We start from the raw sequence: 51,561 nt of genomic DNA, 5'->3' as shown, positions 1-51,561 counted from the left end.
GGCTTGAATAGATCCGATTCATTGCTGCATAGATAACAAGTTTCAGAATCTGACGCGGTGTTGCCTGATTTTTTCTGATCCTGCCGTAAGTTTTATACAGTTCAGAAAGGTCCATTTCCTCCACAAAGGCACTTACCAGACGAACCGGATCATCAGATGGAATAGAAATCTCTAAATCTAGCGGAAGTTTGATTTGATAATACAGAGAAAATGAGGTATAATCTCTCTGTATTATTTTGTTTAGTAGCATAAACTAATTATACCACAAGCGCCGGGCTTTTCGAAGTCCGGCGTTTTGTGTTGAATATAAAATGAGCTGCCGCACGTTATAATGAAAAAAGCGGAGCAAAGGTCAATTAATAGTTTTGTGTTGAATATAAAATGAGCTGCCGCACGTTAGTGCGACAGCCCCTGTTAACTTGTGGATGAGTTTTTTCGGGTAATTTAATTAATTGTTATGAACCAGTTCTACAATACGGTCGGTTGCGTGTCCATCACATGCAGACATGAATTTTTCTCTGAATGCATGGACTTCAGCTTTGTCAAAACGAGTATCAAGATTCTGGATATAATCAATGATCTCTTCTGTTGAGGTAACGATCGGGCCTGGGGTGAGTTCATCGTAGTTGTAATAGAAACCTCTCCAGTCAAAGTAATTATCCAGATCGTAAGCGTAGAAGATCATTGGACGTTCAAACAGAGAATACTCAAAAATCAGTGATGAATAATCGGAAATACAGATATCACTGACGCAAAGCAGCTGTTCAATATCAAGATCTTTAGTAATATCCATTGCAAAGTCCTGGCATTCTTCCGGAACTATCGGGCGTTTTTTTACAAGAGGGTGATGTTTGAGAAGAAGAACATATTCATCACCAAAAGCCTCTTTCATAGCCGGGATGTCAAGGCAGTCAGGTGTTTTTGCTTTAGCAACACGTCCGCGGAAAGTTGGAGCATATAAAATGATTTTTTTATCGCGTGCCTGTGGGCATACGGCATAAACCTGTTCTTTGGCATCTTCTATGAAATCTTTGTCATAGAATACATCTGTACGGCTGACACCAGCAGGAATAACCTGTGTATCGGTTCCGTCAAGATTCATAGCTTCTCTGTAAGCCCAGATAATTTCAGGACTGCTTACAGATACATAAGTGATATTTCTGTAGTTTGGATATCTTTCCTGATTTTTGCGGTTATCGCCAAAGATCAGATCAGCAGTACTCATACCGAATTTTTTGAAAGCACCACATGCATGCCATAACTGGAATACAACAGTTTCCTTACGCATAGGAACACAGCTGGTTATATTGCAGCCGTCATTGAGGAATACATAATGTGCATCGGAAATGTCTTTGAGCATTTCAATACAGCGGCCAATATAAGCCCATCTGTTAGGTGAGATATTCTGGATGTACTGTACATGAACATCGTAGCCTTCGGCAATAAGACGGTCATAAACAAGCTGATATGCACTGACGATCTTTTTGTAACGGATTTCAACGAAAACTACTTTTTTATCCTGAATCTCTTTACCGCGTGCGCTGCGCTTGTATGTCATTGGAAAAACAAAACGCAGCATAATATGCTTACGCGCTTTTTTGTAAAACTGGGTCACTTTTTTGGGAAGTGCCTTATAAATTTTTTTCAATATTTTTTTGAATATTTTTTTCATATGCTAATTTTCCCCTTTTTCCCATAGGATTATATACAGTGAATCTGGCTAACAGTTGTGAACCAAATCCATAATTCGATCAGTTGCATGTCCATCACATGCTGACATAAATTTTTCTCTGAAGGCATGAACTTTGGCTTTATCAAAACATGTGTCAAGATTCTTAATGTAATCAATGATCGCTTCTGTCTCAGCAACAACAGGGCCTGGAGTAAGTTCGTCATAATCATAGTAAAAACCTCTCCAGTCAAAATAATCATTCAGGTCATAAGCGAAGAAGATCATCGGGCGTTCAAATAATGAGTATTCAAAGACCAAAGATGAATAATCGGAAATGCAGATATCACTTGCACAGAGAAGCTGATCAATTTCCAGCTTTTCTGAGATATCCAGTGCAAAATCTTTGCATTCGTCAGGGATATCAGGACGTTTTTTTACAAATGGATGATGTTTGATCAGAAGGATGTATTCATCACCCAGTGAATCCATCATAGCCTGAATATTCAGCTGATCGGGACCTTCTGCTTTGACAACACGACCGCGGAAAGTTGGAGCATAAAGGATGATTTTTTTGCCGCGTGTCTGTGGGCATACGGAATAAACGGTTTCTTTAGCTTTTTTGATGAAATCTTTATCATAAAAAACATCTGTTCGGCTGATTCCGGTAGCAACAATCTGGGTATCAGTACCTTTTAAATCCATGGCCTCTTCATAAGCCCAGCTGATTTCAGGACTGCTTACTGTAACATAAGTCTGATTGCGGTAATAAGGAAATTTTTCCTGATTTTTTCGACTGTCTCCGGAGATCAGGTCAGCAGTACTCATACCGAATTTCTTAAAAGCACCACATGCATGCCACAGCTGGAAGATTTTGCTTTCTTTGCGAAGAGGAATACAGCTTGTAATATTGCATACATCGTTCAGAAAAATATAATGTGCATCGGAAATATCTTTCAGCATACGCAGGCAGCGGCTCATATAAGCCCAACTCCCCTGCTGGAGACTGAGAAGATATTCTTCGTGGATTTCATATCCTTCTTTTTTCATACGTTTATAGACAAGCTGAAAAGAATCAGTAATCTTGTCAAAACGGGTTTCAATGAAAACAACTTTATTTTTGTTTAATTTTTTAGTAAGTGTAAAAAATTTGTAAGTGAATGGGTAAACAATATGAAGTATTATAGTTTTGCGAGCTATTCGGTAGCCTTTTGTAACGCGGGAAGGCAATGCCTCATAGATCTTTTTTTTTATATTCTTCATTAGGTTAATTCTCCCATATCATTACTGTTTTTCCCATGATTTTATGAATATCGGCTTCAAAAGCAGTGGTGATATCCTGGATACTTCTTACATTAAGCTCTGCGCCGACGATTTTTTCCAGCTGGTTGACTACGTCCGGATTCTCACGGTACAGATTAATAAGTCCCTGGAAATCGCTGCGGCCGCTGCGGCTGCTTCCGAAAATGCGGAGACCTTTTTCCAGAACCATTCGTGTATTGATAGGAGCAAGGTCCTCGGATACACCCATGATGGAAATGGTACCTTCAGGGTTAATATAGTCAATGATCTGATTGATCGCTTTGGATGAGGCAGCACCGCCTACACATTCAAATGCGTGATCCAGATGAAGATCATCTGGAATGTCTGAGATCAGATAAGTGTCATCTGCAAATGAAAAATCGTGCAGTTTATATTCGTTAACACCAAAAACACAGATTCTGGTATCCGGAAGGATGGTTTTCAGGAGAAGGGATGTGATATATCCCAGGTTTCCATCGCCCCATACACCGATCACATTTCTGCGCTCGTGTGAGAATCGTAAAAATCTCTGGATCGCATGGTAACTTACGCTGACGATCTCTGTGAAGGCAGCTACAGAAAGATTGATATCTTCCGGAAGTACAACAAGACGGTCAGGTTCCATGCTGACATATTCCTGCATAAAACCGTCAAATCCGCTTGCACGGAATTTGCTGCTGCGAAGATAGTTTTCTGCGATGATATCGTCTTTTTCAAAAGGTGTATTCGGGATCATTACCACAAGAGTTCCCTCTTTAAATTCACCGGTAGGATCGAATACAACACGTCCGATCGCTTCGTGGATCAGTGCCATCGGGAGTTTCTTTTTAAGAATATTTTCCGCACGGAGTCCCTGATAGTAACGCTGGTCAGCGTTGCAGATGGACAGACGGATAGGATGGACGATCACATGGGAATCATCCATAGTAATATCTTTGAAAACCAGTTCAAACTGACGTGGTCTGACTAAACGATAAACTGATGTTAACATTTACTCGCCTCCCATTAAAGATTCTGCCATACGGATATCAGATGGATAAGTGATCTTGATGTTGGTAACATCGCCTTCTACAAGCTTAACCTGCTCGCCTTTAAGAACCATAATTTTGCAGGCATCTGTAAGAATCTCTTTCTCCTGATCTGTCATATTTAAGTAAATGTCACGAAGTTTTTTTGCACGGAAAGACTGAGGAGTCTGTCCCTGATACATTGTGGAACGTTCCGGGATAGAGCTGATACAGGTGTGATCTTTGCTCTCTACGATGGTATCTGTTGCAGGGATCACAGTATCGCATGCACCGTATTCCATAGCAGCTTCGATGTTCTCCTCGATCATGCGGTGAGAAACAAAAGGACGAACAGAGTCATGCGTTACAATAACGGTCTCATCATTAAGACCGAAATTTTCTTCAATATAACGGATTCCGTTCATGATGGTTTCATTTCTTGTGGAACCGCCCTCAATAACTGCGAGATTAGAGCTGTTTGGAATATATTTGCGGATCAGATCCTTGGTATGGGAGATCCATGCTTTAGGAGACAGGATGATAATCTTGTCAAATGCAGAATGAATTGCAAATTTTTCAATGGTGTGGATGATGATTGGTTTTTTGCCAATCTCCATAAACTGTTTCGGGCGTTCTACGTTGCCCATTCTTGTACCTTTGCCGCCGGCAAGGATAATACCAAAAACATTATTAGCCATATAGGGTTTACCTCCTGTTATCTGTTTTCTTGATATAGTTTATAATTCGTTTTGTTGAGTGTCCGTCACAAGATGCCATATATTTATCATAAAAGTCTGTATAGACTTTATTAACGGAAGAATGAAGAAGATCTTCATCTGTTAATATCTGCAGCAGCTGTTCAAGGTTCTGTGCACGCAGGCCTGGAAGTGTGTTGTAATCCAGATAAAATCCACGGTTGTCCAGATATTCATCAAGATCTGGAACAAACAGAACAAGCGGATGTTTGTAGATCATTGCATCAAAAAGGATCGAAGAATAATCTGTGATCACAACGTCTGCTACAGGAAGCAGTTCCTCGGAAGAGATGCTGCAGTTGGTTCCTTCTATATGAGCCTGTGTATGCGGATGCAGCTTAATGATAAAATAATGGGTATCCTTCAGCTGGTCTCTGGCATGAAGGATGTCATCGAGGCCTTTTACACTGGCAATACCTGGATTTCCACGAAAAGTCGGAACCCAGAGAACGATTTTTTTGCCCTGTGCATTAGGATACTGAGAAAAAAAATGATTTCTGCAGGCCTGATTAAATGTATCATTGAAATACAGATCTGTTCGGCTGACTCCAACAGGACGAACTGCTTTTTCCGGAAGCCGCATGGCACTGGAAAAAGGTTTCACACAGATTTGGGAGCTGACAGTTACCAGATCGCAGTTGGCCAGAACATTTCCTTTATAGTAGGAAGGAATATCTGCGCTTGTGTCGTAGCCAAACTTTTTGAATGCACCACAGGCATGCCACAGCTGTATGACGCTGGTTTCCTTACGTTTCCGACAGGATGCTGCAGGAAGAAAATTATCGCAGATGATGACAGTTTCTGCTGTTGCATATTTCTTCATGAAACAGGCCATATTTCGGAAAATTCCAAGAACAGAACAGGAACTGTTGTTCCAGTATAACTCTGTGATCTGAAGCTCAGGATGCTGCATAAGTTCATCCTTAATAGCCAGCATGCTGAATGGAATTTCATCATGGTGAGCATCGGCCAGGATCACAGTATTTGGAATGACCGGCTTTACAGCATAGATGTTATATATAACTGGAAGGATCACCTGCTGAAAGATCATTTTTATGATTTGTTTTACCCGAAATATCATTTACTGATCCTCGTTTTCTCGGATTATATATTTTTTGTTTCAAAAATTTTACATAAATTAACCAATAAACTGCGAAGCAGTTATTCGGTTATGAGCAAGTAGCGAATGCGGATTGCGAATATCCACTTGCTTAATGCCTGTTGCAGTATAACATATTCTGCATTGAATCACAATGATTGTTTCTCTCGTTTACAGTGATTTCAGCACGTTTACAAGCCGTGTATTATCCTCCGGCATCATAATGCAGAATCTGACATATTCGCCTTCCAGGCACTGGAAGGAGGAGCAGTCGCGAATCATGAGTCCCTGGCGGATGCAGGCTTCGAAAACATTGTAGGATGTGAGGCCTTCTTTCCGGATCCTGAGAAGGATGAAGTTGGCATAAGCCGGATAGACTTTGTAAGTTGGAACTTTTTTTAATTCGGAGATTATTCTGACACGTTCGGACAGGATCAGTTCTCTTGTGTTTCGGATGTATTCTTCATCCTGAAGCATGATTTCTCCTGCAAAAGCACCAATGCTGTTTAATGACCATGGTGTCTGTTTCTCACGCATTTTTGCGAGGAAGTTCATGTTTCCGGTGATTCCGTAGCCAAGGCGCATTCCAGGTGCTGCGAAGAATTTTGATACACCGCGGAGTACCATGAGATTGGTAAATTCCTGTGTAAGGGGAACGGCTGTGATAGCATTGATATCCGGGGCAAATTCCACGTAAGTTTCATCAATCATTACGAAGATGTTTTTTTCCGCACAGAAACTTATGAGCTTGCGGAGATCTTCCTTTGAAATGGCAGAAGATGTTGGATTGTTGGGATTGCAGAGGATAAGAAAATCATAGCCCTGAGTAAGCTTTTTGCAGAGATCCGGAATATCCGGCCCGAAATCATTATTCTCCTGAAGATGATAATATTCCTGTGTACTTCCTGAGAAAGAGAGTTCTCTGGAATATTCGGAGTAGGTCGGGCCAAGGATCAAAGTGTGCTTTGGTGCTCTTTCTTCAATAAGAAGGGAGATCAGTTCACTGGAACCGTTTCCTGGAAGTATAAAATCAGCCGGGATCCTGCAGTAACGGGAAATCGTATTGCGAAGAGAAGTGTATTCTCTGTCCGGATAGGAAGAAAGAAGATCAACGTGTTCTGCAATTGCTTTGCTGGCTTTCGGAGATAATCCGAGAGGATTGACGTTTGCGCCGAATTTGACGATGTCTTCTTTTTTTAAATTATAATAGCTGCAGATTTTTTCTATATCACTTCCGTGAAAAACGGGTTTTGTGTCCATGTTCGGTCACCTCATTTGTTTATTTTTTTCATTTAAAAAGTAATTCCAGTATACACCAGAATTCTTTTCAAAGAAAGGCAGGATAGTAATTTTCTTTGCTATCTGATAAAATGTGATTATGAATAATTATGCGGAGATAATGGTTTTATAACCGCAGAAATACAGGACATCCGTGAAAAAAGGAGACAGATGAGATGAAGGCAGAAGAGAAAAAAATTGCAGTGATCGGAATCGGCGGTGTTGGTGGATATGTGGCAGGGATGCTGGCGAGAGCATATCCTCATGTGACAATGGTGGCACGTGGAGCCAGAGCGGAGAGTATCCGGGAGAAGGGGCTTGTGCTGCACAGTGATTATAAAGGTGAGATCATTGCAAGGCCGGAGCGGGTAGTTCCAGTCTGCAATATGGGACGGCAGGATTATATTTTTATCTGTGTAAAAAATTACTCTCTTGCAGAGGTGTGCGAGAGTATCCGGGATATGGTTACAGAGGATACGGTGATCATTCCGGTAATGAATGGTGTTGATCCGGGAGAAAATATCCGTACGCTGATCGGCAAAGGAACGGTGGTAGACTCTCTGATCTATACGGTGGCTTTTGCAAATGAAGATTTTTCCATTTCTCAGCAGGATACATTTACATGGCTGTGTATTGGAATCAAAAATGCGGATGAGAAGCAGAGGGAGAAAGTTGCGGAAGTTGCAAAGATCCTGAAAGGTGCAGATATTGATTATAAAGATGAGGGGGATATTGAGGTAGAGATCTGGCGGAAATATATCCTTAATTGCGCGTTTAATGTGATGACTGCTTTTTATGACAACACGATCGGAGAACTGCGAAGTGATCAGGTGAAAGCACAGCAGTATGAAACTCTTGTGTGGGAAGCTGCGAGTGTAGGACGTGCCAAGGGTGTGGCTTTGACAGATGAGCATATCAATGAAGTGATCCATAAATTCCGCCACGTGCATGCAGATAATGCCACAAGTTCTCTGCAGAGAGATTATCGAATCTGTAAGAAACAGACAGAGCTGGAGACTTTCAGTGGATATATTGTGAAAGAGGCTAAACGTCTGGGCGTGGAGATTCCTTTATCTGAAAAAATGTATCAGGGACTGAGGGAGATGGCAGAGAAATTCTAATGGAAAATCCGGACTGCTGCTCACAAAATGAATCGTGACAAATCCAGATATATTTTCACCGTAAAGTTGGACTTTTTTGTGGTGTATTTTTGGCGGGTTTGGTACAATGGAATCAAAGGAATATGTCTGGTGAATATCCGCGCAGCTATTGTCCAGATATTTCACATTAAATACACCGGAAGGGGGAAGCAGAAATGAAAAAAACACTCGCAATCATTGTTGTCGTGATCCTTGTACTGGCAGGTGGACTGGCTGTCAGCTATAACGGACTGGCAGGAGACAGAGAATCGGTAGATACAGCGCAGGCCGATGTTGAGAACATGCTGCAGAGGAGGGCGGATCTGATCCCGAATCTTGTCAGCACAGTAAAGAGTTATGCGAAACATGAGACGGAAGTTTTTGACAAGGTTCTGGAAGCCCGCAGCCAGCTGATGGATGCAGATACTATGGAAGAGAAAGCGGATGCAGATCAGCAGGTGGAGAGTGCACTGAATGGCCTTAAAGTTGTAGTGGAGAATTATCCTGAGTTGAAGAGTGATACAACTTATGTCAGCCTTATGGATGAGCTGTCCGGAAGTGAGAATCGTATTTCAGTAGCAAGAAAAGATTATAATGATGCTGTGAAATCTTATAATACGAAGCTCGTGAAGTTCCCGGGAAATATTCTGGGTTCAGTCTTTGGGTTTGAAAAGGCGTCGTATTTTGAAGCTAGTACTTCTGCCCAGGAGACTCCTGACGTAGGAGAGATGCTTGCCGACTGATAAGCTGTACTGTAATGGGGGAACAGCCTATGAAAAAAATACGCAGATGGATGGCAGCACTGCTGATTTTTACAATGGTGTTGTCTGGAAATATTCTGGTAGTTCACGGTGAGATCCCGTCTGCCACGAAAGAATTTTATGTGAATGATTATGCAGGAGTTTTCAGTGATTCCTGGAAAGAGACATTGTGTGAAGCAGGAAAACAGCTTCATGATGATACAACTGCCCAGCTTGTAGTGCTTACTGTTGATTCCACTGATGGGGAGGATATCAGTGATTATGCAGTTGAAGTGGGACGTAAATGGGAAATTGGATCAAAAGACAAGAATAATGGAGTTCTGGTTGTACTTTCCGTTTCTGATCGTAAAGTTTGGATCGCTGTCGGATATGGCCTGGAAGGAAAGCTGCCGGATGCGAAGACAGGACGGCTTCTGGATGAGTATGCAGTTCCTTCCTATAAAGAAGATAATTTTGAAAAAGGTACTGTGCAGCTTTATTATGCACTGTTAAATGAAATTCGTGATGAGTATGGGCTGCAAGCAGTGACAGTGCCGGAATACAAGGAAGCACAGGCAGAAGCAGATGAAGAGGATGAAGGAAAACCGTGGGAAATCGCCCTGGGATTATTACTGATCGTTCTGATCATGGCGGGGGCGTATCTGGGGTTTGTTACGATTCCTGTATTTATTTTTGTAAATTTTGTATTACTTTTGAAAGGTCTTCTTTGGAAAATCCAGGGAAAGGATGTGTCGGAATACTGGAAAAAGAATTTCAGTAAGATGATAGTTCTGCATCGTTTGTTTAATTCTCTGTTTCCGCTTAGCTGGTTACTTAACCGAGGCGGAAAAGGCAGCAGTGGTGGAAGCAGTATGGATAATAACGATGACTATGATTATGACAGCAGTTATGACAGCGGAGATTCCGGTAACGGAGGAAGCTTCGGAGGTGGCGGAGCAGGACGTGATTTCTGAATTGACAAAATTTCTCAACTTTGCTATAATGACGAAAATCAATTCCGTGAGGGAGTAATTCGCGTGTAAACGTGGTTTGTCAACATACTGGTGTGCGCACCTGGCAAATCTTAAAGAATGAGACTCATGTATACTTTATTTCTATTGTGGAGATAAGGTATACGTGGGTCTTTTTTTTGTCATAAGAAATATCTTCTGACCGGACACATATGAAAAGGAGAAAAAGAGATATGTTGTTATTTATGAAAGTGCTCTTTACCCAGTTTATTGCGGAAATGGGCGATAAGACACAGCTGATGCTGGTAGCGATGACTTCCAAATTTAAGCTGAAAGACATTCTGCTTGGAACAGGTGTTGCGATCCTGGTTCTTAACGGATTGGCAGTTCTGGCAGGTGGTCTTGTCAGTACAGTAGTTCCTACCTGGCTGATCCGGCTGATCGCAGGTGCGGCATTCTTGTTTTTTGCAGCGACTACTTTAAAGAGTGACGATGATGAGGAAGAGAATGTAAAAGACCGAAAGATCAAGTTCGCACCGCTTTCTGTGTTCTGTACATTTTTTGTTGCTGAACTTGGTGATAAGACACAGCTCACAGCGATCACTTTTGGAGCGAATGAGGGCTTAAGTGCTACTGTTGTTGTATGGCTCGCCTGTTCCCTGGGACTTTTTGCTGCGGATGTGATCGGACTTCTTATTGGTTATCTTCTGAAGAGCAAGGCACCGGAAGGAATTCTCAATACGGTTGCATTTTTTATTTTTTCCATTTTCGGAATCCTGACTCTGAGACAGGGATTCGGCCTTCGGCTTGGCGCGGAATCATCCAGGATACTGCCTCTGACTGTAGCTGTTACTGTTGTATTTGTGGTTGTCTGTCTTGTGATTTATAAGAAGCGTAAGAAGGTTGAAGGGTAAAGAAGGATAGTAATAAAGTAATACGTAAGTGTATAGAGATCATTTGTAAAGACATACCTCGAAATCCCCCGGCATACACTGTAAAAAAGCGTCTTCGGAGGCTTGGCAGTGAAGGATTATATAGAGGAACGTGCAGTTGAGATCGCAGGGTATATTATTGAAACAAAGGCTACGGTGAGGCAGGCGGCAAAGAAATTTGGGATCAGTAAGAGTACGGTACATAAGGACTGTGTGGAACGTTTGAAGGTGATCAATCCGGGAATGGCTGTGGAGGTTCGTAAAGTGCTGGACTTGAACAAACAGGAGAGACATATCCGCGGGGGGCTTGCGACCCGGGAGAAGTATCTGCATGCGCGAAATTAAGTTGACATACCTGTTGAGTTGTGCGAATATTTGTATATAAGTGCGAATTGCAAAGTTATTGTGTTCATAAGCATACAACGGAGCAATGCAACAGGATGCGAATGGCTGTTTTGCCTGCATTGAATTATAACACAAAGGAAAGAGAGGACTTTAATATGCTGAAACAGTTGTCCATATACGCAGAGAATAAGAAAGGCGTTATGCAGAATATCACAGGGATCCTGAAGGATGAGGACATTAACATTCTGGGATCTGTCACCAATGACAGTGCTGAGTACGGAATCGTAAGAATGGTAGTTTCTGATCCGGAAAAAGCAAAGGAGGCTCTGATCGGTGCCGGTTATCTCTGTCATGTTATTGAGGTGATCGGAGTAGAAGTAGAAGATAAAACAGGAAATCTCAATGATCTTCTTCTTACACTGAAGGACAGTAACGTAAGTGTGGATTATCTGTATCTCTCTTTTAATCGTGATTCCGGCAAGCCGATCATGGTATTCCATACAGAAGATATCATGGAAGTAAGAGAATGCCTGAAATCCAGAGGATACACTGTTTTATAGGAATAAAACGATCATGTTCAATTATTAATGAATTCTATATTATAAAAACTAAATATTAATTTTACAAATAAATATGATCATGCTATCATATAACCATAATAGTTCTTAACCTGTATCAGCCACCTACGGATATGCGAGTATCCGACATAAATACAGGGCAGAACTAAAAAACTCATCACATAAAGTTAATAATTACACCCATGAAGGATCCTGTGGATCAGCGTACACAGGTTACTTCAGAAAAAAGCTGTTATATCGGCGGAGTTTTCTGTATCTCCAATGGTATGGTAGCTTTTTTCTTTATGTAATATTCAGTCAAAAATTTCGCAGTATTTTCACAAACACGTGATACATTATAGGAAGTGTTATAATACATTTCGAATATAGATAAGCGCAGTGCCTTTATGAGCAAGTAGCGAAGCGGATTGCGAATATCCGCCTGACCTGAATGCGGATGGTGAATATCTGCCTGACGACTGATAAGAATCGACGGAAGAGGAAATACAATGAAATTATTGAAAAAACGAAATCACAGAAGCGAAATCCCGGCCTGGGTTTATATCCTGGCATTTTTGTTTCCGGTAATCATATTTACAGCTGGTTTTGCCCTGAAAGGCGTGTATCCCTTTGGGGAGGCGTCAGCACTTGTGGTAGACGGTGTCCACCAGTATACAGCTTTTTATAAAGAGCTTGCCAGTCAGCTCGGAAAAGGTCTGGGATGGATTTATTCTTCACATGCCATGGGATACAATTTCTATGGCTTATTCTGTTATTATCTCTGCAGTCCGTTCAGTTTACTGGTCCTTCTGCTGATGAAATTCTTGTACGTAAACGAAGCCGTGACAGCTGTGATCCTGATCAAAGTGGGATTTTGCAGCGTGTCCATGGCATGGTATTCCGGAAAAAAATATCCTGGCAGAAGCAGCATGACAGTCTCTCTCGGCTGTATGTACGGCCTGTCTAATTTTATGCTGGGCTATTACAGTAATGTGATGTGGTTTGACTGCATTATGATGCTTCCGGTGCTGGCATATTTTATAGAACAGTTTGTATATACCGGAAGATGGAAAAGATATTGCCTGGTGCTGGGGTACTGTATTCTGACCAGCTATTATATGGGATTTATGCTGTGTGTATTTGCAGCACTTTATTATCTGGCCAATCTCATTATTATGGCGGCGACGGAACCGGACCAGCGCGGAGCTGGGATTTTTTATTCACTGCGGACGTTCGCGGGAGCTTCCATTGCGGCTGCAGGTCTTGCAGGAATTACGCTGATCCCCGGAATCATCGCAGTTTCCAGAACAGCTGCAGCAACAGAGGCCGGAAGCGGACTGAGCGGTGTTTACGGAGATCTCTGGAGGCAACTTGGCGCGCTTATGGAAGATTCCCTGTCTTTTGTGAAATCGGGCGAGCAGGGAGATGTGAACCTTTACTGTGGCTGCGCGGTGCTGCTTTTTGCAGGACTATATTTATTTAACAAAGAGATCCGAATTGTGGAAAAAATCGTGCTGATTTTGCTGATTGTTTTATATTTTGCAGGGTTCCATGTAACGATGTTAAATCTCCTTTTTCACGGGTTGCATAAGCCGGTGGGAATTCCCAACAGATTTGCTTTTGTTCTGGTGTTCCTGCTTCTCAGAATGACCGGTGATGCCTGGGGAAAAATATCTGTACAGAACAGAAAAGGGCTTTTTGCAGGGCTGGCAGCAGCAGAAATATTTTGCACAGCTGTAGGGATCCTGAGTGGGAAAAACAGAGAAATTTTATTCTCAGCCGGTGCTGTTGCACTGATGTTTTTACCTGTGTGGACGGAATGCTTTATTTGTGGAAAACTTCCGGAAAACCGTTTCGGATGTGTGGAAATCCGAAAAGTATGCAGCTGTATACTTATGCTGCTAATCCTTGCAGAAACCGGAATCCACGGGCTTGTAAGCATTACAGATAACGGAACAGCCAGTCGTGATATTTATGTGGAAAGCGAGCAGGAAGTTAGTGAACTTATGGATTCTGTAAATGCAGATCAGGTAAATTACAGAGCTGCTATTGTGAATCCGCTGGTGAGAAATGAGGAACTTCTGTATCAGCTTAATGGAATTTCAATGTATTCATCTACCAATACGGAAGACATGTGGGATTTCGTGAAAAACATGGGTTTTGAAAATCTGGAGAACCGTTATCAATATGCAGGTGCAACAGAGGCAATGGATATGCTTCTTGGAATCCGTTATCTGATCTGCCGGAATACAAGGACGCTGAACACATCCTATCAGAAGATGGGAGAAAGTTTGTCTTTTGACCTGTATGAAAATCCCCGTGCGCTGAAAGCCGGATATATGGTCAGTGATTCTGTTGTGGACCATGCAATGTCAGGCACTAACTCAATGGAAGTACAGAACCGGCTGATCAGTGGCATTGCAGGGAAAAGACTCTATAATCTGAAGACAGTCAGCTCTGAGACAACACTTACCGGAATGGCAGCCTTCAATATCTGTCTGAAAAAAGACGAGCATGGATATCTTTACATTCCGGGAACAGAGCCGGATACAGTTACGATCAACGGGCAGGAGCAGAAGTCAGATTACTGGAATAATAATTTTCTGGATCTTGGAACTTATGATACAGAAACAATCGTTCATATCACTGCAGATTTCGGTATACACGAAGCTGTTCTCGGAACTTATCAGGAGACGGATCTGGATGAAATCTATGAAAAGCTTTCCTTACAGCAGATGGATCTTGAAGGAGGAAAAGGGAACATAACTGTGCAAAGGGACGGTATACTTATGATCAGCAGTTTTTACGATCCGGATATGCAGATCTATGTAGATGGAAAAAAAGCGGAAACACTGAACTTGCAGGGACTTACCGGGGTGAAGCTTTCAGCAGGAGCACATAAGATTGTTATGAAGTATCATACACCTGGGGGTTGGATTGGAGCAGTTCTTTCTATATTAATGGTATTTGTGCTGGGAATTATAGAATATGCAGGAAACAGAAAGCGGAAAAATTACGGGAGAAGGAGATATTTTACCTGGATACAGTAGATGAACAGAAAAAGACGTGATATACTTCCAGGAAGGAGCGGAGGCCATAGCGGAAAAATCAGCTGGTTCAGACTGTGTGGTACTGAATGGCTGGGAACAGTTAGCAGGCAGATAGAGAGTGATCTGTCTGGAAGAAAGGGAAATATCATGGAAAAACTGTGGAAAAGACTGGAGATGCAGATGGTACAGTCTTACGAGGGTATGGTAAAGGAAAACTCCGATGTGACGGTGTGGAACCGGGCGTTTGAGACGCTGGCAGAGATCGTTGAGCATGGCCGGAAAAAATACGGGGATTTCGCACAGGAGCTTTTTATCCTGGATGGAAGCACGGATTTTATGTTTGATCTGAAGGTTTGGCTGGATGATTACATGGAGTTTCTGGAACAGGAAGAAGAGCAGGAACAGCTGGAAAAAGTATGCAGAAAACTTCTGAAGCTTTTTGCATGGGAAAAGGTATCGCCGTCTGATATACGGTTCCGCCTGGCATCATCTATGCTGTCTTTAAATAAGAAAAAAGAGGCAGGGGATTTCTGCGAGAGATGGTATGGAGAGGATGAGAATGACCCGGCTGCGGCAGCTGCACTGATTTATGCCTGGATCGCAGACAGACGGTATAAAGATGCACAGAAGGTTGTGGATTTCTGGATGGATAAAGAAGGCGGTTATACAGAGGAAAATGCAGAAGTTTTTGGAGCAGCAGCTGTTTTGCAGAATGTTTTTCCGGGGAAGGGGAAAGACAAGGTTCTGGAAGTAAAAGTGTCATTTTCGCAGGGTTGTGACATCTATGAAGAAAATTGCGCTGAACCCCTGTAAAATCAGTAAAAATTCTTTATAAAACACCTTGACAAGCCCTGTATTTACGGTCTATAATGAGCAAGCGTGCGAATGAAACGTTATATTTTCGCATGCCGTAATTTGTAAATAGCAACCGCAAGGCCCCATGGGAAAGCCCATGGAGAAATAAATCGGGAGGTGAAATGGAATGCCAACATTCAACCAGTTAGTAAGAAAGGGCCGTCAGACAGCTGTTAAAAAATCTACAGCACCGGCTCTGCAGAAAACATACAACTCTTTAAGAAAGAAAGCAGTTGATCAGGCTGCTCCACAGAAACGTGGTGTTTGTACTGCTGTTAAAACAGCTACTCCTAAAAAGCCTAACTCAGCTCTTAGAAAGATCGCCAGAGTTCGTCTTTCCAACGGTATCGAGGTAACAAGTTATATTCCAGGAGAGGGTCACAACCTTCAGGAGCATAGCGTTGTTCTTATCCGTGGAGGAAGAGTTAAGGACTTACCTGGTACAAGATACCACATCATCAGAGGTACTCTTGATACCGCAGGTGTCGCTAACAGAAAACAGGCTCGTTCCAAATACGGAGCTAAGAGACCTAAAGTTAAAAAATAATTTTTGTAGATCAGAAATCTACGCCGCTTCCTGATTGCAGATAATCAGGAGGATTACAAAGATATTATTCATCTAATGTATTACAGCGGAAGACTATAAGGATTTGTACGGTATTCCATATACCCTGTCGGTTGCGGGTTAAATATAGGACCTTACCAGTGCGAACATGCAATAGTTTTACTGCGTGAGTACCGATGATATAATCAATATGATTAAGGAGGGAAGTAACGTGCCACGTAAAGGACATACTCAGAAAAGAGACGTTCTGGCTGACCCGATGTACAATAACAAAGTGGTTACCAAGCTTATCAATAACATCATGTTAGACGGTAAGAAAGGTGTTGCTCAGAAAATTGTATACGGTGCATTCACCAGAGTAGAGGAAAAAGCTGGTAAACCAGCAATTGAAGTATTTGAAGAGGCTATGAACAATATCATGCCAGTTCTCGAGGTAAAAGCAAGACGTATCGGTGGTGCTACTTATCAGGTTCCGATCGAGGTAAGAGCAGACAGACGTCAGGCACTTGCTCTTCGTTGGCTTACAATGTTCTCACGTAAGAGAGGCGAGAAGACAATGGAAGAAAGACTGGCTAATGAGCTTCTGGACGCAATGAACAACACAGGTGCATCCGTTAAGAGAAAAGAAGACATGCACAAGATGGCTGAGGCAAATAAAGCATTTGCTCACTATCGCTTCTAATTCGAGGAGGAAAATTCATTGGCTGGAAAAGAAGGAAGAGAATATCCATTAGAGAGAACCAGAAATATCGGTATCATGGCGCATATCGATGCTGGTAAAACAACTCTTACAGAGCGTATTCTTTATTACACAGGTGTTAACTACAAGATCGGTGATACTCATGAAGGTACAGCGACAATGGACTGGATGGAGCAGGAGCAGGAGCGTGGTATCACAATCACATCCGCTGCTACAACATGTCACTGGACTCTTGAGGAGAACTGCAAGCCAAAGCCAGGTGCTCTTGAGCATCGTATCAACATCATTGATACACCAGGACACGTAGACTTCACTGTTGAGGTTGAGCGTTCCCTTCGTGTACTTGATGGTGCTGTCGGCGTTTTCTGTGCTAAGGGTGGTGTTGAGCCGCAGTCAGAGAACGTATGGCGTCAGGCTGATACCTACAATGTACCTCGTATGGCATTCATCAACAAGATGGATATCCTTGGTGCAAACTTCTACGGTGCAGTAGAGCAGATCAAGACTCGTCTTGGTAAAAACGCTATCTGCCTTCAGCTTCCGATCGGAAAAGAGGATGACTTCAAAGGAATCATCGATCTTTTCGAGATGAAAGCATACATCTACAATGATGAGAAGGGTGATGACATCTCCATTACTGATATCCCGGAGGATATGCAGGAAGATGCAGAACTTTATCATACAGAGCTGATCGAGAAGATCTGCGAGCTGGATGATGACCTCATGATGGAGTATCTTGAGGGAGATGAGCCTTCTGTAGACAAGCTGAAAGCTGTCCTCAGAAAAGCTACATGTGAGTGTACAGCAGTACCGGTTTGCTGCGGTTCCGCTTACAGAAACAAAGGTGTTCAGAAACTTCTGGATGCAATCCTTGAGTATATGCCGGCTCCTACAGATATCCCGGCTATCAAGGGTGTTGACCTTGACGGCAACGAAGTTGAGAGACATTCATCTGATGATGAGCCGTTCTCCGCTCTTGCATTCAAGATCATGACTGACCCATTCGTAGGAAAACTTGCTTATTTCCGTGTTTATTCAGGAACAATGAACTCCGGTTCTTATGTACTGAATGCCACAAAAGATAAAAAAGAGCGTGTTGGACGTATTCTTCAGATGCACGCTAACAAACGTATGGAGCTGGATAAGGTTTACTCCGGTGATATCGCTGCAGCGATCGGATTCAAATTCACTACAACAGGTGATACAATCTGTGACGAGCAGCATCCGGTAATCCTTGAGTCCATGGAGTTCCCGGAGCCAGTTATCGAGCTCGCGATCGAGCCTAAGACAAAAGCTGGACAGGGCAAACTTGGTGAGGCACTTGCTAAGCTTGCTGAGGAGGACCCGACATTCCGTGCTCATACAGATCAGGAAACTGGACAGACCATTATCGCTGGTATGGGTGAGCTTCACCTGGATATCATCGTTGACCGTCTTCTTCGTGAGTTCAAGGTTGAGGCTAACGTTGGTGCACCTCAGGTTGCTTACAAAGAGACAATCACCAAGCCTGTTGATGTAGACAGCAAGTATGCTAAACAGTCTGGTGGTCGTGGACAGTATGGTCACTGTAAAGTTAAATTCGAGCCTATGGATGCCAACGGAGAAGAGCTGTACAAGTTCGAGTCCACAGTTGTTGGTGGTGCTATTCCGAAGGAATACATCCCGGCAATTGGCGAAGGTATCGAGGAAGCTATGAAAGCTGGTATCCTCGGAGGATTCCCGGTAGTTGGTGTACATGCAAATGTATACGATGGTTCTTACCATGAAGTCGATTCTTCTGAGATGGCATTCCACATTGCAGGTTCTCTTGCATTCAAGGATGCTATGCAGAAAGCAGCTCCGATTCTTCTTGAGCCAATCATGAAGGTCGAAGTTACTACACCAGAGGATTACATGGGTGACGTTATCGGTGATATCAACTCCCGTCGTGGACGTATCGAGGGTATGGAAGATATCGGCGGCGGTAAGATGATCCGTGGATATGTTCCGCTTTCCGAGATGTTCGGATATGCTACAGACCTTCGTTCCAGAACACAGGGACGTGGTAACTACTCTATGTTCTTCGAGAAATATGAGCAGGTTCCGAAGTCTGTACAGGAGAAGATCCTTTCCAAAAAGGACTGATCTGATATAAAATAATAAAATGCTTGCAAATAACCTTGGTTTGCAATATAATCAAGGTTAGCAAGTTTAAATCTGAAAAAATGCTCTAATTTTGATAGAGCCAAGTTTTAAGGAGGACATTTTAAAATGGCAAAGGCTAAGTTTGAGAGAACAAAACCGCATTGTAACATTGGTACCATCGGACACGTTGACCATGGTAAAACAACATTAACAGCAGCTATCACTAAAGTTCTTGCAGAGAGAGTTCCAGGAAACGTAGTAGAGAACTTTGAGGATATCGATAAAGCTCCAGAGGAAAGAGAGCGTGGTATCACAATTTCTACAGCTCACGTTGAGTATCAGACAGAGCGTAGACATTACGCACACGTTGACTGCCCAGGACATGCTGACTACGTTAAGAACATGATCACAGGTGCAGCTCAGATGGATGGTGCTATCCTTGTTGTTGCTGCTACAGACGGTGTTATGGCTCAGACTAAAGAGCATATCCTTCTTTCCCGTCAGGTAGGTGTTCCTTACATCGTTGTATTCATGAACAAATGTGATATGGTAGACGATGAGGAGCTTCTTGAGCTCGTAGAGATGGAGATCCGTGATCTTCTTTCCGAGTATGACTTCCCAGGAGATGACATTCCGGTTATCCAGGGTTCTGCTCTTAAAGCTCTTGAGGATCCGGCTGGCCCATGGGGAGACAAGATCATGGAGCTTATGGATGCTGTTGATGAGTACATTCCGGACCCACAGCGTGACACAGATAAACCGTTCGTAATGCCTGTAGAGGACGTATTCTCCATCACAGGACGTGGTACAGTTGCAACTGGTAGAGTTGAGGCTGGTGTTCTTCACGTATCTGAGGAAGTTGAGATCGTTGGTATCAAAGAGGAGACTCGTAAAGTTGTTGTAACTGGTATCGAGATGTTCCGTAAACTTCTTGATGAGGCTCAGGCTGGTGATAACATCGGAGCACTTCTTCGTGGTGTTCAGAGAAACGAGATCGAGCGTGGACAGGTTCTTGCTAAACCAGGAACACTTACATGCCATACAAAATTCACAGCTCAGGTTTACGTTCTGACTAAAGACGAGGGTGGCCGTCATACACCATTCTTCAACAACTATCGTCCGCAGTTCTATTTCAGAACAACAGACGTAACAGGTGTTTGCAACCTTCCAGAGGGAACAGAGATGTGCATGCCTGGAGATAACATCGAGATGACAATCGAGCTGATTCATCCGATCGCTATGAGCCAGGGTCTTACATTTGCTATCCGTGAAGGTGGACGTACTGTAGGATCAGGACGTGTTGCTACAATCATCGAGTAATCGTTAATTAGTATAACATCCTAATTTAATATATATTGAGTACCGCAAGGTACATTGTGTCCAAACGTAAGATACCCCGGAACCGTAAGGTTTCCGGGGTTTTTCTGTTGGGTGGAAAGTAAAATCATCTATGAATTTTCAATGCGGAGATTAAAGGAAATTTATCAATAAGACTAAGTAAAGATAAATTTAAAATTGAAAAATAAGACCAGCGGTGCCAAAACGGTGCCAAAAAAACTCCTGCGAATGTTTGCTATTCACAGGAGTAATTTTTTTACCAGCCTTTGATCTGTTTGATCTGTTCAGCACGTTCCGGATCACGATGATATTGCAGTTTCAGACGGATTGTTACCACAATATCCAGCTTTTAAAAGATGACAAGGAGCAGGCAGTTAAAGATAAAGAGGAAGCTGAGAAGTGTGCGGAAAAAGCCGAGAAAGATCTGCATAGCCTGGAAGAACGCAGAGAACGGTTACAGCCGGTAATGGATAATGTCAGCAAAGAAATAAAGGAATATGGAACAGTGAAAACTCTACTTCCAGAAGCTGGTGCATTGGAACGTGCAACAACCTACCGGGATAAGAAAATAAAACCACTGTTTACTCAGGTGAAAAATAAAATTGCTGCGATGGCTGCACAGGTTAAAGAACTTGCCGAAGAAGTAGAAAAATGGAAACACAAATATCAGAAAACAAAGCAAGCATATAACCAAATACAAAGAGAGTTAGATGCAGTGCGTGAAGAAAAAGAGCAGTTATTTGATGAAAAACAACAATTGCAGGATGTTTCTGATAGATATGACCGGGTAGTGCGTGTTCTTGGAGAAAATGCTGTAGATGATGCGGTACAACAGGATATACAGGAGCAGAAGGCATTAGAAGAAAAGCGACAAATGGAGCAAATGCCAACAGGAAGTATTCACGAAAGACTTGCCTGGGGAGCCAGAAAGAGCAGTCGGAAGGCTGCTCTTTGGCAATCTAAGAATAGAGTTTTGGGATAGAATATGATAAAATGTAAGAGATAAATCGGTATTTAACGAGGAGGTAATGATTATGAGTAGAAATATAAAAGGTGGTTTTTTAACATTAAGTAGTGTTGTTGGTATTGTAGGAATGATAATAGCGGCAATGCAAAATCCAGCAACTGCATGGGTAACGCCACCTGGAAGAATGATTATAAGTATTTTAGAAAATGGATTATTGATTCCTACGGTTTTATTCCTTGTTCTTTTTATTTATGGATTGTATATTCTCCTAACGGAGAAAAACGATTGAGCAATACCGGTTTGTCGAATTAAGAAAACCGGTATTTGTGGAGGAGGAATTCTGTAATGAGATTTTTTGAAAATACCCGTAAGCCACAAGGCTTCGGCGGAAAATTGATGACGAAGATGATGAACAGCGGTCACGCCAAATTATCGCAATGGGGATTCTCAAATATCTCCACGAAGTCTGATGCTGAAGTTCTTGACGTCGGCTGTGGCGGCGGAGCAAATATTGCGGTCTGGCTTGATAGATGTAGAAATGGCCACGTGACAGGAATGGATTATTCTGAGGTTAGTGTGGCAAAATCTCAAAAATTGAACGCCCTCGCCATTAAACAAGGGAAATGTAATGTAGTTCAAGGAGATGTATCTGCTATACCCTTTTCTGACGCGACTTTTGATTATGTTTCTGCCTTCGAAACAGTTTACTTTTGGCCAGGATTAGTAAAATGCTTTTCCGAGGTCAACCGTGTGCTGAAAAGCGAAGGCATATTCCTGATTTGTAACGAGAGTGACGGAACGAATGCCGCAGATGAAAAATGGACAAAGATGATCAATGGTATGAAGATTTACACATCTAAACAACTTGTTGCCGCTTTGAAAGAAGCGGGTTTTACAGAGATCAAAACGTATTCAAATGCAAAAAATCATTGGATAAGTATTGTTGCAACGAAATAGCCAAATTCCAGTTGATATTTCACATATTTTAGGAAATTTAATAACTGTTATATTTAATTATCAAATTCTTCGCAAACCCTTGAAAATACTAAGTTTGTAGCAAGTGAGCTTTCCCTTACTCTTTCCCTTGTGTTATATTCTCACATTGGTTTTCATGAACCTTAATATGGGAAAAAATAAGGGAAAGAAAATTTCATAACACAGTATAACAATAACGACATGGTGAACTGATTGAAATGTTTTCGATATTTAACTCTATAACTGATTATTAAAAGAAAATGGAGATAAGATACGATGAGAACAATTTATGCAGAATACAACATAAATCACGATAGTATTGATGTTTACACAAGTGCCGGATATATGCTTCGCATTGATTGCTGGAAAGCTGAAAAAAATCTAAAAACCACATACGGATCAGAATGTGCGCTTACTTCATTGGCTGTGGATGAGCCTTTGGAATATGCAAGATTATATCTTGAGGGTAATTTACAGATGTGGGTAGATGCAGAAGACTCACTAGAGTTATAATCCTTATCCATATAAATAATATGCAAATATATATCCCATCAATATAGCGAATATACTGAAATAAAAGTATCTTTATAATCAATTTTAACCAAAAGAATATGTTCTTAGAGGAGGTGTCTCCCGAAAGAACATATTCTTCTATTATGGGTAATTATAAATATAGAACATGCTTTTCTTGTGCTACAATTTCTTCACTATGAGTTACAACAATAACTGTTTTTCCCTGTTCACTTAACTCATGCAATATATTCATAACAATCTCACTATTTTTTTTGTCTAAGGAACCAGTTGGTTCGTCTGCTAATACAATCGAACATTTCTTTAGCATTAAACGAGCTAACGCAACTCTCTGCTGTTCGCCACCAGATAATTGATAGACTTTTTTGTTAATTACTTTCTGTAAACCAACTTTTTCAAGAGCTTCATTTATTGAAATATCCGTTCTACCTGATTTTTTTATTATTTCTAGATTTTCTTTTACTGTTTTGTTTTCCAAAAGGGCAAAATTTTGAAATAAAAATCCAACAACTTCTTTGAAATATTTCTGCTTTTTTCCTTTTTTTGCCACATCAAAACCATTCACAATAATAGAACCTTTGTCAGGAGTTTCAATACCTCCAATCATATTAAGTAAAGTACTTTTTCCGCATCCACTTTCGCCACTAATTACCAAAAAACGGCTATCTGGAATTTCCAAATGAAAATTTTTGAACAAAATTTTATCATTATATGCTTTGCATAGATTTTCAATTGTTATCATAAGCAACCTCCTTTTAATGATTTCGGTATGTTTGTTTTTTCAACAATTGTGATATTAAAGAAAATAATTGTAAATTCTATTAGTGCCATAAATGAACTAACAAGAATGCTAATTCCTACTTCAGTCTGTACCGATAATAAAGAATAGATAAGCATACCTACTAATATCACAAAATTTTCCACTACAATCATTTTAAGAAGTGTTTTGTGCCGTTCAAATAAACTATATCCAAAGATTTTCATCAAGGAAATTTTCATTGCATTTTCTCGGAACTCTAGTCTACTTACTGTAACAATAATCATAATATTTAAAAGCAATACAATCGTACAAAGAGAACTTAAAAATCCCACGAGTTTTATTAAAAATGTGTGATTATATAAATACTGTTCATGTACGTTTGTAATTACTAGCTGATAATTTCCAAGCATATCTTCATACTTTTTGCTGATATTTCTTAGCTGTTTTTCATCACATTGAAATAAAACTGCTCCTGCTTTATAGCTTTCAAGATACCCACCATTGACTGCTAAATCTTTGTTTGCCTGATAAATAATTATCGGATTTTTGCTTTTTTCGATACCATTTATTCTACTTGTATCTAAATAGGAAAAGTATTCTGTTTCGCTATACTCTATGTACTGAATATTTAATTGTTGTAAATTATCATGATTTAAAACATGGCTCAAGGAGTCATAGGCTAATTGCTTGTTTTTAGCAAAATATCTATTCTTTGGAATGAAAATAATCAAATCAGAAGATTCATTCTCTACTGCATTTATCTGCTTCGTAAAACCTTGTAACATATCTTTTGCATGATTATTTACATATATCACATCATTTTTATCATTTAAAATATTCAAGCATATTACAGGCTTTAATGTGTTATATTCATTCTTGTATAGTTTATTCCAAAAAGCTTCTTCTTTTTCAGCATTAAAATCAGTAGTCTTTACGGTAAAATAATTTGCATCATAATATTCTTCTAACAAATGTTCATTTGTAAATAGGTTATTATGAATACTACTAATATTAGTGGTAATTGTAAAAACAGCGGCTACCCCTGCTATAAATTTTAACGAATAAATTAAAAAATCCACTCCTCTTTTGTGTGTTGCATTTGCGAATGCCTTTCTAATATCAAAAAAGCAAAAAGAACAATATGGAATAGTGGAAAGAATAATTCCAATGGAATATAAAATTGTGACGAGTCTATTCTCATATGCTCCCGATATATAATTTGACAGCAATATTTTTGCAACAATAAATAATGCAATGTCAAAAGTTACATCGAATAAAGCAGCCTTAAATGCTATGAAACCAGCACTTTCTCCTAAGGAAACTCGTACAACAACCTCTTTTTTTCGCCTAACCACTTCAATTACATTTAGAACAATCATCAATGCAATAATCATACCCCATATAATAAAAATCATGTCCTTTTCCGTAGAATTCCAATATTCTGGATAAGTTAAGCTATATTTTTCTGATAATTTCTGATATGCAGAGATAATATTGTCCTCATTTCCTATGTATGAGATAAAGTTTTCATAACCCACAGAGGTACTTTGCAATTCTGAGAGATTATGAAATTTTACTTTCGTAATTCCGGAAACTAAAGCGGTATATTCTGATTCTTCTATGTTTGCAGTATTTTTTAATGTTTGTCTGATTACTTTATCATCGCCATAAATATGAAGTGTTGAAAGGTATTTATTATTGATTTCATTGTACTGAGAAAAAATATGTACATCATTCTCCGTTGCAGTTTCTGATACATCTTTCAGAAACTGCGACATATCTTCACTAGCAACTTCATAGCGTGATGACGTAAAATATGCTGTAGAAAAGTTCCAAAGCTGATCTTGAAATATTTCAGATTGCATAAGTATTCCAAAAATCAGGAAACAAAACAAACATAAGTTTTTAATTGCTTTCATTTATTTCAACCCCAGATTCCATACTTTATTTGCTTTTTCAAATATCGTAGTCAATATTGTGCTATTTTCATCAACAATCCATTGATCTTCTTGATCTTCAGCTTTTTTGCTACTTGACAACATAATTTGAGTATTCAAATCCTTATAGTCATTAAATAGCACGCCTTGACTTATTCCTTGGTGAAATGGTTTTATCCAAATAATTAGTGCATATCGAACATCTGACTCAGCTATCGCAAGATTTCCATTCCAAAGCAAATAATCAGGGACAGACACACTATACTGGAATCCATCTTTATCTGTGTAAATTTTTACTCCAGATTCTTCTATTTCAGGGAAGTCTTTCTGAAATTCGTTATATGGTTTATAACTCCCGAAGTACCAAAATAAATTATAGCAACAGAACAAAATAACCAAAACAATTCCTATATATTTTATTTTTTTCTTCATTTATATACACTCCACAAAAAAGAGTGGTTGGAATTCCAACCACTCAGCCATTATCCCGAACCTTTGTTTAGTAGCTATTACCGTAGGTAATACTATTTCCTTTATGAGCAACCTCAATTTTAGACCAATTACCTTTACCAACATTTGAACCCGAAAAAGAACCATTTCCATTCTTGACATATGCGTAATGATCTTTAGTTGAATGATATGCGTGTGCATAATCTTCATTAATAGCAAGAGTATTATAACCATAAGTCAAAACACCTTTTCCGCCATCAGATGTAGTGCTCAATTCCCACTTTTTATCAAATGTCTTATTCCCGTTTGTAACAGAAAATGCCATTACTGGAATTGATGAAGAAATTAACATTGCACTAATAGCTACCCTACAATCACTTTCTTTGCTCTCATAAGTTTTACCTCCTTTGATCTGCTGTATTTCTATTTATATTTTATCAAATATTTTGTATCTAGTCAATCAGTATCTTGACTTATATAGCGTCGAATTGTAAGATATATTCCTTGTAAAATTAACCAAAAGAACAACAGATTTATTGATAATGCTTTTTTAATTACTTCTCCAAAATAAATGATGACAGCCGCACTTGTCAGTATCATCAGTAGGGTAATAACATCCCAACAGTTTTTCTTATATAATTCTATAACCTTTATTTCTATCAGTATTGCCAGTATCCCTGTCCCTGCCACACATATTCCAACAACCAATATCATCAATAACCAATATATGATTCCGGCTATAATCTCATTTGGAATTTTTGTGCTGATTTGTGCCACAGATTGCCCGGCATCAATCGTCCAACCGATAAAAGTTTGTATGAATGATGCTGCATCATGGAAGAATGATTTGCAATCGGAAAGGAACACATCTGACTGTACTGCCTGAAAAAGAGTGGTTGTCAGCGAATACCATGCAAGAAGGAACAAGGTTGTTTGGAACATTACCGTTTTTGCTTTATATTGTCCTGCAAGTTGCTCTTTTTGTGTTTCGTATCTTGCTTTTGCATTCTGATAGGCTGTCCGGTCACAGGCTTCGCATTTTTTATAGAGTACCGGCTTTTCTACCGGTATCTCTACGATTTTCTGATGTGTCCGGGCATAATCCCGTTGTTGTGTTAAGCATCGTATTTTATCTTGACATTCCTCTATCGTGACGTTTGCGCTTCGCAGCTTCTCTTTCTCGCTCCGCAATGCTCTGTCTGCCAGCTTCAAGTCGTTCTTTAATGCTTGAATATTCCCGGCTCTGTTCTCTTTGTTTAATTTCTCGTTCAAGGTCAGAGATTCGTTGAGCTGCGTCTTCAGTTCCACGATAAGCTGGTCTTTCTGTTCCAACTCTTCTTGTATCTCCTCGGTCAAGAGCAGAAGTTCTTCCAACTGTTCGGCGTTCTTTGATTCTCTGGATTCGTTCATCTATATCACGTCCTTTCTCTACCTGCTGTTCCAGTTCAGCAATTCGGTGTTCTGTTTCAGTAATAAACTGTTTTCGCTGTTCAGCTTCTGTGCCAATATCTGCCATTGCTGATTTTCGTTTTCCAAAAGTTCTATCTTCGTTTTCTGTTCTTCCATCTTGGAAAGTAGTTCCTCGGTATTTGGCAAAATGTTGAGCAGCTCGGATAACTCGCTGTTTAATTTTTGCAATTTCTGATTCTGTTCCTGCATAAGAGAGAGTTGGGTGTCCCGGTTCTGCATTTCCAGAAGCATTTCTGCCATTAAGGTCTGCTGTTCTTCGATTTGCCCAATCATGGACTCCATTAAGGGTATAATTTCCCGGCTTTCTTCTAATGTCATTTAATCGCTCCTTCCATAATGATAATGCACCTGATACTTTCCCAAAGGTGTCCAGTATCTTTTGCAATAACGTGTTTTGTTGTTTTATGATTTGATTTTCCGCTACTTTCCACGAACCTTTTATTTCCTGCCCGGCAAGAAACTTTTGTTCAATCTTTCTTGCGTCAGCACCTTCATGGATGGTAGGAATCTGGAGTTTTCCCTGCTTTTCGTAAGAACGGTGATCGACCTGATTATGCAAAGGCAGATGTTCATTACACACCTTTGCCCACTCGCTCCGCCACAGTTCACAGTTTTTTGGATTGTTCCATCCCGTAGCATCGGTCAGTACCCGTTTCCATTGCAGGCGGTTTCTTGCACCAATCTTCTGGATTCCGTTTTCATCTAATACAGGGATACGGATTCCATGACGGTCAGGGTTTTTCTTATCCTGCCACCAGTTCGGATGGGATTCATCAATCACGATATTTCCGCTTTTATCTCTGACAAAATCCCAATCTTTGACTTCTTTCTTCCCCCAAGAATGATCCGGGTTAAAAGGGCGCATTGTCAGAAGCAGATGGACATGAGGATTGCCATCCCCTTTGTCGTGGATACTCCAATCAGCACACATTCCCTTATCCACAAATGTTTTTTTGATATAGTCGGCTGTATATTGAATCTGTTCCTGTCTGCTCCATTCTTTGGGGAGGGCAAATTCAAATGACCTGCCAAGTTGGGCATCTGCACTTTTTTCAATCTTCAATACCTCATTCCATAACCGTTGTTTCTGAAATGTGATTTTAAATTTTTCTAAAGCAGCTTCTTTATCTTCTGACCTTTTGTATCGGACAGATTTTTGAAAGCGTTTTATATTTTCTTCTGGTACTATCTGCCATTCAGGAGGTGCGTTTTCGCACATCATCAGACTGGTGTAGACCACTTCTTTTTTAGAAGTGTAATAACTGATTCGCCCGGTTTCCTCGTTTTTCATCACATCCCCATTGAGATATGCGGAAGCGGAGATAACAGATTTCCCTTTACTTCGTCCGACTATTTTGATTGTGTAATGAAAAATCGCCATGTCTGGATTCCCCCTTTCTGCACATCCGGCATAGATTTCCGGCAACATTGCTTTCAGTTTTAGAAAAAGCAGTATTGCCGGAACGCCCTCTGCGTAAGAGTGCCCTGCGCATAGCAGCCTGCATGGAATGCGCCCCTCTGGCGAAGAGTGCCTCCTGCGGCATGAGCAGGTCTGGCTGAAAGCCCCGCCGACGGAACGAGCCCGGCAAGCGTGAGCGAAGACCGGTTGCCACTTGTGGCAAACTTATTGGGACGACCTCTGGTTGTCCATAAGTGCGCCCTTCATGAAAAAGCAATGAAGGGAATGAAAAACTCATCCCCCCCCCGCCATTACACTTCCTCCATATCGGTATGTGTTTCTTTCTGCATTGCCTTTGAAAAAAATTTCCCATTGGCTTCCTGCTTTTTCAGAAAACCAATCAGCTTTGGGATGTCCTCTTCCTCGATAGGCGCACCGAGAACGGATTCCACCGCACCGCCAACCTGACAGAGCCTATGAGTTCGTTTTTTACTTTCTTCGGCTTTCTTTCGTTTCAGAAGTTCTTTCTTCTGTGCTGCATATCGTTTTGCTTTTTCAAGGCTTTCCTGTTCCTTCTTTTCCATTTCAAGCATTCGTTCTTCATAACTTTTTGTTGATTTTGCCATGATTACATTCTCCTTTCCTTCACAAACATAAGTTCTCGGTTGCGTATCAGAAGAAGCACATGGTATAATCTTCTTGCGTGTAGGTATATCATGGCTTCGGTCTGATAGAACCTTTGGCGGTTTCTTTGGAAGCCGCCTTTTTAATTTGCCGCAGTTCTTGTTACGGCTTTTACATTTCCTCTATCCCTCAAATCACGACCTTCATTCGCTTCCATAAACATTTCCAGAATATCGGTTTTAATCAGGACTTTGCGACCAACCTTTAATACTGGAAGTTTCTTCCATTCTACAAGCTGTCTTAAGGTGTTTCTGCCGATTCCCGTATAGTCAGCAGCTTCTTCGATGGATAATGCAATTTTTCTTTGCGTCATATAATCACCTCCTTATAAATTGCATTATGCAATTCTTGTGATGTAAGTATATCCTTTTCATATCTTTTTGTCAAGCGTTACGAAATATTAAAAATAATTTTTAAGTTGCATATTGCAATTTCGGAAAAACAATGCTATAATTCATACATACCGAAAAAGGAGGCAGTCAGCATGAAAGATAAAGAATTACGCAAGCTGATAGGCAGCAGAATAAAACAGCGCCGTCTGGAATTGAATCTGACACAGCCTTATGTCGCAGAGAAGATGGGAGTTACCGCTTCTACAATCCTGCGTTATGAGAATGGTTCGATTGACAATACGAAAAAAATGGTGCTGGAAGGTCTTTCGGAAGCACTCCATGTATCTGTGGAATGGCTCAAAGGGGAAACAGATGAATATGAAACCGACATTACGGATAAGAGAGAATTACAGATTCGTGATGCGATGGGAGATATTCTGGAACAGTTACCGCTTGCCCTTACCAAAGAAGAAGATGCTTTTTCAAAAGATTTATTACTGCTGATGTTAAAACAATATGGTCTGTTTTTGGATTCCTTCCAGTTCGCCTGCAAAAACTTCAAGGGAAATGCTGGTCAGACGGATATTGCCAAAACAATAGGGTTTGAATCGAATGAGGAATATAATGAGATTATGTTCTTAAGGGAAATCACTCATACCATCAATGCTTTTAATGAGATGGCAGACATTGTAAGGCTCTATTCCAAGAAACCAAAAACAGCAGAACAAAGGCTTGCAAATCTTTTATCAGAAGTCTTATACGAAGATTCCGAATCGGTATAGTAAGACAACCGGAGTTATGATATACTTACACGCACGAAGCATTTCATCAGTTCCGATTGTCTAATATCGAAAGGAGACATACGATTATGGCAAAAGGATCTGTAAGAAAAAAAGGAAAGAAATGGTACTACCGCTTCTATGTAGAGGACGCAAGCGGCAATCTTGTTCAGAAAGAATGCGTTGGAACAGAAAGCAAAAGTGAAACTGAAAAACTGCTCCGTCAGGCAATGGATGATTATGAGAAAAAGAAATTTGTTGCCAAAGCGGATAATCTCACAGTCGGACAGCTTTTGGATGTGTGGGCAGAGGAGGAATTAAAAACAGGTACGCTCAGCAATGGTACGGTGGAGAATTACCTCGGAACAATCCGAAATATTAAGAAACACCCATTGGCAGAACGTAAACTGAAAAATGTAACCTCTGAACATTTGCAATCTTTCTTCGATTTGCTTTCCTTCGGGGGAGTTCATCCCGATGGAAAAGAGAGAAAGGGTTACAGCAAAGATTACATCCATTCTTTTTCCGCAGTCATGCAGCAATCATTCCGCTTTGCAGTATTTCCAAAGCAGTATATTACGTTCAATCCTATGCAGTATATTAAACTGCGGTATCAGACGGATGAAGTGGATTTGTTTTCTGATGAGGATATGGACGGAAATGTCCAACCAATTTCACGAGAAGATTATGAAAGACTGCTTGCTTATCTGCAAAAAAAGAACCCAGCCGCAATACTTCCAATCCAGATAGCCTATTATGCCGGGCTTCGTATTGGAGAAGCCTGTGGTTTGGCATGGCAGGACGTAAATCTGGAAGAACAATGCCTTACCATAAGACGCAGCATCCGATATGATGGCTCAAAGCGCAAATATATCATCGGACCAACCAAGCGGAAAAAAGTAAGGGTTGTTGATTTTGGAGATACACTGGTAGAGATTTTCCGTAATGCCCGGAAAGAGCAGTTAAAAAATCGAATGCAGTACGAAGAACTTTATCACACGAACTACTACAAAGAGGTCAAAGAGAAAAACAGAGTGTACTACGAATATTATTGCTTAGACAGAACGCAGGAAGTCCCGGCAGATTATAAAGAAATTTCTTTTGTCTGCTTAAGACCGGATGGTTGTCTGGAACTTCCGACTACTTTGGGGACGGTATGCAGAAAGGTGGCAAAAGCATTAGAGGGATTTGAAGGCTTTCATTTCCACCAGTTACGTCACACCTATACAAGCAACCTTTTAGCAAATGGAGCAGCCCCAAAAGATGTACAGGAATTGTTGGGACACTCAGATGTCAGTACCACAATGAACGTCTATGCTCACTCCACAAGAGATGCGAAACGAAAATCGGTTCGGCTTCTTGATAAAGTGGTAGGCAATGACTAAAAAATTTCCCTTATTTCCCTTGTGATTATCTCATAAGGGCAAAAATAAGGGAAACTACATATCATTTCACTAATGAACAGGCGGGAAAGCCTGTAAAATAGGGAAAGTTAGAGGAATAATTATATAAATTCCAGTTTGTATAATTGAAAAAATGAAAAACGCATAGACAACTGTGTCTATTAGTGAAAATACGACATTTCTCGCTTTGTGTCGTGTTATTTGCAGATAACAGATTCTATATTTGATGATGAAAGGAGGAGTTGAGGTGGACCAAGTAAAAATCGGGAATTTTTTAAAAAAACTTCGCAAAGAAAAAGGCATTACACAGGAGCAGTTGGCAGAAATATTAAATGTCTCTGGAAGGACCGTATCCAGATGGGAAACCGGAAACAATATGCCGGATATCAGTATTCTTGTGGATATTGCAGATTATTATGATATCAGCATTCCTGAGATTATCAGTGGAGAAAGGAAAAGCGAGATGATGAACGAAGAAGAAAGAAAAATTGCTAAAACAATGTCAGATTATGCAACTACAGAGAAAGAGAAGATTTTTAAGGAAATGAAGCTCCAAAGTGTCATGGGAGTTTGTGCATTGGTTCTATACTGGATTCTGCATGAAACAGGTGCATATATGTATAATGATGTGTTAGGAAAGCTTGCCGGCTATTGTGAGACCTTGGTATCTGTGTCAGTCATAATGATAGCAGCATTTACGACAGGATCTTTAAGCAAGGTGCGGAGCAAGAGTAGGAAAGTTTTTGTGTTCGAAAATTTCCCAAAACCTATGCAATTAGTTGTAACTGCAGTTGTTGCCTTTGGTGGAGCTGCTGTGATCAAGCTGGTACTGGTGTATTTTTTCGGCTTATAAGTATTTTCAAATTCGTATTACATACTATGAAAAAGAACTTTTTGACATTCTTACAGATGCGTGATAATATGCTTATAGAAAAAAGAGTGCTACCGATAGACGGTTAGTCCGTTTTACTATTTAGAATATCTATCAAAAATAACCGCTTAGTTTGCAGACTGGGCGGTTATTTTTGTGGTTTATGATTATCCTTGCCTAATGTATATCCGATACAAAAGCAGGTTAGGCCGAAGCTCACTACTGCTATGAAGTCAACAATACTCATTGGCTTAGTTCTTCTTTCCAGTGGATTCCCTTTTGGGTTTCTATGTAATCAGAGGGTCACAGGTCTCCGTTTCACTTCGGTCGTTGCAAAACGAGTGCCAGTGGCACTCTGCAACCCTCTGTTGAAGGACTAACCGCCTACCGTTATGGTAGCACCCATATTCTGATTATAACCGCCTGAAACTGTCGGCGCAATATGAAGTTGACAGATGAGAGTAGGGCAACTGTAGAAAAGAATCTTTTCGACCAGGGATTCCGGTGCCAAAACGGTGCCAAGAAATCAGGCAAATAAAAATAGATGGTGCAAATCAGCCGTTTTTCACTGTATTTTGGATAGAAAACCATAAAAAATATGAGGTAAAACGGGATTAAAGTATCGCGAGGGTGGACGTACTGTAGGATCAGGACGTGTTGCTACAGTTATCGAGTAACCGTTAATTAGTATAACATCCTAATTTAATATATATTGAGTACCGCAAGGTACATTGTGTCCAAACGTAAGATACCCCGGAACCGTAAGGCTTCCGGGGTATTTTTACGAAAAATATTCATAAAATTTCTGTTTTATGGATTCAAGAAATACCAGAATTCATGCCCCTGGCATACGATATATCTTTCCAGCCATTCATTAAAAGGGATATTAAAACGATCAGTATCTGGAGCTGGATAGCATAGGTAATCGTCTCTGCCTTCTGATACAGCCTGAAGATCCATGGTTATATCGCCGATGTCCTGTAAGCAAAGAACAGGAAGATGATATGTAAACTCCGGATCAGATAAAATAGGCGTACTATTCCAAGATTCCTTTTCTTTGAGCGCTCTTTTTAAAGAATAAATGGTACAGCTGACTAAAGAACTGCCTTCCTCTCCGCAAAAAAGTTCCATGCCATTTGAGCAGGATAAAAAAGCTTTGTATGAGGCAGGAAGTTTCATATTGGGAAAATATTTTTCAAACAGCTGAAATTCTTCAGGTGTTACAGGAGGGTTAAATTTATGAGTTACTTTTATAGGTTCATCGCCTAAATGCCACTGATAGACCCATCCATTATTTTCCATTTCATATTTTAGATTGTTGAAAATTCTGTAGATTGCACGGATGTCTTCCATTACATATATGCTCCTTGATCGATGTGATATTGTAAAGATTCATATGTCTGCTTTATTTGATAACGGAGAGTAATTATAGCATGCTTAAAAGTTTTTTCAATGCTTTTTTGTGCAGAATTTACCAAAACCCTCTCGACTTTATACCACGTTAATGCTATACTTATACAGCTGTTTAACGTTTTAAAGCAAAAAAATAAAAGTGAAAATACAGGAAAGAAGATAGAAAATGAAGATCGTTGTATGTATGAAGCAGGTACCGGCAACTTCCAAGGTTGATATCGATCCGGAAACCGGTGCCATGAAACGAATGTCCGGTGAGACAAGGACTAATCCATATGATCTGTTTGCATTGGAAACAGCCCTTGCGATCCGGGAAAAAACAGGCGGAACTGTAACCGTTCTTACTATGGGACCGCCTCAGGCGGAAGAGATGATCCGGGATGCTTATACCATGGGTGCTGATGAGGGCGTGATTCTTTCAGACCGAAAATTTGCGGGAGCGGATGTTCTGGCAACCTCTTATGCGTTAGCACAGGGAATCCAGGTGATCGGCGGTGCAGATCTGATCATCTGCGGAAGACAGACCACAGATGGTGACACAGCCCAGGTTGGACCGGCCATTGCAGAGCATCTGACCATCCCACATGCTGCATGGGTAGCTGAGATCATGGACGTCAATGAAAAAAGCATTCAGGTCCGTCAGGATCTTGTCAGTGTTTCCCAGGTTTCCGAGATTCCGTATCCATGTCTTTTAACCATTGACAAGGATACCTGCGTGCCACGTCTGCCATCCTATTTATTAAAGAAGGCAACTTCAGACCGTCCGGTACGGATCTTAAGCTTTGAAGATATGCCGGATCAGGATCTGAGCCGTTACGGACTGATCGGTTCCCCCACCTCTGTGGAAAAAATGTTTGCGCCGGAGGAAAGTGAAAAACAGGTTTATCTGGAAGGAACTGCAAAGGAAAAGGCAGACAAGCTTGTTGCTCTCCTGACCGGAAAGAAGATCATATAGGGGGAAGCGGAACATGGAATTTTTAAAATTTGATATAAACAAATGCGTACTCTGCGGAGTATGCGTGGAGAAATGTCCTTTTGGGGCCCTTACCATAGAGGGAAATGGAATTGTTGTAGGCGATGCCTGTCGTATGTGTGGGCTTTGCGTTCGTAACTGCCCGGAGAAAGCTATCCGGTTTGAGCAGAAGGCGAAATCCTTTGACAAGGATAAATGGAAAAACTTTCTTATCTATGTGGAGCAGGAGAGAGGAGAGATCCATCCGGTTACCTTTGAGCTGATCGGAGAAGCAAGAAAGATGGCTGTCAAAGTCGGTTATCAGGTTAACTGTGTGATCGTCGGAGGAAAAGGAACAAAGGAAAATGCGGAAAAGCTTCTGCCGTATGGCGTAGACAATGTGTACGTATATGAGCATGAAGGCTTCGAAGGCTTCCGCGCAGACTGTTATACAGACGCAGTTGCAGACTGTATCGCAGCAAACAAACCAAGCTCTGTGCTGATCGGAGCTACTGCGCTGGGACGTTCTCTTGCGCCGAGGCTTTCCACCAGATTCCATACGGGACTGACTGCAGACTGCACAACTCTGGATATCCGTTCCAACACCGATATGATCCAGATCAGACCGGCTTTCGGCGGAAATATCATGGCTCAGATCGGCATCACCAAATCACGGCCACAGTTTGCCACGGTTCGTTATAAGGTTATGGACAAGGCAGAAAAAGTAAAAAATCCGCATGGTCAGGTGGTTGTATGTCCGGTAAATGAAAAAATGGCAGATTCCAGGATCAAGATTCTGTCATCCAGGGTCATTGATAAGGTAAAGAGCCTTGAGGAAGAGGATGTTCTGGTAGTAGCAGGCCGTGGTGTCCGGAATGAAAAGGATGTGGAAATGTGCCGAGAACTGGCAGATGCCCTTGGCGGACAGCTTGCCTTCACCCGTCCTATGGTAGAAAACGGATTCGGAGATGTTGCACATCAGATCGGACTTTCCGGAAGAACTGTCCGTCCGAAGCTGATCATCACCTGCGGTGTATCCGGTGCCATCCAGTTTACCTCCTGCATGACAGGATCTGACTGTATCGTAGCGATCAACAATGATCCGGAGGCACAGATCTTTAATGTTGCAGATTACTGCATCGTGGACGATCTGTACCAGGTTGTACCGGAGCTGACAGAGCTGATAAAGAATCGGAAGGAGGATTAAGTCATGGCATATCCCTATAAAAAAATGACTTCAGAAGATTTTGACTACATCCGTTCTGTGACTGCTTCAGATCGTGTATGGGTCGGTGACGAGATCGCAAAAGAATATTATCGTGATGAGATGCCGGAGTACGGAGTTTTTCCTCCGGAGCTTTATGTGGAGGTTTTAAATAAAGAAGAGATCTCAGCCATCATGGCTTACGCATATAAAGAAAATATCCCGGTGGTATGCCGCGGCGCAGGAACCGGACTTGCAGGCGGAGCAACCTGTAAATATGGTGGAATTATGCTTTCTGTGATGCGCATGAACAAGATCTTTCCGATCGACAGAAAGAACCAGACCATCACAGCGGAGCCGGGAGCACTTCTCATCGATATCCAGGCAGCCGCTGCAGCAGGAGGACTTTTTTATCCGCCGGACCCAGGCGAAAAAACAGCTTCCATCGGCGGCAATGTTATCACAAATGCCGGTGGCATGAAAGCGGTACGATATGGACTGACCAGGGATTTCGTCCGTTGTATCGAGGCAGTTATGCCGGATGGTTCCATCATGAATTTTTCATCCAACGTTGTGAAGAACACAACGGGATATGATGTAAAAGATCTGGTGATCGGCTCAGAGGGAACCTTATGTATCCTGACTCAGGTAACGCTGAAGCTTCTTCCCGCACCGACCTGCACCTGTACCCTTGTAATGCCGTTCAGGAGTCTTGAGGAATGTGCAGACATGGTCCCGAAGGTTCTGGAGCTGCCGTTTGTGCCAACAGCCATCGAGTTTCTGGAAAGAGAACTGATCGATATCGTAGAACGTAATCTAAACAAAATGTTCCCGGTAAAACAGGGAGAAGCAGTGCTGATCGTTATGTATGATGCTTCCAGTAAGCAGGAACTTGACAGCGCAGTAGAGGCAGCAGCGGAAGCAGCTCTGGCAAATGGAGCTCTGGACTGCTGTATCGCAGGAACGCCGGAGCGTGCAGGTGCTGTATGGAGTGTCCGAGGCGGAATCCTGGAAGGAATGAAAGCAGATTCTGTCGCACAGGAAGAGTGTGACGTAGTTGTTCCACGAGCAAGGATCGCAGAGTATGTAAAAGCAGCCAAAAAGATTGCAAGCGCACACGGAATCCGTGTAGAGCCTTGCGGACACTGCGGAGACGGTAACATCCATACAGAGATGCTCCGTGGACCGGAAATGAGCGACCAGGAGTGGAAAGAAGCCACCCACGCAAGCCTGGTAGAGTTGTATGCACTGTCCAAAGAACTGGGCGGCCAGCTTTCCGGTGAGCATGGTATCGGAAACGGACGTCTGGAATTCCTGGAAGAGTTTGCTGGCCCGAGAATGATCGCTCTTTATAAAGCCATCAAGCTGGCTTTCGATGACAAACTGATCCTGAATCCGGGAAAAGTCATCGAATATAATAAATAAAAAATGGGGGAAAGAGAGATGAGTCAGAATAAATCATTACAAAGTAAAATGCCTCTGGCTATGGGACTTGCGTTCGTCGCATTTACCACACAGTTCGGAGGTGGATTCGCATCAGGAGCGCAGATCTATCAGTACTTTATCAACTACGGTATCTGGTGTCTGATCCTGCCGGCAGTGACACAGGGATTGTATGCACTGTTTTTCTGGTATGGAATGCGCTATGCTTATAAACACAAAACCTACGATTACAGAAGCTTTTCCGACAGTCTTTACGGAAAAACGAAACCGGTTATGTCCAATCTCTATGAGATCTGTTACCTGATCATGATCGGAACTGCATCAGCAGCAGCCTTTGCAACCGGCGGTTCCACACTGCAGACACTGTTCGGGATCCCGTACTGGCTCTGTACACTGATCATTGCAGCATTTATCTTTGTGATCGCGCTTTTCGGAACCAATGTCGTAAGAAAATGTGCTTCTACATTAAGTGTGCTGATCATCATCGGTCTTGTACTGGTACTTGTTCCGAATATCATTGCACAGTGGGGAGATATCACAGCTTCCATCCATACTATGTCCTCCGGAGAAATGACTGTACTTTCCTCCGAGAGCGGAGCCTTTGGACCGGCCCTCTATTCAGCAGTCCTTTATTTCTTCTTCCAGCTGGCATCTGTTTCTGTTATGTACCAGCACATGGAGGATGTAACGGACGAAAAACAGATCAACAAAGCAGCGATCTGGATGTTTGTATGCAACTTCTGTGCAATGGAGCTTTCCATCCTCGGACTTCTTGCCATTGCATATGTAAGTGAACTGGCATCTGCCTCGGTACCGATGCTGGTACTGGTCCAGAACGGTGTAGGCGCCGGTATCCTGACACCGATCATTTCTCTGCTGATCATCCTTGGAGCTATTTCCACAGCAGTAAATATGATCTCCGGTATTGTGACCCGCTGCGTAAATGCAGTGGAGCGTCGTATGGACAGCCCGGCGAAAAAAGCGCAGGGACACCTTGGAAGAAATGCAGTTTTTACAGCGATCTTTACATTCCTGGCATTTGCCATTGCACAGTTCGGTCTGATGACAGTTGTTAAAAAGGGATATGCATACCTTGGATATGCGGCGTTTATTACATTGTTTGTACCGTTTGTTGTACATGCCGTTGCGACAAAGGGAAAAGAGATCTGAAGAATAAAAAGCTGAACAGAAAATCCCCCGTTGATCCGTATGGCAGGATCATCAGGGGATTTTGTCAAAGTTCACAAAAATATTATAAATATTTTATTAAATATTCCAGATAGACAACATATATTTTTTCTGATATTATTACGTACAGTTATTAAATAGTTACGAATCAGAAGGATTGTTACTGAAATATTGATTTATCGTCAGGCAAGACCTTATAGTAGTATAGGAATAGGTTTTCTATATACTGTAATGGTCTTTTTTTATTTGTTTGGCAGCGGGGGAACAGGACTATGGTTATCCATAAGATTTTGAATAATAATCTGATACTGTCCAGGGATGGACAGGGACATGAAGTTATTGTAAAGGGCTGCGGAATTGCCTTTCAGAAAAAGAAAGGACAGCAAGTGGAGGAGTCCAGGATCGAGAAGATCTTTACTGCGGAAAATGCCCAGATCAGCAAGGAGATACAGGGTTATCTGACTGCTATTCCGGAAAAATATCTGGATTTTGTGGAAGCCTTTGTAAATGATGTGAAGGAAAAAGAGGGGATGAAATTAAATGACAGTATTTATTTTTCCCTTAGCGACCATATCATGGGTGCGATCTCCAGACTTGAAAACGGGATCCGCCTTCAGAATATGCTGCTTCTGGATATCAAGCAGCTTTATCATAAGGAATATGAGATCGGCTTGGAATTACTGAAAAAGGTAAATGAGATGTTCGAGGTAGATCTTTCTGCAGATGAAGCAGGATTTTTTGCATTGCATTTTGTGAATGCGGAAGATGGCGGCAAGACGGACAGCTATCAGATTTCCATTATCGTACATCAGATCCTGGACATCGTGGAGAAGTATTATGACAATATGGAATTTCAGGAGGATAATCTGTATTATCAGCGGTTTCTCACGCATCTGAAATATTTTGCCCAGAGATTCCTTCATAAAGAGCTTCACTATGATGAGAATCAGGAGCTTTTCAAGATCATCAAGGAGCAGTACAGAGAAGCTTACGGCTGTGTAAAAATGATCTATCTTATGATGGAAGAGGAATATAAATACGCTATGACTGAGGATGAAATGCTGTATCTGACGATTCATATCCAGAAGATCACAGAAGACCATAAACGTCTGAAAAATCTGTGAAAAGAGATTGTTTTATAAATTAGGTGTTAATGGATTGTTACTGAAATACGTGCCATGTGCGTATCTTTTCAGGCAAGACCTTTAATATAAATTTCAATATTTATTATTAAAGGAGGTCCCCAAATGAAAAAGGACTATGCAAAAACTGCAGACACACTGATTGCAGCGCTGGGCGGAAAAGATAATATCACCCGTCTGTTCCACTGCATGACAAGGCTTCGTTTCTATGTGAAAGACAGATCGAAGATCAACGAGAAAGAGATCTTAAAGCTTTCTGAGATCTCCGGCGTTAACTGGCATGAAGATCAGTTCCAGGTTATCGCAGGAAATGAAGTGAACGCTGTTTACAAGGCATTGGAGGACAAAGGTGTTCCTACCGATGATGCACCGGCAGCGAACTCTGACAGCTCAAAGAGTGTTGTTTCAAAAGTTATCGATGCCATCACCGGATGTATGACCCCGATGATCCCTGCCCTGACTGCAGCCGGTATGATCAAAGTTGTACTTACTCTGCTGACAACTTTTCATCTGGTATCAGAAACAAGCAGTACCTACCAGGTGATCAGTTTTATCGGAGATGTTACTTTCTACTTCATGCCGTTCCTGATCGCAGCAAATGCTGCCAAGGTTTTCCGCGTGAACCAGTCACTAGCGCTGTTTATTGCCGGTGTTTACTTAAGCCCTACCTTTGTAACTATGGTAGCTGGTGATGCGGCCATCACACTGTTTGGTCTGCCGATCACAAAAGCAACTTATTCTTATTCCGTTATTCCGGTTATCCTGATGGTATGGATCACACATTATATTGAGATTCTGGTTGATAAGATCACACCGAAAATGGTAAAACTGATCCTGAACCCGACACTGGTAATTCTGATCAGTGCACCGATCGCCCTGATCGTAGTTGGACCGCTCGGAACAATTATTGGTAACGGACTTGCGGTAGCCATCAACTTCCTGTCCGTAAAACTTGGTTTCATTATTGTAGGTATCCTTGCAGCAACCTTCCCGTTCATCGTTATGACCGGTATGCACCATGCGCTGACACCGATCGGACTGAATGCCATTGCAACCGGTGGTACCGATACACTGATCTTTGTATCTCAGGTATGCTCTAACCTTGCACAGTCCGGAGCTTCTCTTGCAGTAGCTGTAAGATCCAAGGACAGCAACATGAAACAGCTGGCAAGTGCAGCCGGTGTTTCCGCTCTTATGGGTATCACAGAGCCTGCTCTGTATGGTGTTACACTGAAACTGAAAAGACCGGTTGTAGCAGCTTCCATCGCAGCCGGAATCGGTGGTATCGTAGGAGGACTTCTTCAGGTTTCTCTTTACATTGCACAGAATTGTATCATGGCGATCCCGGCGTTTATCGGCGAGAAGGGATTAATCAATCTGATTTATGGAATCATTATGATCGTGGTATCTTTTGTAGCTGCTTTTGTTCTTACGCTTATCTTCGGATTTGAGGATGTAAAGGCTGAGACAGAGGATGAAGTACAGAACACAGATACAGAAAAACAGCCGGCACAGCAGAATGCTCCGCTTGTAGAGAAGATCGAGCTTTGTGCACCGGTAGCAGGAACTGTAAAAGCACTTTCCGATGTTCCGGATAAAACTTTTGCTGATAAGGTTTTAGGCGACGGAGCAGCGATCGTTCCATCAGAAGGTAAGGTTTATGCACCGGCAGATGGTACGGTGGCAAATATCATGGACAGCAAACATGGAATCATGTTTGTGACAGAAAGTGGAGCAGAAATTCTGATCCACATCGGACTTGATACTGTAAATTTAAATGGTAAATATTTTAAATCCCATGTTTCTGATGGAGATAAGGTAAAAAAAGGAAAGCTTCTTGTGGAATTCGATATGGATGCCATTAAGAAAGAAGGATATGATCTGATCACACCGGTTGTTGTGACCAATATTTCTGATTATATCAAAGCAGTATGCATGGAAAAAGAAGATGCAGCTGTAAATGCAGGAGATAAATTCCTGACTATTGTATAAGAATAACAACGAAACATCAGGCGGAGATAACAGATCCGCCTGATGTTTGTAAAAAGGAGAAAATTAAAATATGAAAAATTATAACCGTATGCCGGAAAACTTTCTCTGGGGCGGAGCAACCGCTGCAAACCAGTATGAAGGCGGTTGGGATGAGGATGGCAGAGGCCCGTCCATTGCAGATATCCTGACAGGAGGAAGTGTGGATAAGGAACGTCGTCTTACACCGCCGGCACCGTTACCGGAAGAATTTTATCCCAATCACCAGGCAACTGATTTTTATCATCACTGGAAAGAGGATATTGCTCTTTTTGCAGAGATGGGATTTAAGGTATATCGTTTTTCTATTTCTTGGTCCAGAGTGTTCCCAAATGGGGATGAGGAAACTCCAAATGAGGAAGGCCTTAAGTTCTACGACAATGTGATCGACGAACTGAGAAAATATAACATTGAGCCGCTGATAACGATCTCTCATTATGAGAATCCCCTTCATCTTTCTCTGGAGTATGGTGGATGGAAAAATCGTAAGATGATCGATTTCTATCTTCGATTTGCAAAGGTTTTATTTGAGAGATATAAAGGTAAGGTAAAATACTGGCTGACTTTTAATGAGATCAATATGTTGACGCAGGACTTTGGTGCGGTATTCTGTGCAGGAATGTTGGACCCGAAGGATGTATGTGAGCAGAGCCGTTATCAGGCAATGCATCACCAGCTGGTAGCAAGTGCACTTGCAGTTTCTATGGCTCATGAGATCGATCCGGAGTTTATGCTTGGCTGTATGCTTGCTTATCACAATGGTTATCCATATACCTGCCATCCGGATGATATCTTATATGCACAGCAGTTTGGGCAGATCCACAATTCCATTGCCGGTGATGTTCATGTAAGAGGATATTATCCGGGATTTGCAGCGAGATACTTTGAGGAGCACGGAATCCAGCTGGAGGTTCTTCAGGAGGATACAGAGATCCTCAAGAAGGGTACGGTGGACTTTTTCACTATCAGCTATTATTCCAGTAGTTGTGTCAGCGTGACAAAGGACGGAGAGAAAACGGCCGGAAATGGAAGTGACAATCTGAAAAATCCATATCTGAAAGCTTCCGACTGGGGCTGGCAGATCGATGCAACTGGTCTTCGCTATGTTCTGAACCAGATCTATGACCGCTATCAGATTCCGATCATGATCGTGGAAAATGGTCTTGGGGCGGTGGATCAGCTGACAGAGGATGGAAAGATTCACGATGATTACCGTATTGAATATATGCGCCGCCATATAGAGCAGATGAAGGAAGCAATCCATGACGGAGTAGATCTGATCGGCTACACCTGCTGGGGCTGTACAGATCTTGTCAGTGCCTCCACCGGAGAATTCAAGAAGCGTTATGGTCTTATCTATGTAAATAAAAATGATGACGGGACCGGAGACTTTTCCAGAATCCGCAAAGATTCTTTTTACTGGTACAAAAAAGTGATTGAATCCTGCGGGGAAGAGCTTTAACTGAATCAACTGCGAAGCAGTTATCTGGTGTAGAATTATGTAGCGAATGCGGTTGCTTTTATCCGGCTGACGACAAAATCCTGGAGTATGACAATGTACTCCGGGATTTTTTTGGAAGGTTGACTTTTACACGGTAAAGTGTAATACTTATTGTAAGTGACGAATGTGAGGAGTGTTTTTTATGCTGGATGAAAAAGTACTGCAGGTAGCGATACTTATATGGGGATGTGTATTTTGTGCCATAGCTGCAATATGTATATTTCTGAGCAGTAATTATGACAGGGAAAAGCGTCGGTATCTTATCCTGATGGAGAGTTTTGCTTCCATGTTATTGCTGATGGATGCCATGGCGCATATTTTCAGCGGATATCCCGGAGTTCCGGGCAGTGTGATGGTCCGTATTTCGAGTTTTCTCGTATTCCTTTTAAGTGACGTAGTCCTGCTGTGTTTTCACATTTATGTGTGTGTTTATCTGTTTTCGAAGAGGGAGCGGAGAACATTAAAAAGAGTAAAAGCCGGATATGTTATTGCTGCCGCAGGGGCTGTTTTTGTGGTGATCTCGCAGTTTACTCACTGGTATTATTACATAGATGTGGATAATTATTACCATCGGGCACCGTTATATATTATGTCAATTCTTCTTCCGGCAGCAGGCTTGCTCATTGATCTTACGCTTCTGCTCCAGTACAAAAAGAGAGTCAGCAGGAAGCTCCTGTTCTCTATGCTGTCATGCATTGTACTTCCGGCAGTGGCGGCAGCTGTGCAGGCATTCAGGTATGGAATGTCGCTGATCGATTTTTCTGTTGGTATTTCCATGATCATTATGTTTATCGTGACGATGACGGAGCTGAATCAGGAAATGTATCAGCTGATAAGCAGAGAGGGCAAGATAAAGGAAAGACTTGAGATCGCAACGATACTGAATAAATGCATTGCAGAGCTGATATCAGGAGAAGATGAAGATGCGGCGATCTCCAATCTGCTGCGTATTATCAGCGGGTATTTTGACGGAGATCGCAGTTATATTGTTCAGATCGATGAAAAGAGGAATGTCTGTACAAATACCTATGAGTATGCCATGAACGGAGTGACTGCTGAGAAGGATAATCTTCAGGAGGTTCCCATGGAAATGCTGGATATCTGGATGGACAGCTTTCGGAAAAATGGCCTGTATTATATTCCGGATATTGAGGAGGAGCAGGGGCAGCCGTATTATGAGACTCTGAAGATGCAGGACATTACCAGGCTGCTGGCCGTTCCTTTAAACAGTGACGGAAAGATCATAGGATTTCTCGGGGTAGATAATCCGAGGCTGCATTATGAGGATCATACGCTGCTGTCATCCATACAGTACTTTTTAACGGACAGCCTGAAAGCCAAGGAGCGTAAGGCGCATCTGCAGTACATGAGCTACCGTGATATGCTGACGACCTTGTATAACAGGAACAGGTATATTCAGGTTCTGGAAGGTATGAAGGCAAAAACAGTGATAAAAACAGGAGTAGCATATATTGATATCAATGGTCTGAAACGGGTGAATGATCTTTACGGACATGAGGCCGGAGACAGGCTGATCATAAATACAGCGAGTTCCATGCTTGCGATTCTGCCGGAAAATGCTTACCGGGTAGGTGGCGATGAATTTGTACTTATCTGTTTTGACATGGATGAGAAGATTTTTCGGAGTAAGGTTCGGGATATCTGTGACAGCATTGTTGCTAAAAGGATCAGTGTTTCTGTTGGCGTTGTCTGGGAGGAAAGCTCTTCGGAGCTTGAGACAATGCTGAGAAGAGCAGATGATCTTATGTATGCGGAAAAAAAGAAATATTATGAAGAGCATGGAACGATGTGAAGGTATGCAGCAGAGTGTAAGAGGAGGTCAGAAGAAAATTCTGATAATGCTGTGCCCGGTATTTTTATACCGGGCATTTCGTTTGTGCTAAAAGAAATGCCGGAATAAAAATATCAGACGAAATTTTGAAAAATTTTCTGTAACATTTTTGAGATCAGTGCGTCTTATAAGTGAGAAGGGAGGAAAGAGAAAAACCGATGAACATAGAGGAACTTTACCGGACATATTTTGACATTGTATATCGGTATATCCGTTCTATCTCACAGGATGGATCGCTGGCTGAGGAAGTGACACAGGAGACATTTTTTAAAGCTCTGGAAAAGATAGATCAGTTCCGGGGTGACTGTGATGTGCGTGTGTGGCTCTGCCAGATCGCAAAGAATACGTTGTACGATCATCTGAAAAAACAGAAGAAGCAACTTCTCGGGGATGAGAAGCTGGAAAAAACAGAAAGCGCTGGCGGAGAGCTTCTGGAGGAAAAGCTGGCGCAGCGGAGCCAGGCTATGGAAATCCACAAGGTTCTGCATAGACTTTCGGAACCGTACAAAGAAGTTTTTTCCCTGCGGACCTTCGGAGAGCTGACCTTCCGTGAGATTGGAATGCTTTTTGGAAAAAGTGAAAACTGGGCGAGGGTGACTTATTACCGTGCAAGAGTAAAGATCAGAGAGGAGCTGGAGCAATGAGGATCACATGTGATGTAATACAGGATCTGATGCCATCTTATGTGGACGGCATTTTAAGTGAAGACAGTCAGGCGTTGGTAAAAGAGCATATGGAAGCTTGTAAGGAATGCAGAAAAATGTTGGAGATTATGAAAGAGGAGCAGGGAAAAGAGCAGGCTCAAATGATATTATCTGCAGCCTCCGGAGCACGACACAGAGTTGGTGAAACGGAAAATATCAGAAGCGCAGCCGCACTGAAAAAAATCCGGAAAAAATTAATAATACGCAGAGTGCTGACAGCAGCAGTGGCAGTTATCCTGACACTCATCGCTGCGGCAGCAGGCTACAACCACTGGTATTTCAACGAAAAATACATGACCCTGGAAAATAGCGGAATGTACGTAAAAAATAATAGATTGTATTCTTCCAATAATCTCATCAACCGAATGAAAGTACAGTACACGGAAGAAGGAAAAACAGAGTTCGTCTACGCCATTGACGCGCCATATGCAGGAACTCTGGAACTGAAAGGCGATGACATGCTGCTTCAGGATTTTTCCAAAAAGACAGAGGAAGTATCACCGGAAGATGACAGCATCCCGGAAACGGTAACAGAGGTTTATTATATGAGTGAGGAGGCCAGAAAGAAGAGCCTGGAATTAACAGAGCTGGAAGCAAAGGGAGATCTGGATGCAGCGGAGAAAATTGTGGATGAGATGAAACAGGAATCGAAGCTGATATGGTCGGAACAAGAGGATAGAAATACCGCATCGTCTATGTTAAAATAAAACCTGGACAGTACAGTGAAAAAGTTCTATAAAAATTCTGTGCTGTAGGCAAAAAAACAGACAGCAGTGAATTTACGTATTTACTGCCGAAGAACAGGGGGACATAAGATGTTATTTGTATGCTATCCAAAATGCAGTACCTGCAAAAAGGCTCAGAAATGGCTGGATGAGAGTGGCGCAGAATATACATTGCGTGATATTAAGACGGACAATCCAACTGCAGAGGAACTGAAAGCCTGGTGGGAAAAAAGCGGTCTTCCGCTGAAGCGTTTCTTCAATACCAGTGGAAATATTTATAAAGAGATGAAACTGAAAGATAAACTTCCGGAGATGAGTGAGGAAGAGCAGCTTGCGCTTCTTGCAACAGACGGGATGCTTGTGAAACGACCAATCCTTGTTGGGAAAGACAAGGTGCTGGTGGGCGCTAAAGAAAAAGAATGGGAAGAGTATCTGAAATCATGAAAAAGAAACTGAATTATGCGGATATCGTTAAGGAAACCGTGATCCTCACCGTGGCAGTGGCGATCATTGCAGCGGCGGTATATTTTTTCCTAGTGCCAAGCCATACGTCGGTCAGCAGTATTTCCGGTCTTGGAATCGTGCTTTCCAACTTTGTGCCGCTGCAGCTGTCGGCGATTACCATGATCCTGAATGTGGTATTGCTGATCATTGGATTTTTTACCTGTGGAAGAGAGTTTGGAGTTAAGACGGTTTATACCAGTGTAATGCTGCCGTTGTTTCTGGGATTGTTTGAGATCATTTTTCCAAATTTCGGTTCCATGACAGACAGCCAGGAACTGGATGTTCTGTGTTATATTCTGGTAGTGAGTGTGGGACTTAGCATTCTTTTTAACAGGAATGCATCCTCAGGCGGACTGGATATCGTGGCGAAGATCATGAATAAGTATCTCCACATGGAACTTGGAAAAGCCATGTCTCTTTCCGGTATGTGCGTGGCACTTTCCGCGGCGCTTGTGTATGATAAAAAGACGGTGGTCTTAAGTATTCTGGGAACGTATTTTAACGGAATCGTTCTGGATCATTTTATTTTTGACAATAATATCAAGCGGCGTGTCTGCATCATCACGAAAAAGGAAGAGGAGCTGAGGCAGTTTATCATTCATGACCTGCACAGCGGAGCCACGATCTATGAGGCCATCGGAGCCTATAACATGGAAAAACGCCGTGAGATCATCACCATCGTAGATAAAGGTGAATATCAGAAGCTGATGAAGTTTATAAACCAGGAGGACCCGAAAGCGTTTATCACGGTTTATAATGTATCGAATATGCGGTATCAGCCGAAGAAATAAGAATATTTTGCTGGAATAAAAAAACTCCCGGGACAAAAGGCCCGGGAATTTTTTTGCCATATTTTACAGGAAAATATATTTCAGGATAAACAGCACTGCCAGTACATACATCAGAGCGCTGATCTTCTTTTCTTTTGTCTTACCTGTGATCAGGTTGATTGCTACGTATGTGATAATTCCCATGGAGATACCTTCGGAAATGCTGTAGAAGAACGGCATTGCGATGATACATACATAACATGGGATCGCCTCGGACATATCGCTGAAATCAATGCTGATAACATTGCTGAGCATGTACAGACCGACGATCACCAGAGCCGGAGCTGTGGCAAAGGACGGGATCGCCAGGAAGATCGGAGACAGGAACAGGGACAGGCCAAATAAGATGGCAGTTGTCACTGCGGTAAGTCCGGTTCTTCCGCCTTCGGATACACCGGAAGCACTTTCTACGAAGGTAGTGGTTGTGGATGTACCAAGAACTGCACCGGCAGTTGTTGCAACTGCATCTGCAAGAAGTGCGCCCTTGATGTTAGGAAGCTTGCCATTTTCATCCAGCATGCCTGCTTTAGAAGAGACACCAACGAGAGTTCCAAGAGTATCAAAAAGATCTACAAATAAAAATGCAAACAGGATGACAAGGAAATCCAGTGAGAAAACTCCGTCAAACTGCAGTTTTGCAAAGATCGGAGAAAGACTCGGGATGGAAAGTCCGTTGCTGAAATCCGGAAGCAGGTTGTAGAAACCGATCTCCGGGTTCGGAACATAAAGTCCGGCGAACTGACAGATAATACCAAGCCCCCATGTGATCAGGATTCCCCAGAGGATGTTTCCCTTGACATTTTTTACAACAAGGATTCCTGTTACGATGATTCCGATCAGGGCCAGGATAACGGTGATCCCAACATTGTTAAAGGAAGCCTCCACGCCGTTGGCTGCGTTATAACCGTCTACAGAGAAAAGCTGCAGCAGTGTGGAACCGCCGATTACGATATTGGCGTTCTGTAATCCGACAAATGCAATGAAAAGACCGATACCAACGCTGACTGCGGATTTCAGGTTCAGTGGGATCGCATTGAAGATCGCTTCACGTACATTGGTAAGTGAGAGAACGATGAATACGATACCTTCTGCAAAAACTGCAGTCAGTGCATACTGCCAGCTGTATCCCATGCCGATAACAACAGTGTAGGCAAAGTATGCATTCAGTCCCATTCCAGGTGCAAGTGCGAACGGGTAGTTGGCGAAGATCGCCATCAGCAGCGTTCCAAGGAAGGCTGCCAGTGCGGTAGCTGTGAATACAGCTCCGGAATCCATGCCGGTCGCAGACAGGATGTTCGGGTTAACTGCCAGGATATACGCCATGGTCATGAACGTGGTGATACCTGCCAGAACCTCTGTTTTGGCGTCCGTTTTGTTTGCGGACAGCTTGAAGATTTTTTCTAACATATTTCTTTCCCTTTCTTAAATATGTTTTTGGACAACATGTCTATTTTATCATATAAAAATTTCGTATGCAATCGTTAGTGCTTAACAGATATTGTTATGTAAGGTAATTTTTTGCAAAATACTTTTACAGACAGGCAATTTGTGTGTAAAATACAGGAAAGAGAGTATTTGATTTACAGACGGGTTTATTTTGCAATGAAAGGGGGATGGATAATGTCTGAGAAAAAACTGCGGAATATTACAGATGTGCTCTGTTTTCTGATGATCCTTGGGTACGTGATGTATCTTGTGGCCACCTGGGGAAATCTGCCGGAGAGGGTGCCGATCCATTTTAATGTGCATGGGATCCCGGACCGGTATGGGAAGAAGGGCAGCCTTCTTCTGGAGCCGATTTTGGGGCTGCTGATCCTGGCACTTCTGATGTTCTGTCAGAGATTTCCACAGTGGTGGAATTATCCGGTTGAGGTGACAGAGGAAAACAGAGAGCATATCTTTGAAATCGCGTCAAAAATGATGTCTGTGATCAAGCTGTTATCCATTGGAGTATGTCTTGATGCCGGGATCAGCGGGAATCTGGGAACGGCACCTATGTGGCCGGTGTGGATACTGATCACAGGGATTTTCGTGACATTGATCCTGGGGATCCGGGGGATATATAAGGCTGGTAAAGAAACTGGCATGGATGAGGATGATAAATCGTGAAGCGGTCGTGTTTGTGATCATGTAGCAGAGTGGAAGGGAAATGTTCGATTTATTGTACTGAATATGGATGAAACCAGCGAAAGCGGATCGCGAATATCCGCTTGGTGAAATTATAATAAAAACAGGAAAGGAATCTCAGGAGCATATGGTAGATACAAGAACAGATGAGCTTTACAGAGCGCTTCAGGATAAGGGCTATCCCGATGAGCTGTGCCGGGAAATCGCCTATAAACATATGAATACCGATTACACAGCTACACGGATGCTGGGGTATTTATACAGGGTGACAAGTCCCAGAGTGGAGGATGTGATCGATGAGATGCTGGCGATCTTAAGTGATAGGGAAGCCATCGTCCGGAAGAAAGAGCTGGAGCACGCCCAGGCTACGATCAACAGCGTGTATCGGGAGGGTTTGTAACGGAAATCCCGGAGCTTTGCCAGTGCTGGCGGATCAGAAGCTTCATCCTTTAAGGAAAATCAGGAGATCATGGCTCTGGAGCATCATCTCCTTCCGCAGAAATTCATCATTGATAACTACATCAATATGAACGCACACTTTAATTTTATCCGTTTCTTTTAAACAGTATTGTTATTACGGTAGTGATTACTCTGATCGTAATTTATGCAAGTAATTGAAGATGGACAAAATAGTAATTGTATTAACTGATAAACCATAGTATAATATAAATATGAACACAACATATAAATCAAACAACAATGTCGTCTATTCCTGTAAATACCATGTAGTATGGTGTCCAAAGTATAGACGAAAAGTATTAATTAATGGTGTGGACGTCCGGCTGAAGGAGCTGCTCACAGAGTATGCTGCAAATCTTTCTGTAGACATTCTGGAAATGGAGATCATGCCAGACCATGTTCATATGCTTTTGGAAGTAGATCCTCAGTTTGGCATCCACAAAGCTGTAAAGTCATTTAAAGGCTATACGTCCAGAATTTTAAGACAGGAATTTCCCTATCTTAA

General features: G+C 41.9%; 49 protein-coding genes and 2 pseudogenes. 34 read left to right on the top strand and 17 right to left on the bottom strand.

Going from position 1 to position 51,561, the window contains the following annotated elements; all coding sequences use genetic code 11:
• The 7 genes and pseudogenes from BLP57_RS18075 to BLP57_RS13245 all read right to left on the bottom strand — a co-directional run.
• A pseudogene (locus BLP57_RS18075) lies at positions 1 to 250 on the bottom strand (IS5/IS1182 family transposase); the annotation flags it as partial.
• A gap of 198 nt (positions 251 to 448) precedes the next feature.
• Positions 449 to 1,648, bottom strand: a complete 1,200-nt coding sequence (locus BLP57_RS13270; protein ID WP_242872631.1) for a CDP-glycerol glycerophosphotransferase family protein — start codon at positions 1,646 to 1,648, stop codon at positions 449 to 451.
• 72 nt (positions 1,649 to 1,720) lie between these two features.
• Positions 1,721 to 2,932 (bottom strand): CDP-glycerol glycerophosphotransferase family protein, encoded by a 1,212-nt coding sequence (locus BLP57_RS13265; protein WP_092072338.1) that lies wholly within the window; start codon positions 2,930 to 2,932, stop codon positions 1,721 to 1,723.
• Between the two features lie 4 nt (positions 2,933 to 2,936).
• Positions 2,937 to 3,962: a ribitol-5-phosphate dehydrogenase gene (locus BLP57_RS13260; protein WP_092072335.1), complete on the bottom strand. Its 1,026-nt coding sequence runs from the start codon at positions 3,960 to 3,962 to the stop codon at positions 2,937 to 2,939.
• Positions 3,963 to 4,676, bottom strand: coding sequence for an IspD/TarI family cytidylyltransferase (locus tag BLP57_RS13255; protein ID WP_092072332.1), 714 nt, complete (start codon positions 4,674 to 4,676; stop codon positions 3,963 to 3,965). It lies immediately after the preceding gene.
• A gap of 7 nt (positions 4,677 to 4,683) precedes the next feature.
• Positions 4,684 to 5,814, bottom strand: coding sequence for a CDP-glycerol glycerophosphotransferase family protein (locus BLP57_RS13250; protein WP_092072329.1), 1,131 nt, complete (start codon positions 5,812 to 5,814; stop codon positions 4,684 to 4,686).
• Positions 5,815 to 6,003: 189 nt separating this feature from the next.
• Positions 6,004 to 7,092, bottom strand: a complete 1,089-nt coding sequence (locus BLP57_RS13245) for a pyridoxal phosphate-dependent aminotransferase (RefSeq protein WP_092072326.1) — start codon at positions 7,090 to 7,092, stop codon at positions 6,004 to 6,006.
• 194 nt (positions 7,093 to 7,286) lie between these two features.
• Here BLP57_RS13245 and BLP57_RS13240 point away from each other — a divergent pair, with 194 nt between their 5' ends.
• The 16 genes from BLP57_RS13240 to BLP57_RS13165 all read left to right on the top strand — a co-directional run bounded on the left by BLP57_RS13240 (position 7,287) and on the right by BLP57_RS13165 (position 22,881).
• Positions 7,287 to 8,231, top strand: coding sequence for a ketopantoate reductase family protein (locus BLP57_RS13240; RefSeq protein WP_092072325.1), 945 nt, complete (start codon positions 7,287 to 7,289; stop codon positions 8,229 to 8,231).
• Between the two features lie 194 nt (positions 8,232 to 8,425).
• Complete coding sequence (locus tag BLP57_RS13235) at positions 8,426 to 8,992, top strand: LemA family protein (RefSeq protein WP_092072322.1); 567 nt, start codon at positions 8,426 to 8,428, stop codon at positions 8,990 to 8,992.
• Between the two features lie 29 nt (positions 8,993 to 9,021).
• The gene (locus BLP57_RS13230) at positions 9,022 to 9,963 is read left to right on the top strand and encodes a TPM domain-containing protein (RefSeq protein WP_175442987.1); all 942 of its coding nucleotides are present in this window, start codon (positions 9,022 to 9,024) and stop codon (positions 9,961 to 9,963) included.
• A gap of 230 nt (positions 9,964 to 10,193) precedes the next feature.
• Positions 10,194 to 10,874 carry a TMEM165/GDT1 family protein gene (locus BLP57_RS13225; protein ID WP_092072316.1) on the top strand — a complete coding sequence of 227 codons (681 nt, stop codon included), beginning with the start codon at positions 10,194 to 10,196 and terminating at the stop codon, positions 10,872 to 10,874.
• A gap of 108 nt (positions 10,875 to 10,982) precedes the next feature.
• Positions 10,983 to 11,237 carry a sporulation transcriptional regulator SpoIIID gene (gene spoIIID / locus BLP57_RS13220; protein ID WP_092072313.1) on the top strand — a complete coding sequence of 85 codons (255 nt, stop codon included), beginning with the start codon at positions 10,983 to 10,985 and terminating at the stop codon, positions 11,235 to 11,237.
• A gap of 155 nt (positions 11,238 to 11,392) precedes the next feature.
• Complete coding sequence (locus BLP57_RS13215; RefSeq protein ID WP_092072347.1) at positions 11,393 to 11,797, top strand: amino acid-binding protein; 405 nt, start codon at positions 11,393 to 11,395, stop codon at positions 11,795 to 11,797.
• A gap of 506 nt (positions 11,798 to 12,303) precedes the next feature.
• Positions 12,304 to 14,844 (top strand): YfhO family protein, encoded by a 2,541-nt coding sequence (locus BLP57_RS13210; protein ID WP_092072309.1) that lies wholly within the window; start codon positions 12,304 to 12,306, stop codon positions 14,842 to 14,844.
• Entirely contained in the window at positions 14,845 to 15,657 is an 813-nt protein-coding gene (locus BLP57_RS13205) for a hypothetical protein (RefSeq protein ID WP_092072306.1), read from the top strand.
• A gap of 169 nt (positions 15,658 to 15,826) precedes the next feature.
• On the top strand, positions 15,827 to 16,246 hold the full coding sequence (rpsL, locus tag BLP57_RS13200) for a 30S ribosomal protein S12 (RefSeq protein ID WP_015526360.1): 420 nt from the start codon (positions 15,827 to 15,829) through the stop codon (positions 16,244 to 16,246).
• A gap of 229 nt (positions 16,247 to 16,475) precedes the next feature.
• Positions 16,476 to 16,946, top strand: coding sequence for a 30S ribosomal protein S7 (gene rpsG / locus BLP57_RS13195; protein ID WP_059086633.1), 471 nt, complete (start codon positions 16,476 to 16,478; stop codon positions 16,944 to 16,946).
• An 18-nt stretch (positions 16,947 to 16,964) separates the two neighbouring features.
• On the top strand, positions 16,965 to 19,088 hold the full coding sequence (gene fusA / locus BLP57_RS13190; protein ID WP_255363785.1) for an elongation factor G: 2,124 nt from the start codon (positions 16,965 to 16,967) through the stop codon (positions 19,086 to 19,088).
• A gap of 126 nt (positions 19,089 to 19,214) precedes the next feature.
• Entirely contained in the window at positions 19,215 to 20,408 is a 1,194-nt protein-coding gene (tuf, locus tag BLP57_RS13185; protein ID WP_015526359.1) for an elongation factor Tu, read from the top strand.
• A 250-nt stretch (positions 20,409 to 20,658) separates the two neighbouring features.
• A complete protein-coding gene (locus tag BLP57_RS13180; RefSeq protein ID WP_242872630.1) occupies positions 20,659 to 21,408 on the top strand; it encodes a hypothetical protein in 750 nt (249 codons plus the stop codon).
• A 52-nt stretch (positions 21,409 to 21,460) separates the two neighbouring features.
• Positions 21,461 to 21,682, top strand: a complete 222-nt coding sequence (locus BLP57_RS13175; RefSeq protein WP_044960621.1) for a hypothetical protein — start codon at positions 21,461 to 21,463, stop codon at positions 21,680 to 21,682.
• Positions 21,683 to 21,738: 56 nt separating this feature from the next.
• Positions 21,739 to 22,350: a class I SAM-dependent methyltransferase gene (locus BLP57_RS13170; protein ID WP_021650335.1), complete on the top strand. Its 612-nt coding sequence runs from the start codon at positions 21,739 to 21,741 to the stop codon at positions 22,348 to 22,350.
• A 294-nt stretch (positions 22,351 to 22,644) separates the two neighbouring features.
• The gene (locus BLP57_RS13165) at positions 22,645 to 22,881 is read left to right on the top strand and encodes a DUF6061 family protein (RefSeq protein ID WP_004843528.1); all 237 of its coding nucleotides are present in this window, start codon (positions 22,645 to 22,647) and stop codon (positions 22,879 to 22,881) included.
• 151 nt (positions 22,882 to 23,032) lie between these two features.
• On the opposite strand, the gene BLP57_RS13160 is transcribed toward BLP57_RS13165, so the two are convergent.
• The 8 genes and pseudogenes from BLP57_RS13160 to BLP57_RS13120 form a co-directional block, all read right to left on the bottom strand.
• A complete protein-coding gene (locus BLP57_RS13160; protein WP_005608342.1) occupies positions 23,033 to 23,641 on the bottom strand; it encodes an ATP-binding cassette domain-containing protein in 609 nt (202 codons plus the stop codon).
• Complete coding sequence (locus BLP57_RS13155) at positions 23,638 to 25,578, bottom strand: DUF1430 domain-containing protein (RefSeq protein WP_005608344.1); 1,941 nt, start codon at positions 25,576 to 25,578, stop codon at positions 23,638 to 23,640. The genes BLP57_RS13160 and BLP57_RS13155 overlap by 4 nt, the downstream gene beginning before the upstream one ends.
• Positions 25,579 to 26,028 (bottom strand): hypothetical protein, encoded by a 450-nt coding sequence (locus tag BLP57_RS13150; RefSeq protein ID WP_004843525.1) that lies wholly within the window; start codon positions 26,026 to 26,028, stop codon positions 25,579 to 25,581.
• A gap of 67 nt (positions 26,029 to 26,095) precedes the next feature.
• A pseudogene (mdcF, locus tag BLP57_RS13145) lies at positions 26,096 to 26,439 on the bottom strand (broad-spectrum bacteriocin mediterrocin MdcF).
• A gap of 63 nt (positions 26,440 to 26,502) precedes the next feature.
• Entirely contained in the window at positions 26,503 to 27,237 is a 735-nt protein-coding gene (locus tag BLP57_RS13140) for a DUF6040 family protein (RefSeq protein ID WP_005608347.1), read from the bottom strand.
• Positions 27,176 to 28,897 carry a MobA/MobL family protein gene (locus BLP57_RS13135; protein ID WP_040893156.1) on the bottom strand — a complete coding sequence of 574 codons (1,722 nt, stop codon included), beginning with the start codon at positions 28,895 to 28,897 and terminating at the stop codon, positions 27,176 to 27,178. The genes BLP57_RS13140 and BLP57_RS13135 overlap by 62 nt, the downstream gene beginning before the upstream one ends.
• 329 nt (positions 28,898 to 29,226) lie before the next feature.
• Positions 29,227 to 29,541 carry a hypothetical protein gene (locus BLP57_RS13125; RefSeq protein ID WP_005608351.1) on the bottom strand — a complete coding sequence of 105 codons (315 nt, stop codon included), beginning with the start codon at positions 29,539 to 29,541 and terminating at the stop codon, positions 29,227 to 29,229.
• Between the two features lie 140 nt (positions 29,542 to 29,681).
• On the bottom strand, positions 29,682 to 29,912 hold the full coding sequence (locus BLP57_RS13120; protein WP_004843519.1) for a helix-turn-helix domain-containing protein: 231 nt from the start codon (positions 29,910 to 29,912) through the stop codon (positions 29,682 to 29,684).
• Positions 29,913 to 30,083: 171 nt separating this feature from the next.
• Between BLP57_RS13120 and BLP57_RS13115 the strand changes: the two genes are divergently transcribed.
• The 3 genes from BLP57_RS13115 (at position 30,084) to BLP57_RS13105 (ending at position 32,966) form a co-directional block, all read left to right on the top strand.
• Positions 30,084 to 30,713 (top strand): helix-turn-helix domain-containing protein, encoded by a 630-nt coding sequence (locus tag BLP57_RS13115; RefSeq protein ID WP_015529844.1) that lies wholly within the window; start codon positions 30,084 to 30,086, stop codon positions 30,711 to 30,713.
• Between the two features lie 86 nt (positions 30,714 to 30,799).
• Entirely contained in the window at positions 30,800 to 32,095 is a 1,296-nt protein-coding gene (locus BLP57_RS13110; RefSeq protein WP_006859611.1) for a tyrosine-type recombinase/integrase, read from the top strand.
• A 265-nt stretch (positions 32,096 to 32,360) separates the two neighbouring features.
• Positions 32,361 to 32,966 (top strand): helix-turn-helix domain-containing protein, encoded by a 606-nt coding sequence (locus tag BLP57_RS13105; protein ID WP_227574254.1) that lies wholly within the window; start codon positions 32,361 to 32,363, stop codon positions 32,964 to 32,966.
• A gap of 828 nt (positions 32,967 to 33,794) precedes the next feature.
• Here the strand turns inward: BLP57_RS13105 and BLP57_RS13100 are convergent.
• A complete protein-coding gene (locus BLP57_RS13100; RefSeq protein WP_015526348.1) occupies positions 33,795 to 34,337 on the bottom strand; it encodes an SMI1/KNR4 family protein in 543 nt (180 codons plus the stop codon).
• A gap of 226 nt (positions 34,338 to 34,563) precedes the next feature.
• Between BLP57_RS13100 and BLP57_RS13095 the strand changes: the two genes are divergently transcribed.
• From BLP57_RS13095 to BLP57_RS13040, 12 genes are all read left to right on the top strand, one after another.
• Positions 34,564 to 35,352, top strand: a complete 789-nt coding sequence (locus BLP57_RS13095) for an electron transfer flavoprotein subunit beta/FixA family protein (protein ID WP_021650628.1) — start codon at positions 34,564 to 34,566, stop codon at positions 35,350 to 35,352.
• 13 nt (positions 35,353 to 35,365) lie between these two features.
• A complete protein-coding gene (locus BLP57_RS13090; RefSeq protein ID WP_092072303.1) occupies positions 35,366 to 36,556 on the top strand; it encodes an electron transfer flavoprotein subunit alpha in 1,191 nt (396 codons plus the stop codon).
• 3 nt (positions 36,557 to 36,559) lie between these two features.
• Entirely contained in the window at positions 36,560 to 37,978 is a 1,419-nt protein-coding gene (locus BLP57_RS13085) for an FAD-binding oxidoreductase (protein WP_021976221.1), read from the top strand.
• 18 nt (positions 37,979 to 37,996) lie between these two features.
• Positions 37,997 to 39,166 (top strand): YkvI family membrane protein, encoded by a 1,170-nt coding sequence (locus tag BLP57_RS13080; protein WP_092072300.1) that lies wholly within the window; start codon positions 37,997 to 37,999, stop codon positions 39,164 to 39,166.
• A gap of 290 nt (positions 39,167 to 39,456) precedes the next feature.
• Positions 39,457 to 40,308: a BglG family transcription antiterminator LicT gene (gene licT, locus BLP57_RS13075; RefSeq protein WP_015526343.1), complete on the top strand. Its 852-nt coding sequence runs from the start codon at positions 39,457 to 39,459 to the stop codon at positions 40,306 to 40,308.
• Between the two features lie 123 nt (positions 40,309 to 40,431).
• On the top strand, positions 40,432 to 42,318 hold the full coding sequence (locus BLP57_RS13070) for a beta-glucoside-specific PTS transporter subunit IIABC (RefSeq protein WP_092072296.1): 1,887 nt from the start codon (positions 40,432 to 40,434) through the stop codon (positions 42,316 to 42,318).
• A gap of 70 nt (positions 42,319 to 42,388) precedes the next feature.
• Positions 42,389 to 43,816: a glycoside hydrolase family 1 protein gene (locus tag BLP57_RS13065; protein WP_092072293.1), complete on the top strand. Its 1,428-nt coding sequence runs from the start codon at positions 42,389 to 42,391 to the stop codon at positions 43,814 to 43,816.
• A gap of 181 nt (positions 43,817 to 43,997) precedes the next feature.
• Positions 43,998 to 45,668 carry a sensor domain-containing diguanylate cyclase gene (locus BLP57_RS13060; protein ID WP_092072291.1) on the top strand — a complete coding sequence of 557 codons (1,671 nt, stop codon included), beginning with the start codon at positions 43,998 to 44,000 and terminating at the stop codon, positions 45,666 to 45,668.
• 197 nt (positions 45,669 to 45,865) lie between these two features.
• A complete protein-coding gene (locus BLP57_RS13055; RefSeq protein ID WP_092072288.1) occupies positions 45,866 to 46,351 on the top strand; it encodes an RNA polymerase sigma factor in 486 nt (161 codons plus the stop codon).
• Entirely contained in the window at positions 46,348 to 47,118 is a 771-nt protein-coding gene (locus tag BLP57_RS13050) for a zf-HC2 domain-containing protein (protein WP_092072285.1), read from the top strand. The genes BLP57_RS13055 and BLP57_RS13050 overlap by 4 nt, the downstream gene beginning before the upstream one ends.
• A 108-nt stretch (positions 47,119 to 47,226) precedes the next feature.
• The gene (locus BLP57_RS13045; RefSeq protein ID WP_015526336.1) at positions 47,227 to 47,580 is read left to right on the top strand and encodes an arsenate reductase family protein; all 354 of its coding nucleotides are present in this window, start codon (positions 47,227 to 47,229) and stop codon (positions 47,578 to 47,580) included.
• Positions 47,577 to 48,431, top strand: a complete 855-nt coding sequence (locus BLP57_RS13040) for a YitT family protein (RefSeq protein ID WP_015526335.1) — start codon at positions 47,577 to 47,579, stop codon at positions 48,429 to 48,431. Before BLP57_RS13045 ends, BLP57_RS13040 begins: the two co-directional genes overlap by 4 nt.
• Positions 48,432 to 48,494: 63 nt before the next feature.
• Here BLP57_RS13040 and BLP57_RS13035 read toward each other — a convergent pair whose 3' ends face one another.
• Positions 48,495 to 49,877, bottom strand: a complete 1,383-nt coding sequence (locus BLP57_RS13035) for an NCS2 family permease (RefSeq protein ID WP_092072282.1) — start codon at positions 49,875 to 49,877, stop codon at positions 48,495 to 48,497.
• 213 nt (positions 49,878 to 50,090) lie between these two features.
• Between BLP57_RS13035 and BLP57_RS13030 the strand changes: the two genes are divergently transcribed.
• From BLP57_RS13030 to tnpA, 3 genes are all read left to right on the top strand, one after another.
• Complete coding sequence (locus BLP57_RS13030; protein ID WP_175442986.1) at positions 50,091 to 50,579, top strand: DUF1648 domain-containing protein; 489 nt, start codon at positions 50,091 to 50,093, stop codon at positions 50,577 to 50,579.
• A 67-nt stretch (positions 50,580 to 50,646) separates the two neighbouring features.
• Positions 50,647 to 50,997 (top strand): hypothetical protein, encoded by a 351-nt coding sequence (locus BLP57_RS13025; protein ID WP_330389460.1) that lies wholly within the window; start codon positions 50,647 to 50,649, stop codon positions 50,995 to 50,997.
• A 271-nt stretch (positions 50,998 to 51,268) separates the two neighbouring features.
• On the top strand, positions 51,269 to 51,561 hold a 293-nt coding region (tnpA, locus tag BLP57_RS13015; protein WP_092072344.1), incomplete at its 3' end, for an IS200/IS605 family transposase.

This window comes from Blautia sp. SF-50 (assembly GCF_900101315.1).
In the GTDB taxonomy this organism is placed as follows: Bacteria; Bacillota; Clostridia; order Lachnospirales; family Lachnospiraceae; genus Blautia_A; species Blautia_A fusiformis.
The sequence above is the reverse complement of the archived record's forward strand: the minus strand, read 5'-3'. Positions and strand labels throughout refer to the sequence as shown.

What these genes read in the sequence shown, in the direction of transcription:
- BLP57_RS13065 (WP_092072293.1), top strand. Translation starts at nt 42,389, where the DNA reads ATGAAAAATTATAACCGTATGCCGGAAAACTTTCTCTGGGGCGGAGCA.
- BLP57_RS13110 (WP_006859611.1), top strand. Translation starts at nt 30,800, where the DNA reads ATGGCAAAAGGATCTGTAAGAAAAAAAGGAAAGAAATGGTACTACCGC.
- licT (WP_015526343.1), top strand. Translation starts at nt 39,457, where the DNA reads ATGGTTATCCATAAGATTTTGAATAATAATCTGATACTGTCCAGGGAT.
- BLP57_RS13230 (WP_175442987.1), top strand. Translation starts at nt 9,022, where the DNA reads ATGAAAAAAATACGCAGATGGATGGCAGCACTGCTGATTTTTACAATG.
- BLP57_RS13115 (WP_015529844.1), top strand. Translation starts at nt 30,084, where the DNA reads ATGAAAGATAAAGAATTACGCAAGCTGATAGGCAGCAGAATAAAACAG.
- BLP57_RS13090 (WP_092072303.1), top strand. Translation starts at nt 35,366, where the DNA reads ATGGAATTTTTAAAATTTGATATAAACAAATGCGTACTCTGCGGAGTA.
- BLP57_RS13060 (WP_092072291.1), top strand. Translation starts at nt 43,998, where the DNA reads ATGCTGGATGAAAAAGTACTGCAGGTAGCGATACTTATATGGGGATGT.
- BLP57_RS13120 (WP_004843519.1), bottom strand. Translation starts at nt 29,912, where the DNA reads ATGACGCAAAGAAAAATTGCATTATCCATCGAAGAAGCTGCTGACTAT.
- BLP57_RS13175 (WP_044960621.1), top strand. Translation starts at nt 21,461, where the DNA reads ATGAGTAGAAATATAAAAGGTGGTTTTTTAACATTAAGTAGTGTTGTT.
- BLP57_RS13240 (WP_092072325.1), top strand. Translation starts at nt 7,287, where the DNA reads ATGAAGGCAGAAGAGAAAAAAATTGCAGTGATCGGAATCGGCGGTGTT.
- BLP57_RS13070 (WP_092072296.1), top strand. Translation starts at nt 40,432, where the DNA reads ATGAAAAAGGACTATGCAAAAACTGCAGACACACTGATTGCAGCGCTG.
- BLP57_RS13250 (WP_092072329.1), bottom strand. Translation starts at nt 5,814, where the DNA reads ATGATATTTCGGGTAAAACAAATCATAAAAATGATCTTTCAGCAGGTG.
- BLP57_RS13235 (WP_092072322.1), top strand. Translation starts at nt 8,426, where the DNA reads ATGAAAAAAACACTCGCAATCATTGTTGTCGTGATCCTTGTACTGGCA.
- tuf (WP_015526359.1), top strand. Translation starts at nt 19,215, where the DNA reads ATGGCAAAGGCTAAGTTTGAGAGAACAAAACCGCATTGTAACATTGGT.
- BLP57_RS13215 (WP_092072347.1), top strand. Translation starts at nt 11,393, where the DNA reads ATGCTGAAACAGTTGTCCATATACGCAGAGAATAAGAAAGGCGTTATG.
- BLP57_RS13225 (WP_092072316.1), top strand. Translation starts at nt 10,194, where the DNA reads ATGTTGTTATTTATGAAAGTGCTCTTTACCCAGTTTATTGCGGAAATG.
- BLP57_RS13255 (WP_092072332.1), bottom strand. Translation starts at nt 4,676, where the DNA reads ATGGCTAATAATGTTTTTGGTATTATCCTTGCCGGCGGCAAAGGTACA.
- BLP57_RS13030 (WP_175442986.1), top strand. Translation starts at nt 50,091, where the DNA reads ATGTCTGAGAAAAAACTGCGGAATATTACAGATGTGCTCTGTTTTCTG.
- BLP57_RS13125 (WP_005608351.1), bottom strand. Translation starts at nt 29,541, where the DNA reads ATGGCAAAATCAACAAAAAGTTATGAAGAACGAATGCTTGAAATGGAA.
- BLP57_RS13135 (WP_040893156.1), bottom strand. Translation starts at nt 28,897, where the DNA reads ATGGCGATTTTTCATTACACAATCAAAATAGTCGGACGAAGTAAAGGG.
- rpsL (WP_015526360.1), top strand. Translation starts at nt 15,827, where the DNA reads ATGCCAACATTCAACCAGTTAGTAAGAAAGGGCCGTCAGACAGCTGTT.
- BLP57_RS13035 (WP_092072282.1), bottom strand. Translation starts at nt 49,877, where the DNA reads ATGTTAGAAAAAATCTTCAAGCTGTCCGCAAACAAAACGGACGCCAAA.
- BLP57_RS13210 (WP_092072309.1), top strand. Translation starts at nt 12,304, where the DNA reads ATGAAATTATTGAAAAAACGAAATCACAGAAGCGAAATCCCGGCCTGG.
- BLP57_RS13155 (WP_005608344.1), bottom strand. Translation starts at nt 25,578, where the DNA reads ATGAAAGCAATTAAAAACTTATGTTTGTTTTGTTTCCTGATTTTTGGA.
- BLP57_RS13095 (WP_021650628.1), top strand. Translation starts at nt 34,564, where the DNA reads ATGAAGATCGTTGTATGTATGAAGCAGGTACCGGCAACTTCCAAGGTT.
- BLP57_RS13080 (WP_092072300.1), top strand. Translation starts at nt 37,997, where the DNA reads ATGAGTCAGAATAAATCATTACAAAGTAAAATGCCTCTGGCTATGGGA.
- BLP57_RS13205 (WP_092072306.1), top strand. Translation starts at nt 14,845, where the DNA reads ATGAACAGAAAAAGACGTGATATACTTCCAGGAAGGAGCGGAGGCCAT.
- BLP57_RS13040 (WP_015526335.1), top strand. Translation starts at nt 47,577, where the DNA reads ATGAAAAAGAAACTGAATTATGCGGATATCGTTAAGGAAACCGTGATC.
- BLP57_RS13100 (WP_015526348.1), bottom strand. Translation starts at nt 34,337, where the DNA reads ATGGAAGACATCCGTGCAATCTACAGAATTTTCAACAATCTAAAATAT.
- BLP57_RS13265 (WP_092072338.1), bottom strand. Translation starts at nt 2,932, where the DNA reads ATGAAGAATATAAAAAAAAAGATCTATGAGGCATTGCCTTCCCGCGTT.
- BLP57_RS13170 (WP_021650335.1), top strand. Translation starts at nt 21,739, where the DNA reads ATGAGATTTTTTGAAAATACCCGTAAGCCACAAGGCTTCGGCGGAAAA.
- BLP57_RS13160 (WP_005608342.1), bottom strand. Translation starts at nt 23,641, where the DNA reads ATGATAACAATTGAAAATCTATGCAAAGCATATAATGATAAAATTTTG.
- BLP57_RS13260 (WP_092072335.1), bottom strand. Translation starts at nt 3,962, where the DNA reads ATGTTAACATCAGTTTATCGTTTAGTCAGACCACGTCAGTTTGAACTG.
- BLP57_RS13055 (WP_092072288.1), top strand. Translation starts at nt 45,866, where the DNA reads ATGAACATAGAGGAACTTTACCGGACATATTTTGACATTGTATATCGG.
- BLP57_RS13245 (WP_092072326.1), bottom strand. Translation starts at nt 7,092, where the DNA reads ATGGACACAAAACCCGTTTTTCACGGAAGTGATATAGAAAAAATCTGC.
- BLP57_RS13165 (WP_004843528.1), top strand. Translation starts at nt 22,645, where the DNA reads ATGAGAACAATTTATGCAGAATACAACATAAATCACGATAGTATTGAT.
- BLP57_RS13050 (WP_092072285.1), top strand. Translation starts at nt 46,348, where the DNA reads ATGAGGATCACATGTGATGTAATACAGGATCTGATGCCATCTTATGTG.
- BLP57_RS13150 (WP_004843525.1), bottom strand. Translation starts at nt 26,028, where the DNA reads ATGAAGAAAAAAATAAAATATATAGGAATTGTTTTGGTTATTTTGTTC.
- BLP57_RS13025 (WP_330389460.1), top strand. Translation starts at nt 50,647, where the DNA reads ATGAAACCAGCGAAAGCGGATCGCGAATATCCGCTTGGTGAAATTATA.
- BLP57_RS13045 (WP_015526336.1), top strand. Translation starts at nt 47,227, where the DNA reads ATGTTATTTGTATGCTATCCAAAATGCAGTACCTGCAAAAAGGCTCAG.
- BLP57_RS13085 (WP_021976221.1), top strand. Translation starts at nt 36,560, where the DNA reads ATGGCATATCCCTATAAAAAAATGACTTCAGAAGATTTTGACTACATC.